The organism is Pantoea sp. EKM10T (genome assembly GCF_011800685.1).
GTDB lineage: Bacteria > Pseudomonadota > Gammaproteobacteria > Enterobacterales > Enterobacteriaceae > Pantoea > Pantoea agglomerans.
This window is the reverse complement of the sequence record NZ_JAALEU010000001.1, coordinates 1-56,942: the sequence shown is the minus strand read 5'-3', so window position 1 is coordinate 56,942 and position 56,942 is coordinate 1. Positions and strand designations below refer to the sequence as shown.

At 53.5% G+C, this 56,942-nt stretch carries 55 protein-coding genes and 2 tRNA genes (1 of these 57 running past the window's edge); 30 read left to right on the top strand and 27 right to left on the bottom strand.

All coding sequences use genetic code 11. The features are described from left to right. Positions 1–171, top strand: partial view of a BON domain-containing protein gene (locus HFD95_RS00285; protein ID WP_010244430.1) — the 3' portion only. 144 nt of this gene lie to the left of the window's left edge; 171 of the gene's 315 nt are visible here — the last part of the coding sequence; the start codon falls outside the window, past its left edge; its stop codon occupies positions 169–171. A gap of 56 nt (positions 172–227) precedes the next feature. On the opposite strand, the gene ompW is transcribed toward HFD95_RS00285, so the two are convergent. Beyond that, complete coding sequence (gene ompW, locus HFD95_RS00280) at positions 228–863, bottom strand: outer membrane protein OmpW (RefSeq protein WP_029519099.1); 636 nt, start codon at positions 861–863, stop codon at positions 228–230. A gap of 249 nt (positions 864–1,112) precedes the next feature. Here ompW and HFD95_RS00275 point away from each other — a divergent pair, with 249 nt between their 5' ends. From HFD95_RS00275 to yciA, 4 genes are read left to right on the top strand one after another with little or no spacing between them, the layout of a single operon-like run. Continuing rightward, positions 1,113–1,529: a YkgJ family cysteine cluster protein gene (locus HFD95_RS00275; RefSeq protein ID WP_167429688.1), complete on the top strand. Its 417-nt coding sequence runs from the start codon at positions 1,113–1,115 to the stop codon at positions 1,527–1,529. Positions 1,530–1,556: 27 nt separating this feature from the next. Then, entirely contained in the window at positions 1,557–2,291 is a 735-nt protein-coding gene (locus HFD95_RS00270; RefSeq protein WP_010244420.1) for a YciC family protein, read from the top strand. A gap of 51 nt (positions 2,292–2,342) precedes the next feature. After that, a complete protein-coding gene (locus tag HFD95_RS00265) occupies positions 2,343–2,882 on the top strand; it encodes a septation protein A (RefSeq protein WP_010244416.1) in 540 nt (179 codons plus the stop codon). Positions 2,883–2,940: 58 nt separating this feature from the next. Next, positions 2,941–3,363: an acyl-CoA thioester hydrolase YciA gene (yciA, locus tag HFD95_RS00260; RefSeq protein ID WP_010670258.1), complete on the top strand. Its 423-nt coding sequence runs from the start codon at positions 2,941–2,943 to the stop codon at positions 3,361–3,363. A gap of 36 nt (positions 3,364–3,399) precedes the next feature. Here yciA and tonB read toward each other — a convergent pair whose 3' ends face one another. After that, positions 3,400–4,155: a TonB system transport protein TonB gene (tonB, locus tag HFD95_RS00255; protein ID WP_029519101.1), complete on the bottom strand. Its 756-nt coding sequence runs from the start codon at positions 4,153–4,155 to the stop codon at positions 3,400–3,402. A gap of 197 nt (positions 4,156–4,352) precedes the next feature. On the opposite strand from tonB, the gene HFD95_RS00250 reads away from it, so the two are divergent. Both HFD95_RS00250 and HFD95_RS00245 read left to right on the top strand, forming a co-directional pair. Beyond that, a complete protein-coding gene (locus HFD95_RS00250; protein ID WP_010244407.1) occupies positions 4,353–4,649 on the top strand; it encodes a YciI family protein in 297 nt (98 codons plus the stop codon). A gap of 77 nt (positions 4,650–4,726) precedes the next feature. Then, a complete protein-coding gene (locus HFD95_RS00245) occupies positions 4,727–4,912 on the top strand; it encodes a hypothetical protein (protein ID WP_010670260.1) in 186 nt (61 codons plus the stop codon). A 226-nt stretch (positions 4,913–5,138) separates the two neighbouring features. Here HFD95_RS00245 and ycgZ read toward each other — a convergent pair whose 3' ends face one another. Further along, on the bottom strand, positions 5,139–5,381 hold the full coding sequence (ycgZ, locus tag HFD95_RS00240) for a regulatory protein YcgZ (RefSeq protein WP_010244401.1): 243 nt from the start codon (positions 5,379–5,381) through the stop codon (positions 5,139–5,141). Between the two features lie 448 nt (positions 5,382–5,829). On the opposite strand from ycgZ, the gene HFD95_RS00235 reads away from it, so the two are divergent. Then, positions 5,830–6,057, top strand: coding sequence for a hypothetical protein (locus HFD95_RS00235; protein WP_231631310.1), 228 nt, complete (start codon positions 5,830–5,832; stop codon positions 6,055–6,057). Between the two features lie 54 nt (positions 6,058–6,111). Here HFD95_RS00235 and HFD95_RS00230 read toward each other — a convergent pair whose 3' ends face one another. Further along, positions 6,112–6,285 carry a YciY family protein gene (locus HFD95_RS00230; RefSeq protein WP_003853917.1) on the bottom strand — a complete coding sequence of 58 codons (174 nt, stop codon included), beginning with the start codon at positions 6,283–6,285 and terminating at the stop codon, positions 6,112–6,114. Between the two features lie 170 nt (positions 6,286–6,455). Here HFD95_RS00230 and cls point away from each other — a divergent pair, with 170 nt between their 5' ends. Both cls and HFD95_RS00220 read left to right on the top strand, forming a co-directional pair. Beyond that, on the top strand, positions 6,456–7,916 hold the full coding sequence (gene cls / locus HFD95_RS00225; protein ID WP_010244396.1) for a cardiolipin synthase: 1,461 nt from the start codon (positions 6,456–6,458) through the stop codon (positions 7,914–7,916). Between the two features lie 45 nt (positions 7,917–7,961). Then, the gene (locus HFD95_RS00220; RefSeq protein ID WP_003853921.1) at positions 7,962–8,285 is read left to right on the top strand and encodes an HI1450 family dsDNA-mimic protein; all 324 of its coding nucleotides are present in this window, start codon (positions 7,962–7,964) and stop codon (positions 8,283–8,285) included. A gap of 48 nt (positions 8,286–8,333) precedes the next feature. On the opposite strand, the gene oppF is transcribed toward HFD95_RS00220, so the two are convergent. The 7 genes from oppF to HFD95_RS00185 all read right to left on the bottom strand — a co-directional run bounded on the left by oppF (position 8,334) and on the right by HFD95_RS00185 (position 16,945). Beyond that, a complete protein-coding gene (gene oppF, locus HFD95_RS00215) occupies positions 8,334–9,335 on the bottom strand; it encodes a murein tripeptide/oligopeptide ABC transporter ATP binding protein OppF (RefSeq protein WP_010244389.1) in 1,002 nt (333 codons plus the stop codon). Continuing rightward, positions 9,332–10,345, bottom strand: a complete 1,014-nt coding sequence (locus HFD95_RS00210; protein ID WP_010244386.1) for an ABC transporter ATP-binding protein — start codon at positions 10,343–10,345, stop codon at positions 9,332–9,334. The genes oppF and HFD95_RS00210 overlap by 4 nt, the downstream gene beginning before the upstream one ends. A gap of 11 nt (positions 10,346–10,356) precedes the next feature. Further along, the gene (oppC, locus tag HFD95_RS00205; RefSeq protein WP_010244382.1) at positions 10,357–11,265 is read right to left on the bottom strand and encodes an oligopeptide ABC transporter permease OppC; all 909 of its coding nucleotides are present in this window, start codon (positions 11,263–11,265) and stop codon (positions 10,357–10,359) included. A gap of 14 nt (positions 11,266–11,279) precedes the next feature. Further along, positions 11,280–12,200, bottom strand: a complete 921-nt coding sequence (oppB, locus tag HFD95_RS00200; RefSeq protein WP_010244379.1) for an oligopeptide ABC transporter permease OppB — start codon at positions 12,198–12,200, stop codon at positions 11,280–11,282. A gap of 92 nt (positions 12,201–12,292) precedes the next feature. Beyond that, positions 12,293–13,933, bottom strand: coding sequence for an oligopeptide ABC transporter substrate-binding protein OppA (oppA, locus tag HFD95_RS00195; RefSeq protein ID WP_033757856.1), 1,641 nt, complete (start codon positions 13,931–13,933; stop codon positions 12,293–12,295). 156 nt (positions 13,934–14,089) lie between these two features. Then, a complete protein-coding gene (locus tag HFD95_RS00190) occupies positions 14,090–15,715 on the bottom strand; it encodes an ABC transporter substrate-binding protein (RefSeq protein ID WP_167429687.1) in 1,626 nt (541 codons plus the stop codon). Between the two features lie 582 nt (positions 15,716–16,297). After that, complete coding sequence (locus tag HFD95_RS00185; RefSeq protein WP_010244367.1) at positions 16,298–16,945, bottom strand: YchE family NAAT transporter; 648 nt, start codon at positions 16,943–16,945, stop codon at positions 16,298–16,300. 459 nt (positions 16,946–17,404) lie between these two features. On the opposite strand from HFD95_RS00185, the gene adhE reads away from it, so the two are divergent. After that, the gene (gene adhE / locus HFD95_RS00180) at positions 17,405–20,092 is read left to right on the top strand and encodes a bifunctional acetaldehyde-CoA/alcohol dehydrogenase (RefSeq protein ID WP_010244364.1); all 2,688 of its coding nucleotides are present in this window, start codon (positions 17,405–17,407) and stop codon (positions 20,090–20,092) included. Between the two features lie 68 nt (positions 20,093–20,160). On the opposite strand, the gene tdk is transcribed toward adhE, so the two are convergent. After that, complete coding sequence (gene tdk / locus HFD95_RS00175; RefSeq protein WP_010244362.1) at positions 20,161–20,781, bottom strand: thymidine kinase; 621 nt, start codon at positions 20,779–20,781, stop codon at positions 20,161–20,163. A gap of 409 nt (positions 20,782–21,190) precedes the next feature. Between tdk and hns the strand changes: the two genes are divergently transcribed. Next, positions 21,191–21,598 (top strand): histone-like nucleoid-structuring protein H-NS, encoded by a 408-nt coding sequence (hns, locus tag HFD95_RS00170; RefSeq protein WP_010244359.1) that lies wholly within the window; start codon positions 21,191–21,193, stop codon positions 21,596–21,598. A gap of 85 nt (positions 21,599–21,683) precedes the next feature. Here hns and HFD95_RS00165 read toward each other — a convergent pair whose 3' ends face one another. From HFD95_RS00165 to rssA, 5 genes are all read right to left on the bottom strand, one after another. Beyond that, on the bottom strand, positions 21,684–22,691 hold the full coding sequence (locus HFD95_RS00165; protein WP_010244357.1) for an NAD-dependent epimerase: 1,008 nt from the start codon (positions 22,689–22,691) through the stop codon (positions 21,684–21,686). A 14-nt stretch (positions 22,692–22,705) separates the two neighbouring features. Further along, on the bottom strand, positions 22,706–24,046 hold the full coding sequence (locus HFD95_RS00160) for a UDP-glucose/GDP-mannose dehydrogenase family protein (RefSeq protein WP_003852248.1): 1,341 nt from the start codon (positions 24,044–24,046) through the stop codon (positions 22,706–22,708). A 22-nt stretch (positions 24,047–24,068) separates the two neighbouring features. Continuing rightward, positions 24,069–24,977, bottom strand: a complete 909-nt coding sequence (galU, locus tag HFD95_RS00155; RefSeq protein WP_008925296.1) for a UTP--glucose-1-phosphate uridylyltransferase GalU — start codon at positions 24,975–24,977, stop codon at positions 24,069–24,071. Positions 24,978–25,170: 193 nt separating this feature from the next. Further along, positions 25,171–26,187: a two-component system response regulator RssB gene (gene rssB, locus HFD95_RS00150; RefSeq protein ID WP_010244345.1), complete on the bottom strand. Its 1,017-nt coding sequence runs from the start codon at positions 26,185–26,187 to the stop codon at positions 25,171–25,173. Positions 26,188–26,286: 99 nt separating this feature from the next. Next, complete coding sequence (rssA, locus tag HFD95_RS00145) at positions 26,287–27,192, bottom strand: patatin-like phospholipase RssA (RefSeq protein ID WP_010670266.1); 906 nt, start codon at positions 27,190–27,192, stop codon at positions 26,287–26,289. A 96-nt stretch (positions 27,193–27,288) separates the two neighbouring features. Here rssA and HFD95_RS00140 point away from each other — a divergent pair, with 96 nt between their 5' ends. The 5 genes from HFD95_RS00140 (at position 27,289) to xthA (ending at position 29,967) form a co-directional block, all read left to right on the top strand. Next, positions 27,289–27,744, top strand: coding sequence for a YchJ family protein (locus tag HFD95_RS00140; RefSeq protein WP_029519106.1), 456 nt, complete (start codon positions 27,289–27,291; stop codon positions 27,742–27,744). A 56-nt stretch (positions 27,745–27,800) separates the two neighbouring features. Continuing rightward, entirely contained in the window at positions 27,801–28,649 is an 849-nt protein-coding gene (purU, locus tag HFD95_RS00135; RefSeq protein WP_003852258.1) for a formyltetrahydrofolate deformylase, read from the top strand. A 144-nt stretch (positions 28,650–28,793) separates the two neighbouring features. Continuing rightward, positions 28,794–28,878 (top strand) — tRNA-Tyr (locus HFD95_RS00130). Between the two features lie 38 nt (positions 28,879–28,916). Beyond that, a tRNA-Tyr gene (locus tag HFD95_RS00125) sits at positions 28,917–29,001 on the top strand. Between the two features lie 159 nt (positions 29,002–29,160). Further along, a complete protein-coding gene (gene xthA, locus HFD95_RS00120) occupies positions 29,161–29,967 on the top strand; it encodes an exodeoxyribonuclease III (protein WP_167429686.1) in 807 nt (268 codons plus the stop codon). Positions 29,968–30,000: 33 nt separating this feature from the next. On the opposite strand, the gene HFD95_RS00115 is transcribed toward xthA, so the two are convergent. The 3 genes from HFD95_RS00115 to HFD95_RS00105 form a co-directional block, all read right to left on the bottom strand. After that, positions 30,001–30,312 (bottom strand): DUF1496 domain-containing protein, encoded by a 312-nt coding sequence (locus HFD95_RS00115; protein ID WP_062757776.1) that lies wholly within the window; start codon positions 30,310–30,312, stop codon positions 30,001–30,003. After that, positions 30,309–32,225 carry a DNA topoisomerase III gene (locus tag HFD95_RS00110; protein WP_010260636.1) on the bottom strand — a complete coding sequence of 639 codons (1,917 nt, stop codon included), beginning with the start codon at positions 32,223–32,225 and terminating at the stop codon, positions 30,309–30,311. The genes HFD95_RS00115 and HFD95_RS00110 overlap by 4 nt, the downstream gene beginning before the upstream one ends. 197 nt (positions 32,226–32,422) lie before the next feature. Further along, positions 32,423–32,974 carry an NAD(P)H nitroreductase gene (locus tag HFD95_RS00105; protein WP_031592757.1) on the bottom strand — a complete coding sequence of 184 codons (552 nt, stop codon included), beginning with the start codon at positions 32,972–32,974 and terminating at the stop codon, positions 32,423–32,425. A gap of 173 nt (positions 32,975–33,147) precedes the next feature. Here HFD95_RS00105 and sppA point away from each other — a divergent pair, with 173 nt between their 5' ends. The 3 genes from sppA (at position 33,148) to pncA (ending at position 36,734) form a co-directional block, all read left to right on the top strand. Beyond that, positions 33,148–35,010: a signal peptide peptidase SppA gene (sppA, locus tag HFD95_RS00100; RefSeq protein ID WP_167429685.1), complete on the top strand. Its 1,863-nt coding sequence runs from the start codon at positions 33,148–33,150 to the stop codon at positions 35,008–35,010. Between the two features lie 85 nt (positions 35,011–35,095). After that, the gene (gene ansA / locus HFD95_RS00095) at positions 35,096–36,109 is read left to right on the top strand and encodes an asparaginase (protein WP_033787679.1); all 1,014 of its coding nucleotides are present in this window, start codon (positions 35,096–35,098) and stop codon (positions 36,107–36,109) included. Positions 36,110–36,125: 16 nt separating this feature from the next. Beyond that, entirely contained in the window at positions 36,126–36,734 is a 609-nt protein-coding gene (pncA, locus tag HFD95_RS00090; protein ID WP_010670268.1) for a bifunctional nicotinamidase/pyrazinamidase, read from the top strand. 29 nt (positions 36,735–36,763) lie between these two features. On the opposite strand, the gene HFD95_RS00085 is transcribed toward pncA, so the two are convergent. Both HFD95_RS00085 and msrB read right to left on the bottom strand, forming a co-directional pair. Next, on the bottom strand, positions 36,764–37,045 hold the full coding sequence (locus HFD95_RS00085) for a YeaC family protein (RefSeq protein ID WP_003852750.1): 282 nt from the start codon (positions 37,043–37,045) through the stop codon (positions 36,764–36,766). Positions 37,046–37,050: 5 nt separating this feature from the next. Beyond that, complete coding sequence (gene msrB, locus HFD95_RS00080; protein ID WP_010670269.1) at positions 37,051–37,461, bottom strand: peptide-methionine (R)-S-oxide reductase MsrB; 411 nt, start codon at positions 37,459–37,461, stop codon at positions 37,051–37,053. 341 nt (positions 37,462–37,802) lie between these two features. Here msrB and gapA point away from each other — a divergent pair, with 341 nt between their 5' ends. Both gapA and HFD95_RS00070 read left to right on the top strand, forming a co-directional pair. Further along, on the top strand, positions 37,803–38,801 hold the full coding sequence (gene gapA / locus HFD95_RS00075) for a glyceraldehyde-3-phosphate dehydrogenase (protein WP_003852747.1): 999 nt from the start codon (positions 37,803–37,805) through the stop codon (positions 38,799–38,801). Positions 38,802–38,875: 74 nt separating this feature from the next. Beyond that, entirely contained in the window at positions 38,876–39,775 is a 900-nt protein-coding gene (locus tag HFD95_RS00070; RefSeq protein WP_033769178.1) for a D-hexose-6-phosphate mutarotase, read from the top strand. Here HFD95_RS00070 and HFD95_RS00065 read toward each other — a convergent pair. Then, the gene (locus HFD95_RS00065) at positions 39,772–40,623 is read right to left on the bottom strand and encodes an aldo/keto reductase (RefSeq protein WP_167429684.1); all 852 of its coding nucleotides are present in this window, start codon (positions 40,621–40,623) and stop codon (positions 39,772–39,774) included. The genes HFD95_RS00070 and HFD95_RS00065 overlap by 4 nt on opposite strands. A gap of 72 nt (positions 40,624–40,695) precedes the next feature. Continuing rightward, positions 40,696–41,445 (bottom strand): MipA/OmpV family protein, encoded by a 750-nt coding sequence (locus HFD95_RS00060; RefSeq protein ID WP_033757868.1) that lies wholly within the window; start codon positions 41,443–41,445, stop codon positions 40,696–40,698. 420 nt (positions 41,446–41,865) lie between these two features. Here HFD95_RS00060 and yeaG point away from each other — a divergent pair, with 420 nt between their 5' ends. The 6 genes from yeaG (at position 41,866) to HFD95_RS00030 (ending at position 50,617) form a co-directional block, all read left to right on the top strand. Next, on the top strand, positions 41,866–43,800 hold the full coding sequence (gene yeaG / locus HFD95_RS00055; RefSeq protein WP_010260606.1) for a protein kinase YeaG: 1,935 nt from the start codon (positions 41,866–41,868) through the stop codon (positions 43,798–43,800). An 89-nt stretch (positions 43,801–43,889) separates the two neighbouring features. Next, a complete protein-coding gene (locus HFD95_RS00050; RefSeq protein WP_010260603.1) occupies positions 43,890–45,164 on the top strand; it encodes a YeaH/YhbH family protein in 1,275 nt (424 codons plus the stop codon). A 248-nt stretch (positions 45,165–45,412) separates the two neighbouring features. Then, a complete protein-coding gene (locus tag HFD95_RS00045; protein ID WP_010670274.1) occupies positions 45,413–47,140 on the top strand; it encodes a potassium/proton antiporter in 1,728 nt (575 codons plus the stop codon). Between the two features lie 78 nt (positions 47,141–47,218). Then, positions 47,219–47,452 carry a DUF1480 family protein gene (locus HFD95_RS00040; RefSeq protein ID WP_010260598.1) on the top strand — a complete coding sequence of 78 codons (234 nt, stop codon included), beginning with the start codon at positions 47,219–47,221 and terminating at the stop codon, positions 47,450–47,452. A gap of 377 nt (positions 47,453–47,829) precedes the next feature. Next, entirely contained in the window at positions 47,830–49,296 is a 1,467-nt protein-coding gene (wbaP, locus tag HFD95_RS00035; protein ID WP_029519111.1) for an undecaprenyl-phosphate galactose phosphotransferase WbaP, read from the top strand. 127 nt (positions 49,297–49,423) lie between these two features. Beyond that, a complete protein-coding gene (locus HFD95_RS00030) occupies positions 49,424–50,617 on the top strand; it encodes a multidrug effflux MFS transporter (RefSeq protein WP_010260592.1) in 1,194 nt (397 codons plus the stop codon). On the opposite strand, the gene dadX is transcribed toward HFD95_RS00030, so the two are convergent. After that, positions 50,610–51,680, bottom strand: coding sequence for a catabolic alanine racemase DadX (gene dadX / locus HFD95_RS00025; protein WP_167429683.1), 1,071 nt, complete (start codon positions 51,678–51,680; stop codon positions 50,610–50,612). The genes HFD95_RS00030 and dadX overlap by 8 nt on opposite strands. A 19-nt stretch (positions 51,681–51,699) precedes the next feature. Further along, positions 51,700–53,001, bottom strand: a complete 1,302-nt coding sequence (locus HFD95_RS00020; RefSeq protein WP_010260588.1) for a D-amino acid dehydrogenase — start codon at positions 52,999–53,001, stop codon at positions 51,700–51,702. A gap of 504 nt (positions 53,002–53,505) precedes the next feature. Here HFD95_RS00020 and HFD95_RS00015 point away from each other — a divergent pair. Then, positions 53,506–55,041 carry a SpoVR family protein gene (locus tag HFD95_RS00015; protein ID WP_022625556.1) on the top strand — a complete coding sequence of 512 codons (1,536 nt, stop codon included), beginning with the start codon at positions 53,506–53,508 and terminating at the stop codon, positions 55,039–55,041. Positions 55,042–55,082: 41 nt separating this feature from the next. Here HFD95_RS00015 and fadR read toward each other — a convergent pair whose 3' ends face one another. After that, a complete protein-coding gene (gene fadR, locus HFD95_RS00010) occupies positions 55,083–55,802 on the bottom strand; it encodes a fatty acid metabolism transcriptional regulator FadR (RefSeq protein ID WP_010670276.1) in 720 nt (239 codons plus the stop codon). Between the two features lie 483 nt (positions 55,803–56,285). On the opposite strand from fadR, the gene dsbB reads away from it, so the two are divergent. Further along, positions 56,286–56,816: a disulfide bond formation protein DsbB gene (gene dsbB / locus HFD95_RS00005; protein WP_010260580.1), complete on the top strand. Its 531-nt coding sequence runs from the start codon at positions 56,286–56,288 to the stop codon at positions 56,814–56,816. Positions 56,817–56,942: the final 126 nt, after the last annotated feature.

The following is a 56,942-nucleotide window of genomic DNA, read 5'->3' as shown; positions in this document are numbered from 1 at the left end:
CTGCTGAAAGATGACTCGCTGAAATCAACTGAAATCAACGTAGAAACCTTCAAAGGTAAAGTTCAGCTGAGCGGTTTTGTTTCATCACCACAGATGGCTAACCGTGCCGTTCAGGTTACGCGCAGCGTGGCGGGCGTGAAGTCCGTTGTTAACAATATGCAGATCAAATAACGTCTTAACAGACAAAAAAGGCCGCTGATTCAGCGGCTTTTTTATTATCTTTATCCTCAGAAACGGTAACCCGCTCCGAAGAAGAAGACCCAGGGATCGATGCGCATATTGATATTCTGCTGCTCGCCACCCGCTTTAAACTTCACTTCCGTATCAATATCCATGTACCACACCGACGCATTCAGCATCCAGTCACGGTTAATCTGATAATCCAGACCGACCTGACCCGCCACACCCCAGGAATCCTTCACGCTGAGATCGGTCAGGCCCGCATCGCGGCCCGTTTGATTGAAATCGGCATCGTAAAAGGTGGTGTAGTTGATACCCACGCCAACGTAAGGACGCGCTTTGCTCTTGCTGTCAAAGAAGTAGTACTGCGCCATCAGCGTAGGCGGTAACTGGCGTACTGTTGCCAGTGTTCCGGTCGGGCCCAGGCCCACTTTGTGACGGAACGGTGTGGCGGCCAGTAATTCGACACCAATGTTGTCGGTTGCCATGTAAGTAAAGGTCAGGCCCAGCTGCGTGTCGTTGGATGCGCTGAACTCGCCCATCCCTAACACATTATCGGAACCTTCGGTGGGCCGGACGGTGGCACTACCGGCACGCATAAAGAAGTCGCCTGCTTCGTGGGCCATCGACAGTTGGGGAAAAGCCAGAGCCAGCAGCATCGCGCATTTTGCCAGTTTCATCATCACTCCTTTGCTTAATGTGAATGTCGCGAACGTCATCGCTTTTTGCTGGCAAATATTTAACGTGATTTACAGAAAATTGCACTCTGTACCCTTCAGATAAATTACTTAAAAAACAATGAATTGATTTAGATCAATTTCGGTTCAGGCTGTCGCAGCAAAATTCCCCTTGCTGAATAATTTCGCCAGGCCTATTTTGCTTATCTTCTCTGGTGATTTTGGTTCGATGCCCTGGGAGGGGCGGGTGATCAAATGAGTGAAATAACTAACCCTTGTGTCAGCTGTGGCGCCTGCTGCGCCCATTTCCGCGTCTCATTTTACTGGGCCGAAGCCGATGATGCCGGCGGCCCGGTGCCGACCGCATTAACCGAACCGCTCAGCCTGTTAATGCGCAATATGCGTGGAACGAACGATCGCGCGCCGCGCTGCGTTGCCCTTGAGGGCGACATTGGCGGCTGTGTCTCCTGCGGAATTTACGAACAACGTCCGTCGCCCTGTCGGGAGTTTTCGATGTCGGGCGAAGCCGGTATCCACAATGAAGCCTGCGATCGCGCCCGCGCCAGATATGGTCTTCCCGCCCTTTTTTCTCCATCTTTACCTGTCATGACAGAAAGTTATGCCGCAGCGGGTGCCAGCGAGCTGCCAGAACATGTACAATCGCCGGGTTAATTAACCCGGTTCCTCAAAGGAGTGTACATGTCTATCACGGCAAGCTCGTTATACCGTGACACAGGAAATTTCGCGCGCCATCAACTGGCTACGGTGCTGTTGATGTCGCTGCTGGCCGCTTTTATCACCGTCATGCTGGTGCATGTGCTGACGCCAGGTGCCGATCAGATGGCCCTCCTGCAACAGGGTGACGATAGCGCCGGTTCGCTGTTTGAGATGGTGCAGAATATGTCACCGGAACAGCAGCAGGTGCTGCTGCGCGCCTCGGCGGCCAGCACCTTCGCTGCGCTGATGGGGAACACGCTGCTGCTTGGCGGAATGCTCTATCTGATCCCGATGGTCTCTTCCGGCCAGCGTGTCAGTGCGTTGCGGGCGATTGGTGCTTCAGCGCCGCTGCTGCCAAAGCTGCTGCTGCTCACCTTCCTGATGACGCTGGTGGCGCAACTGGGCTTTATGGTGCTGGTGGTGCCAGGCATTCTGCTGACGATTCTGCTGTCGCTGGCTCCGGTGATGGTGGCCAGTGAGAAGATGGGTGTCTTTGCCGCCATGCGGGCCAGCATGCGGATGGCGTGGAAGAATGTGAAGCTGATTGCCCCCGCTATTCTGCTCTGGCTGCTGGCCAAAGTGGTGGTGATGCTGTTCTTCTCTTCGCTGACGGTTTTACCGCTGAATGTCTCGTCGGTGATTTTCACTGCGGCAGGCAATGTGGTTTCGGCGATGTTGATTATCTATCTTTATCGGCTCTATATGCTGTTACGTTGATTGACGATGTGCCTTCGGGCACATTTGCAGCCAACTCTGAATGGAAAAACTATGAAGCAGCTACTCGACTTTCTTCCCCTGGTGGTCTTTTTCATCTTCTACAAGCTGTATGACATTTTTGTCGCCTCGGGCGCGCTGATTGTCGCGACCGGTCTGGCGCTGGTTGTCAGCTGGGTGCTCTATCGCAAGCTGGAAAAGATGACGATTTTCACCTTTGTGCTGGTGGCGGTTTTTGGCACCCTGACGCTGGTGTTCCACAACGATGAGTTCATTAAGTGGAAAGTCACGGTTATCTACAGCCTGTTTGCCGCCGCCCTGCTCTACAGCCAGTGGTTTATGGAGCAGACGCTGATTCAGCGCATGCTGGGCAAAGAGCTGCAGCTGCCCGACGCGGTCTGGCGCCGGCTCAACGTTGCCTGGGCGCTGTTCTTCTTTATCTGCGGCCTGGTAAACATCTATGTCGCCTTTTGGTTATCTCAGGCGTTTTGGGTTAACTTTAAAGTGTTCGGTCTCTCCGGTCTGACCTTACTGTTTACCCTGCTCAGCGGGCTTTACATCTGGCGACAGATGCCGCAGCAGGAACAAAAATAATCATCTGCCCGGTCCGCCGGGCATTTTTTTAGCATTCACCTGCATAGAAGTGGAAGCAATGGGCGAAAAACATAAATTGCCGAAAGGCGAAATGGTGCTGCGTACGCTCGCCATGCCAGCAGATACCAACGCCAACGGCGATATTTTTGGTGGCTGGCTGATGTCACAGATGGATATGGGTGGCGCTATCCTGGCGAAAGAGATCGCTGAAGGACGCGTGGTGACGGTTCGCGTCGACGGCATGTCATTTATGAAGCCCGTCGCGGTGGGCGATGTGGTGAGCTGCCATGCGAGCTGTCTTCGTACCGGCAACAGTTCCATGACGATTAATGTGGAAGTGTGGATCAAAAAAGTGTCGTCTGAGCCGATTGGACAAACTTACATTGCGACGGAAGCGGTGTTTATTTATGTGGCGGTCGACAATGAGGGTAATTCCCGTCCTCTGCCAGCCGGTCGCGCTAACCAGCAACCCGGCGAATGAAAAACAGGTCAGGCTGTTTCAGCCTGACCTGACGCTTTATTCTATGCTGGCCCCACCATTAATCTTAAACACGATATTCATGGTCAGACCCTGCCCTGGCCGTCCGCTCTGATAGCGCCACTTTTTCATCGCCTGCTTAACTTCACGCTCAAACATATTGCGCGGCTCAGCAGAGAGGATCTGGATGTTATCCACCCGTCCCTCACTGTCCACATCAAACTTCACCCGTACCCGCCCCTCTACACGCAGTGCAAATGCGCGTTGTGGATAGCCAGGTTTACTGACGTTCAGTGCTTTTGGGCCGGTTGAGGCCGATGAGGTGGGTGACGGCGTAGATTTTGGCGCCGTGGTCGGTTTGTTCTGCGTCGCCGGGGCTTCCTGCTTAAACGGATCGGCCTGCGGTTTGCTCTCCTGACGCGGCTTCACCTCGCGTTTAGGCTGCTCCCGCTTGTGCTCTGGTTTCGGTTTGGGCTTTGGCTTAGGCTCAGGTTTGGGAATCGGCACCGGCTCCGCTTTCGGCGGTTCGGGCACGGGCTGAGGTTCCGGCACCGGTTCAGGTTCTGGCTGAGGTTCTGGCTGTGGTGCAGGCGGCTCCACGATGGCCGGTGCAGGCTCAGGCTGGACTTCAGGGGCGACCATGGTAACGCTGATGGGCTGCGACGCTTTGGGCACCTCAATCACCTGCTGGAATGAAGCATACAGAATTCCGGCTATCACGGCCCCATGCAAAGCAACAGACAACAACATGGAGACAGGCGTGCGTTTAGGTAATGGCATAGTCAGCGTGGTCATAACAGTCGCAGTGATTGAATGAAGCAGCGATTTTAAATGCAAATAGCAATCAGTTTCAATAACTCCCGCCATCCCGCCTGAAGAAAAGCGCTTTTTAGCCCTTTATGCTGAGCCATTCACCACTCTGAGGTTTCGTTTGCACTCTGAGGGGCAATCCCTTAACGTGTTGCGAAATTCTGGTTAATGGGAGTTCCTTAGTGCTTTACGTCATTTATGCAGAAGATACTGCAGATTCACTGGAAAAACGTAACGCCGTGCGCCCTGCCCATCTGGCACGGCTCAAACTGCTGCAGGAAGAGGGACGCCTGATCATTGCAGGCCCGATGCCTGCTGTCGACAGCAACGATCCTGGTGTAGCGGGCTTTACCGGCTCAACCGTGATTGCTGAATTCCCGTCATTAGAAGAAGCACAATCCTGGGCACAGGATGATCCCTACTTCGCCGCGGGCGTCTATAAGCAGGTTTCGGTTAAGCCGTTTAAACGCGTCTTCTGATCGTGACTCAGCATTGAAAATGGCTTCTGTGCCTGGCACAGAAGCCATTTTTATTTTGATCGTTCAAGAGAGGAAAGATGCAGATAATCATTCTGGGGCTACTGGCCATTATCGCTTTACTGATCGGCAGCGCGGTTTATCTCTGGCGAACTCAGGGCTGGCGTAATAAAAAGCAGTGGATTGTCATGCTGATCGTGCTGGCGGCGGCACTGCAGCTGGTGAACGTAACGCTGATGATGACGACACAACGTCTCGCTGGTTAATCAGACCTGAGGTTTCATTGCGACAGAGCAGCACATCACTCTCTGTCGCAGCAACCGGCCGGTCTGAATATTCTGCCTCGCGAATAAACGCAGCGACCAATTGATCTTAATAAATTAAAGCGTTGTTCTGAACGACATTGATAATAAACCGGTAGTACACCGGCCTGGTCTTTCAGTAATACACGCTCTCTTTAATATCCCGCCACTGGCTATTTTCAGCGATGAGTTAACCGCGATCCAGAATCAGGCCAATCAGCGCATGATAGTGCTGTTCTTCTTCCGGGCTGGTGACATGCTGTAAGCGGCCGATCAGTTTTGAGCAGATCGCTTTACGATTCAGACTACGACCCGAACTGATAATTTCCGTCACGACGGAGCCAAGAATGGCCTGTTGTGAGGGCTGCGCGGCGCTGTGTAAATAGGCGGAGATGTCAGAGACTGAAGCGGGAATACGAACGTTAGTCTGCATGGTTGACCCTCATAGGATTCATTTAAGATTAATAACCGATGCGATAAAGTTATACAACAACGAGCTATCTGTACAGATATTTAGCTTAAAAAATCAGATCGTCACGTTTTAATGACAATAAACTCATAAATAACAGCACATTACAACATTGTAAAGTTGTACAACTTGTTAGCCTGCGGTTTTTATCCTGTTAATATTCCCTCTTTAGTCCGCGCCTGCATGACCTGTTTTACTATTAAAATATGATCTTTCCGCCCTTTTTTTAGTATTAAAGAGGAATTATCTCGCAGAGCTGTCTACATTTACCCCTTGTGAGTTGAACCTCTGAATGGATGCACAGCACAGTCGCGGGCACATTATGCATAAAACTTATTCTGGCCAGTCCCTTACATTGCTCGACCCGCTGTTATCCCGGCTCCTTTCTATTGTTGACCCCAAAATAGAAGTAATGAGTGGTTACCCTGCTAATTGCTCAGTGTGGCTCACTGTCTATTATCAGCGTAAATCGCGTCAGTGGTCTTACGAATGGTACGATCGTGTGGGTTACCACAGGCCGAGTGAGCTGGGCAGCTCAATGGAATGTCTGATGCGCGAAGTCAGCGATCGTGGCGCGTCGCATCAGGAGCACCTGATAGCGCGACGGGCGATGGCAGAATCGGTTTTTTTTGAAGCCTGATTTGAAGTCTGAATAGCCTGCTTTGTCCGACAGGCTGAATTCACCGGGCTTTCGCTATATTATCTGCGTAATAAACAGAATCGAACGACGCTGCTGTTGTGCCAGCTGATGGCGAATGCAGTGGATACGCTTATACCGCCGCGACTGCCCTTCCAGCCAGCGTGAGCGGCGGCGATGCACCTGCCGTAACATTCTCCAGCGCGCCACTTCATTTCTGCTTCGTTTCATCACTTCCTCTCTGACGTCATACACACGAGATATACGCGAGGGCATTATAGAGATCTCTGCGGTAATGCCAAATCGGATCCTTCATCGAGGATGTCCGGGATAAAGGGTTCCGTTAGCCGTCATCTGCACGTAAACTTGCCGGACGAAAGCGCGAACGGGATGTCCACTTTATGACCACTTTTTATACCCTGATCAGCTGGTTGCTGGTGTTTGGTTACTGGCTGCTGATCGCCGGGGTTACGCTGCGCGTGTTGATGAAGCGACGGGCAGTGACATCCGCGATGGCCTGGCTACTGGTTATCTATATTCTGCCGCTGGTAGGGATTATCGCTTATCTCTCTTTTGGCGAACTCCATCTGGGTAAACGTCGTGCGGAGCGCGCCCGCACCATGTGGCCATCCACTGCCCGCTGGCTTACTGACCTTAAGCAGTGCCGTGAAATTTTTGCCACTGAACACAGCGACGTTGCGCGTTCGCTGTTTGAGCTTTGCTACCATCGTCAGGGCATCGCCGGGGTCAAGGGCAACCAGCTGCAGCTGCTCACCAGCGCCGACGACGTGATGCAGGCGTTGATTCGTGATATCCAGCTGGCCCGCCACAACATTGAGATGGTGTTCTATATATGGCATCCCGGCGGTCTGGCGGATGAAGTGGCGGAATCGCTGATGGCCGCATCACGCCGGGGCGTTCATTGCCGTCTGCTGCTCGACTCTGCGGGCAGTGTTACCTTTTTCCGCAGCCCCTGGGTCGGCATGATGCGCAATGCCGGAATCGATGTGGTGGAAGCGTTACAGGTCAGCCTGCTGCGCGTCTTCCTGCGACGGATGGATCTGCGTCAGCACCGCAAAATCGTACTCATTGATAACTACATCGCTTATACCGGCAGCATGAACCTGGTCGATCCGCGCTTCTTCAAACAGAGCGCGGGTGTCGGTCAGTGGATTGACCTGATGGCGCGAATGGAAGGCCCGGTTGCCACCGCGATGGGGATTGTTTTCAGCTGCGACTGGGAGATAGAGACCGGCAAACGCATTTTACCGCCGCCGCCCGATCGCAACATTATGCCGTTTGAACAGGAGAGCGGCCACACCGTGCAGGTGATCGCCTCCGGTCCCGGCTTCCCGGAAGATATGATCCATCAGGCGCTGCTGACTGCGGTCTATTCGGCACGTGAACAGTTGATCATGACCACGCCCTACTTAGTGCCGAGCGACGATCTGCTGCATGCTATCTGTACGGCGGCGCAGCGTGGCGTCAATGTCAGCGTGATTGTGCCTCGTCACAATGACTCGCTGCTGGTTGGCTGGGCCAGCCGCTCCTTCTTCAGTGAGTTGCTGGAAGCGGGCGTGAAAATTTATCAGTTTGAAGATGGCCTGCTGCACACCAAAAGCGTGCTGGTCGACGGACAACTGAGCCTGGTGGGAACCGTGAATCTCGATATGCGCAGTTTATGGCTGAATTTTGAAGTGACGCTGGTGGTTGATGATGCGGGTTTTGGCAGCGATCTCGCCTGTGTGCAGGATGACTATATCGCCCGTTCCCGCCTGCTGGATGGCAAGCGCTGGGCAAAACGTGCCTGGTGGCAACGCATCGTCGAACGACTGTTTTACTTCTTCAGTCCTTTACTGTAAAACGAGCCAGATTGTGTAAATGGCCGCAGGCCGACAGGACAGACTATGGATTTAAATAATCGCCTTACCGAAGATGAAACGCTGGAACAAGCCTACGATATTTTTCTCGAACTGGCAGTCGACAATCTTGATCCGGCAGACGTCATTCTCTTCAATCTGCAGTTCGAAGAGCGCGGTGGCGCAGAGCTGTTCGATCCCTCTGAAGACTGGAAAGATCATGTCGATTTCGATCTGAACCCGGACTTCTTCGCCGAGGTGGTGATTGGGCTGGGTGAAGCGGACGGTGAACCGATCACCGACGTCTTTGCTCGCGTGCTGCTGTGCCGCGAGAAAGACCACAAACTCTGTCATATCCTGTGGCGTGAGTAAGCGTCAGATTTGATAAGAAAACGCCGGGCGATTGCCCGGCGTTTTGCATTATAGCGGGTCGACTTTCAGACAGGAGACCGCGTGATTGAAGCTGCCTTCCAGCAGCGGCCGGGTTTTCGCACACTCCGGACCGGCAATCGGACAACGGGTGCGGAACACGCAGCCTGATGGCGGATTGATCGGCGACGGCAGCTCCCCTTCCAGCAGCTGAATCTGCTTGTTCTTCTCCTTGTCCGGATCGGGAATCGGCACCGCGGACATCAGCGCACGGGTATAAGGATGCTGAGGATTGCTGTAGACCTCTTTGTAGGTACCCAGCTCCACCGCATGCCCCAGATACATTACCAGCACCCGGTCAGAGATATGTTTCACCACCGCCAGATCGTGCGCAATGAAGATCAGCGATAAGCCCATTTCACGCTGCAGCTGCTGCAGCAGGTTAACCACCTGGGCCTGAATTGAGACGTCCAGTGCGGAGACCGGCTCATCACAGATAATCAGCTTTGGCTCCAGAATCAGCGCGCGGGCGATACCGATACGCTGACACTGACCGCCCGAGAACTCGTGCGGATAGCGGTTAATCAGGTTAGGCAGCAGCCCCACCTTCATCATCATATTTTTAACGCGGTCTTTCACTTCCTGACGCGCCATTTTTGGATGATAGGTACGCAGTGGCTCTGCGATAATATCGCCGATGGTCATACGCGGGTTCAGCGACGCCAGCGGATCCTGGAATATCATCTGGATATCGCTTCGCGCCTTGCGCCACTCCTCTTCACTTTGCCCCAGCAGATCACGGCCTAACCAGGCGACCCGACCTTCGGTCGCCTTCACCAGCCCGATAATGGCGCGCGCCAGGGTCGATTTACCACAGCCAGACTCGCCTACCACGCCCAGGGTTTCCCCCTCATACAGACGCAGGCTGACCCCATCGACTGCTTTCAGGGTTTTTGATGGCTGCCAGAACCACTGCCTGCCATCTTTGATGTCGAAATGCACCTTGAGGTCGGCGATTTCCAGCAACACTCTTTTTTCAGCTACGGTGCTCATACTAACTCCTCCACCGGCTTAAAGCAGGCGCGCAGACGGCCTTCGCCAAAGGGTTCCAGCGGTGGTGCCTGGGTGCAGATATCCATAGCGTGCGGACAACGCGGCTGGAACGGGCAGCCCTGCGGCAGACGCAGCAGGTTGGGTGGATTACCCGGAATCGTCGTCAGACTTTCCCCTTCCGCATCCAGACGCGGCACCGCATTAAGCAGACCAATCGAGTAAGGATGTGACGGCTGATAAAAGACATCGCGGGCACGGCCATACTCCATGGTGCGTCCGGCATACATCACCAGCACTTTGTCGCAGATCCCCGCCACCACACCCAGATCGTGGGTGATCATGATAATGGCGGTGTTGAACTCGCGCTTGAGGTCGTTGAGCAGCGTCATAATCTGCGCCTGGACGGTAACATCCAGCGCAGTGGTCGGCTCGTCGGCAATCAGCAGTTTGGGACGACACAGCAGCGCCATGGCGATCATGACGCGCTGACGCATACCGCCGGAGAACTCATGCGGATACATCTTCATCCGCTTGCGCGCTTCCGGCATTTTCACCGCATCCAGCATTCTCACCGACTCTTCAAACGCCTGCGCGTTGTTCATCCCTTTATGCAGCTTAAGCACTTCCATCAGCTGCTCGCCCACCCGCATATAGGGGTTCAGCGAGGTCATCGGGTCCTGGAAAATCATCGCAATCTGTTCGGCGCGCAGTTTATTGAGCTTGTTCTCGGGCAGATTCAGGATCTCTTTGCCATTGAACATCGCCGAACCGCCAATGCGGCCATTTTTCGCCAGCAGCCCCATCAGGGCAAAGGCGGTTTGTGATTTGCCGGAACCGGACTCACCGACAATGCCCAGCGTCTCACCGGCGCGCAGCGAGAAGTTCAGGTCGTTAACGGCGGTAACATCACCATCGTGCGTGCCAAAGGTAACGCGTAAATCTTTGACCGTAAGTAGCTGTTCGCTTCCCGCGCGGGCCGCCATTGCTGGCTGGAATTCATGAATAGTCATCGGGAAACTCCTTAACGATCTTTCGGGTCGAGGGCATCACGCAGGCCATCGCCGATAAAGTTGAAACAGAACAGCGTGACTACCAGGAAACCTGCCGGATAGAGCAGCAGCCACGGCGACACTTCCATCGAGTTTGCCCCGTCGCTGAGGAGTGCGCCCCAGCTACTCAGCGGCTCCTGCGTACCCAGGCCCAGGAAGCTCAGGAAGGATTCAAACAGGATCATGCTCGGCACCAGCAGCGAGGCGTAAACCACTACCACGCCCAGCACGTTCGGCACGATATGGCGCACCACGATTTTCCAGGTCGATACCCCGCCCACATGGGCCGCTTCGATAAACTCTTTGCGCTTCAGGCTCAGCGTCTGGCCACGCACAATACGCGCCATATCGAGCCACGAAACCATGCCGATAGCAGCAAAAATCAGCAGGATATTGCGACCAAAAAAGGTCACCAGCAGGATCACGAAGAACATAAACGGGAAGGAGTTAAGGATTTCCAGAATACGCATCATCACCGAGTCTGTTTTGCCGCCGAGATAGCCAGCAATCGAGCCATAGAGCGTCCCGACAATCACCGCGATCAGCGCAGAAGCCACGCCCACCATCAGCGAGATGCGGCCACCGATAGCCACTCGCACCAGCAGGTCACGACCCGAAGAATCAGTGCCGAACCAGTGACCAGAGGTGGTATCGGGCGGCGAGGACATCATGGCCCAGTCGGTATCGTCGTAGGTGAACTGCGCCAGCATCGGCGCAAAGATCACGAACAGGGTGATCAGGAACAGCACCAGCAGGCTGATGGAGGCAGCGCGGTTATGAATAAAACGACGACGCGCGTCCTGCCAGAGACTACGCCCTTCTACTTCCAGCTTCTCACTGAACGCATCAAGAGCTTCGCTGTTTTTCTTACTTAACATCATGGCGAACTCCGCAATCAGTAACGAATTTTGGGATCGATAACGGCATAGAGCACGTCAACAATCGCGTTGAATACGATGGTCAGCAAACCCACCAGAATGGTCAGGCTCATCACCAGTGAGTAGTCACGGTTCAGGGCGCCGTTCACAAACAGCTGACCGATGCCCGGCAGACCGTAGATCGACTCAATCACCATCGACCCGGTGATGATGCCGACAAATGCCGGTCCCATGTAGGAGATCACCGGCAGCAACGCCGGTTTCAGTGCATGACGCATTACAATGCGGCGCAGCGGTAAGCCTTTGGCGCGCGCGGTGCGGATAAAGTTGGAGTGCATCACTTCAATCATCGATCCACGGGTGATACGCGCGATACTGGCGATGTAAGCCAGCGACAGCGCCACCATCGGCAGCAGCATGTAGTTCCACTGCCCGCCGTTCCAGCCGCCGCCCGGCAGCCACTTCAGGGTGATGGCGAACAGCAGAACCAGCAACGGCGCGACCACGAAGCTGGGTATCACCACGCCGGTCATTGCCACCCCCATCACCGCAAAATCCCACAAGCTGTTCTGTTTGAGCGCAGCGATAACTCCGGCCGTGACGCCAAGTACCACCGCCAGCAGAAACGCGGCCAGGCCGAGTTTGGCCGAGACCGGGAACGCATGCGCGACCAGGTAGTTGACCGAATAATCTTTGTATTTAAAGGATGGGCCGAAGTCGCCGTGCGCCAGCTGCACCAGGTAATCGACATACTGCTTACCGATAGGATCGTTGAGGTGATATTTCGCCTCAATGTTGGCCATCACTTCCGGTGCCAGGGTGCGCTCGCCAGTAAACGGGCTGCCGGGTGCCAGTCGCATCATAAAGAAGGAGATGGTAATCAGGACGAACAGCGTCGGGAGCGCTTCAAGCAAGCGACGCAGGATGAATTTTAACATTGCCGTACCTACCAGGCTGTTGCTTCACAACATATAAAAAAAATTAAAAGGCGGCGCCAGACGCGCCGCCACTGCTGATAGCCTGAATGCTATTAGTGTTTGATGATGTAGAAGTTTTTATCGAGCGTTTTATCCAGTGGATCTTTACCGGTATAACCGCCGACATAAGGTTTCACCAGACGGGTGTTCACGTAGTAGTAAACCGGGACGATGGTGCTGTCTTTATCCATGATCTGCTCGGCCTGCTGATAGTCAGCTGCACGGGCTTTAGCATCCGGGGCCTTAATCGCGTCGCGAATCACTTTGTCAAACGCATCGCTCTTATAGTGCGAGGTGTTACTGCTGCTGTTGGACAGCATGGTGTTCAGGAAGGAAGTCGGTTCATTGTAGTCCGCACACCATGCCGCACGGGAAACATCGTAGTTACCCTGATGACGGGTATCCAGGAAGGTTTTCCACTCCTGGTTTTCCAGCTTGATGTTCACGCCGATATTTTTCTTCCAGATCGACGAGGCGGCAATTGCCAGCTTCTTGTGCAGATCGGAGGTGTTATAGAGCAGGTTAAAGGTCAGCGGTTTGTCGGCGGTGTAGCCCGCTTCGGCCAGCAGCTTTTTCGCCTCGGCATTACGCTTGTCCTGTGACCATTTGAACCAGTCTGGCGGCAGAATGTCCATGCCGTCGGTCGCTGGTGGCGTGTAGCTATAGGCAGGTTTCTGGCCCTGCGCCAGCACTTTATTCACCATGATGTCACGATCCAGACCCAGCTTCAGGGCAGCGCGCACGCGCGGATCGGTGAATGGCGCTTTCTGGTTGTTGATTTCGTAGTAATAGGTGCAGAGATATGGATCGACGTGCAGCTCTTTACCGTTGTCACGCTGCAGCTTTTTAAACAGCTCAATCGGCAGGTTGTTATAGGTCATGTCGCTGCCGTTCTCGGAGAAGTAGCGGTTAACGTCACTGACTTCTGAACTGATCGGCAGGAAGGTGACTTTGTTCAGCACCGTATGCTCATTGTCCCAGTAGTTCGGGTTACGCACCAGGGTGATACGTTCGTTAATCACGTGCGCTTCAAGCTTAAAGGCACCGTTGCCGACCCAGTTCTGCGGCTGCGTCCACTGATCGCCAAATTTCTCAATCGCCGGTTTGTAAACCGGTGACATGACGGAGTTAATCAGCAGCTTATCAAAATAGGGAACCGGCTCACTCAGGGTGACTTCCAGCGTGTGATCATCAATGGCTTTGACGCCCAGATCGGTAATGGGCTTTTTACCGGCAATGATGTCATCGACGTTCAGGATATGACCATATTGCGGATAGCTGGCGTAAGGTGACGCGGTTTTAGGATCGACCAGACGCTCCCAGCTGTAGACGAAGTCCTGCGCGGTGACCGGCTCGCCATTGGACCATTTGGCATTTTTGCGCAGGTGGAAAGTCCACACTTTGAAATCTTTATTTTCATAACTTTCCGCTACGGCCGGGATCGGTTTACCGTTGCTGTCATTGACCAGCAGACCTTCGTAAAGATCACGCGCCACGTTATCTTCCGGCACACCTTCAATTTTGTGCGGATCGAGCGACTGCACTTCATCGCCATTGCCGCGAACCAGCTCCTGTTTTGCGGCCAGCTCAACGCCCGCAGGCACCGTTGCTGCGAAAGCCGCATTCCCTGCCAGCGCACTCACTGCGGCGAAAACGCCCGCTGCAATCAGGCTTTTTTTCGTGATGTTGTTCATTATTACACTCCAGTTTTATTATCGTCACCGTGGCGATGCTCTGCCACGGCGTCCCCCGTCTGCGGGCTCCCTGGCCTGTTACCAGGGAGATTGACCCCAAAAAAAGGTCTGTTTGCTGATGCGCTTTCCGACTGTCTCGCCGAACGGGCGATCAGATCAGTGTTTTTTGATGAAATAGTACTTCAGGTCTGTCATGTCCTGCGGGTCTTTGCCCGTGAAGCCGCCAACCCAGGGCTTCACCAGGCGCACACTTACGCGGTAGTAAACTGGCACAATTGGTGAGTCTTTGTCGAGTTGTGTTTCAGCCTGCTGATACAGGCTGGCGCGCTGCGCCTCGCTGCCCGCCGTCAGCGTCTCCGCCATCAGACGATCAAAGGTCGCGCTGCTGTAAAACGCGGTGTTGATCGAGGCGTTGCTGATCAGCATGTTCAGGAAGGTTGAGGGTTCATTGTAGTCAGCACACCAGGTGGCGCGCACCACGTCATACTGCGCCTGATTACGGGTCTCCAGCATGGTTTTCCACTCCTGATTCTGCAGCGTCACCTTAGCACCCAGGTTTTTCTGCCACATCGACGCGGCCGCAATCGCCTGCCGTTTGTTCTGATCGGAAGTGTTGTAGAGCAGCGTAAAGGTCAGCGGATGGGCAGCATCAAAGCCGGCCTCTGTCAGCAGCTTCTTCGCGGCTTCATTACGCTGCGCCTGCGTCCAGGTGAACCAGGCAGGTGGCGTGAGTTTGATACCGGCGGTAAAAGGCGGCGTCAGGCTATAAGCCGGAATCTGCCCCTGGGCCATGATCTTATTGGCAATGACCTCGCGATCGAGGGTCATCTTCAGCGCGGCACGCACCCGCGCATCGGTAAACGGCGGCTTTTTGTTATTAATCTCGTAGTAGAAGGTGCAGAGCAGCGGGCTGACCTTCACTTCATCGCCCAGCTCTTTGCGCAGCTTGCCAAACATCTCTGGTGGCACCGCACTGTTGGTAATATCCGTGCCGCCGCTGCGGTAGCGATTAATATCGCTGTTTTCAGAGGCGATCGGCAGGAAGGTCCCCTGTTCAATCACGGTGTGCGCATTATCCCAGTAGCGAGGATTGCGCTTCACGACAATTTTTTCATTCACTACCCAGTCGCTTAGCGTGTAGGCGCCGTTGCCGATGTAGTGACCCGGGCGGGTCCAGGCTTCGCCCCACTGCTTAATGGCTGGCTCATAAACCGGTTTCATCGCCGTATGCGCTAACATCGCCACCAGGTAAGGAACAGGTTCACTCAGGGTAATTTGCAGCCGATGGGCATCCAGCGCCTTCACGCCCAGCTGATCGGGTGACGCTTTACCGGTAAGGATGGCATCGATATTGGCAAAATGGGCGGCCTGCAGATAGCTGGAGTAAGGCGACGCGGTTTTCGGGTCCACCAGACGGCGCCAGCTGTAGACGAAATCAGCGGCGGTAACCGGCTCACCGTTGCTCCACTTCGCATCCTCCCGCAGATTAAAAATCCAGACGGTGGGTTGCGGGTTTTCCCAGCTTTTAGCGACGCCAGGAACGACCTGCCCGCTGTTATCGGTATTGACCAGGCCGTCCAGCAGGTTGTGAATAATATTGGATTCCGGCACGCCTTCGGTTTTATGCGGATCCAGCGAGGAGACTTCACTGCCGTTATTGATCACAATCTGTTGCTGCGCGGCCAGTGTTGTACCCGGCGGCACCGTGGCGGCATAGGCCGGCGAAAAAGCCATTAACAAAACGACTGCGAGTGTTGACCGCTGCTGCTGCAAATTCTTCATCCCAATCATGCGAAACGCCAACCTTAAATTAAGTATCCCGACAGGCTTAAGCAAAAAGCGTTCTCACTTTGGGCTTTCGGAGAAAAAATTTTACGTTGGGCCAAAAATTATCAGAAGCCGCGAAGGCGCGCCAAAGCAAAATAGCTAAAATGTTAACTAATTCTCTTTTATCATGAGAAGTCAGGCAGCGGAAGTGTTAATTTTCGTCCTGAAAATATCATATCGATATGAAAAATAGACTATTTAGCTGGAAACCCCTCTTAAGAGCGGAAAGCAGCGACAAACAGCCTCTTTTTTGGCACTTATATTGGGGAATCTGGCTTCAGCGTGATGAAATTTAAGATAGCGTGATTATTCTGGCAGTTTGTGAGGCTTACACGAAAATAGAGAGCAGAATATCGTGTGAAAATAGTGACATTATTTTGCAGAAAAAAGTCTGTGAGCCAGCGCGCAGTAATGAAATTTATAATTGCCTGATTCTGTTAAGCACAACGAATAATTGCATCGTAATGGTGCATAAAATGCCCCTACTGCACCATTACGGATCATTATTTCACTTCACTCTCTGAAATAAGTAGGCGTTTAATTGAGTAAGCCGGGAAAAATGGACTTCATGCCGGTGACAACAAATTCGATGCCCAGTGCCATCAGTAACAGACCCATAATACGCGTAATGACGTTGATACCGGTCTGGCCAAGAATACGCACCATTAACGGCGCGGCCCGAAAGAGTAACCAGCAGCAGAATGCAAAAATGGCAATCGCCAGGGTGAACCCCAGCAGATTTATCCAGCTGTGGTAGCGGGTGCTCCAGACAATGGTCGAGCTGATAGCACCCGGCCCCGCCATCAGAGGCAACGCCAGCGGCACAACCCCCACACTTTCACGAATCGCCGTTTCTGACTTCTCCTGCTTATTCTGCTTATCTTCGCCCAGCTTGCCGCTGATCATCGACATCGCAATGGTAACGACCAGGATCCCACCCGCGATGCGGAAGGAGTCAATCGAGATGCCAAACACATGCAGAATCGCATCACCAAGGAACAGTGACGTCCAGAGAATAATAGCAACCGCCAGATTGGCAGTGAGGTTGGTTTTGTTACGCTCAGCCACCCCCTGATAACGGGTCATGCTGATGAAGACCGGAATAATTCCCACCGGATTGACCAGCGCAAAGAGCCCGACAAAAAATTTTATATAGCCTGATAAATCTAACAGCGCAGGGTTCACGACTTTACTCCGTACCACAGGGGGGAAAACGCGCCTAATGTATGTGAAAACAGGCACGGACGCCAGATGCTGACTCAGCTATTTATACTGTTGAATGACGGCGCATCCAGCGCGTTACCCCAGAGATTAAAAAGTGACTGGATTTAGCCGCTACCAGGCAGATGACGTGAAGAGGTAACCAATTTGATAAACAAAGGGCGTAAAGGGGAGCTGAAAGGTGTCAGCTTGCGGTTAAATTGATCTGCATCAAAATTGCCCTACCCCAAACCAGGTAATCTTTTCGCAACGGAAGTATTAGCGGCAGCGAAGAAAATCTCACTGACTGCAACAGAAGACTAGTTCAGTAAACAGTTGAAAATCCGGGCGTTTTGACCCAGTCCAACGCCTTATGGCAACGTGACTATACTCAGGGCGCAGGATTGTTTACTAAAAAAGTTTAACTTCCTTCAGGAGAACACCATGGCCGTAACCAATGTCGCCGAACTTAATGCACTGGTTGAACGTGTAAAAAAAGCCCAGCGTGAATATGCCAACTTTTCTCAACAACAGGTCGACGCCATCTTCCGTGCCGCCGCCCTCGCCGCCGCAGACGCCCGAATCCCGCTTGCCAAGATGGCCGTTGCCGAATCAGGTATGGGCATCGTCGAAGACAAAGTGATCAAAAACCATTTTGCTTCAGAATATATCTACAACGCTTATAAAGATGAAAAAACCTGTGGTGTGTTAGCCACGGATGATACTTTCGGCACCATTACCATTGCCGAACCTATTGGCCTGATTTGCGGTATCGTCCCGACGACCAACCCCACTTCAACCGCCATCTTCAAAGCATTAATCAGCCTTAAAACCCGTAACGGCATCATTTTCTCTCCCCATCCACGCGCCAAAGATGCAACAAACAAAGCGGCAGACATTGTATTGCAGGCGGCGGTGGCTGCCGGTGCGCCAAAAGATATTATCGGCTGGATCGACGCACCTTCCGTTGAGCTGTCAAATCAACTGATGCATCACCCTGACATCAACCTGATTCTCGCCACTGGCGGTCCGGGCATGGTGAAAGCGGCTTACAGCTCCGGTAAACCTGCGATTGGTGTCGGTGCGGGTAATACGCCGGTCGTGATTGATGAAACCGCCGATCTGAAACGTGCGGTTGCGTCGATTCTGATGTCGAAAACCTTTGATAACGGGGTTATCTGCGCCTCTGAACAATCGGTGATTGTGGTCGATTCAGTCTATGACGCGGTGCGTGAACGTTTCGCCAGCCACGGCGGTTATATGCTGCAGGGTGCCGAACTGAGTGCGGTGCAGAATATTATTCTGAAAAACGGCGGCCTGAATGCGGCTATCGTAGGCCAGCCAGCGTTCAAAATTGCGGAGATGGCCGGTATCAGCGTGCCACCGAGCACTAAGATTCTGATTGGCGAAGTGAAGCTGGTGGATGAGTCTGAGCCGTTCGCCCATGAAAAACTCTCACCAACCCTTGCGATGTATCGGGCGAAAGATTTCCAGGATGCGGTCGCGAAAGCAGAAAAACTGGTCGCCATGGGCGGTATCGGCCACACCTCCTGTCTCTATACCGATCAGGACAACCAGACCGAACGCGTTCACTACTTCGGCGACAAAATGAAAACCGCGCGTATTCTGATCAACACCCCCGCCTCGCAGGGTGGTATCGGCGACCTCTACAACTTTAAACTGGCGCCGTCTCTGACGCTGGGTTGTGGTTCGTGGGGCGGAAACTCTATTTCAGAGAACGTCGGTCCAAAACATCTGATCAATACCAAAACTGTCGCCAAGCGAGCTGAGAATATGTTGTGGCATAAACTTCCAAAATCCATCTACTTCCGTCGGGGTTCACTGCCAATTGCGCTGGAAGAAGTGGCAACGGATGGCGCGAAACGTGCCTTTATCGTCACTGACCGCTTCCTGTTCAATAACGGCTATGCCGACCAGGTGACCCGCGTGCTGAAATCACACGGCATTGAAACGGAAGTGTTCTTCGAAGTTGAAGCTGACCCGACGCTGAGCATCGTGCGTAAAGGTGCTGAGCAGATGAACAGCTTCAAACCGGATGTCATCATCGCGCTGGGCGGTGGCTCACCGATGGATGCCGCGAAAATCATGTGGGTGATGTACGAACATCCGGAAACTCACTTCGAGGAGCTGGCGTTACGTTTCATGGATATCCGTAAACGTATCTACAAGTTCCCGAAAATGGGTGTCAAAGCGCGCATGATTGCCATCACCACCACGTCCGGTACCGGTTCTGAAGTCACGCCGTTTGCTGTAGTGACCGATGATGCGACGGGTCAGAAATATCCGCTCGCTGACTACGCACTGACGCCTGATATGGCGATTGTCGATGCCAACCTGGTGATGGATATGCCGCGTTCACTCTGCGCCTTCGGCGGTCTGGATGCCGTGACCCACGCGCTGGAAGCTTATGTTTCAGTACTGGCGAATGAATACTCTGACGGACAGGCGCTGCAGGCGCTGAAACTGCTGAAAGAGAATCTGCCAGCCAGCTATGCCGAAGGCGCCAAAAATCCGGTGGCGCGTGAGCGCGTACACAATGCCGCCACTATCGCCGGTATTGCGTTTGCCAACGCCTTCCTCGGGGTTTGTCACTCAATGGCGCATAAGCTGGGTTCAGAGTTCCATATCCCACACGGCCTGGCCAACGCCCTGTTAATCTCTAACGTTATTCGCTACAACGCGAATGACAACCCGACTAAACAGACCGCTTTCAGCCAGTACGATCGCCCTCAGGCGCGCCGTCGCTACGCCGAGATTGCTGACCATCTGGGTCTGAGCGCACCAGGCGACCGCACCGCGCAGAAAATTGAGAAGCTGCTCGCCTGGCTGGATGAGATTAAAACTGAACTTGGTATTCCAACCTCTATCCGTGAGGCGGGTGTGCAGGAAGCGGACTTCCTGGCGAAAGTCGATAAACTGGCCGATGATGCGTTTGATGACCAGTGTACCGGCGCTAACCCACGTTATCCGCTGATTGCTGAACTGAAACAGATTATGCTTGATACCTACTACGGTCGTGAATTTGTCGAACCGTTCTCAAGCGTAGCCGAAGCCATTGCTGAGCAGCCGGTAAAAGGTATTAAGCTTGAGAAGAAAGCCAAAAAAGTCTGATAGTGCCGTTCTGACTGTCTGATAAAAAAACCCGCCCCGGCGGGTTTTTTATTGCCTGAACAATAGGGTTAATTCAGCGGAGTCTGAGCGCCATGGATTGCCTGCAACGATCCCTGCTCTATCGCCTGTTTATAATGCTTGCGGCAGACTGAGATATAACGTTCGTTACCGCCAATCACCACCTGCTCACCCTCACTGAAAGGTTTGCCCTCGCTATCCAGTCGCAGAACCATACTGGCCTTGCGCCCACAGTGACAAATAGTTTTGAGTTCAACCAGCTTATCTGCCCACGCCAGCAGATACTGACTGCCAACAAACAGTTCACCGCGAAAATCCGTTCGCAGACCATAACAGAGCACCGGAATATCAAGGTCGTCTACGACATCTGACAGCGCTTTAACCTGCTCACGGGTCAGGAACTGACTCTCATCAACCAGCACGCAGTGGACAGGCTGAACGGCATGTTCAGCAGCGATGTCGCTGTAGAGTGATGTCTCTGCGTTGTATAGCAACGCCGGTGACGATAGTCCGATACGGGAACTCACCTGCCCGGCACCAAAGCGATTATCGATTTCAGCGGTGTAAACCAGTGAACGCATGCCGCGCTCATGATAGTTATATGAGGATTGTAGCAGTGCGGTTGATTTCCCTGCATTCATGGCAGAGTAATAGAAATAGAGTTGAGCCATCGGCGCGTATCTTCATCAGGACTGAATGGAATGGCGCGCATATTACCACAAAGCGGCGGCAATACGTTGCGGTTGATGAGTGAATAAAGTGTAACGGCTGGCCGTTTATTCCTCTGCATGCCGTTTCCAGCGCCTGTTATGTGCAGTGCCGAACGGGATAAGTTTTGCTTATTTTACCCGCAAAAAAATCAATGACATTTTTGTTGCTGACCTGAATACATTAAATTTATTTGATATCTGACTAAAGGAAAATATTTTTATTCTGCACAACTGTGCAATTTTCTGGTGAAAATTATTTTTAGTCACCTGGGTAATTAGTGATATACATATTTTTATGATTGCAGTTATTTTATGTCGCCACTACTATTAGCGGGCAACACAACTTTTCCCTTATTCAGAGACCAGGACAATGAGCGAAGCACTAAAAGTTCTTAATAATATCCGTACGCTGCGCGCCCAGGCCAGAGAGTATTCCGTTGAAATACTGGAAGAGATGCTGGAAAAGCTGGACGTAGTAGTAAAAGAGCGCCGCGAAGAAGAGTCTCATTTTCAGGCAGAAAATGAAGAACGCACGCGTAAACTTAATCAGTATCGTGAAATGCTACTGGCTGATGGTATTGACCCGAATGAACTGATTAACACGCTGACCGACACACGGACTGCGGCAAAAGGTAAACGCTCAGTACGTCCTGCTAAATATGGTTACACCGATGAAAAAGGCGAGTCCAGAACCTGGACCGGTCAGGGCCGCACACCGGCCGTGATTAAAAAAGCGCTGGAAGAACAGGGTAAAAAGCTGGACGATTTTTTACTGTAAAAACCGCAGTGTGACTGCCTTCCTGGCAGCCTGATGCGCAATAAAAAAGGAAGCCGGAGCTTCCTTTTTTCTTTTAATCAGATACTCAGACGCGGTAAAAGTCGCGGTACCAGTCCACAAAGTTTTTAACGCCCTCTTCGACCCCGGTCTGCGGTTTGAATCCAATTGCCTTAAACAAGGCTTCGGTATCCGCACTTGTTTCCAGTACATCTCCAGGCTGCATTGGCATCAGATTTTTCTTCGCAGTAATGCCCAGGGCTTTTTCAATCGCTTCGATATAGTTCATCAACGTGACAGGCTGACTGTTTCCAATATTATAAACACGATAAGGTGCTGAACTGGTTGCCGGCGATCCGGTTTCAACCGTCCAGTTGTCGTCCTGTTGTGGAATAACATCCTGCAGACGAACAATGGCTTCAGCAATATCGTCAATATAGGTAAAGTCGCGTTTCATCTGGCCCTGGTTATAAACGTCAATCGCTTCACCGGCAATCATTGCGCGGGTGAATTTGAATAACGCCATATCCGGGCGGCCCCACGGGCCATAGACCGTAAAGAAGCGCAATCCAGTGGTCGGCAACTGATAGAGATGCGAGTAAGTGTGTGACATTAACTCGTTGGCTTTTTTGGTCGCTGCATATAAAGAAACCGGATGATCAACGCTATCTTCGGTTGAGAACGGCATCTTGCGATTCAGACCATAGACTGAACTGGATGAGGCGTAGAGCAGATGTTCAATTTTATGATGACGGCAACCTTCAAGGATATTGAGGTGACCCGTCAGATTGGAGTCTGCGTAGGCATGAGGATTTTCAATGGAATATCGGACACCAGCCTGAGCGCCAAGATGGATAACGCGCTGGAATTTTTGCTGATCGAACAGTGACGCCATTGCGTCACGGTCCGCCAGGTCCATCTCAATAAAAGTAAAACCAGGATCGGCCTTAATTAAATTGAGACGGGCATGCTTGAGATTTACGTCGTAATAATCATTCAGGTTGTCGATACCGACAACCTGGTGACCGGCGGCCAGCAGACGCTGGCTGACATGAAAACCAATAAAACCTGCGGCGCCGGTGACCAGAAAGTTCATAAATCCCTCGTTAATTATGCAGTTTGAATAGACGCTCCGCGGCCGATTGCATAATAAACGAAACCGCGTTTGCTGATACGCTCTGGATCATACAGGTTACGACCATCAAAAATCACGGCTTCTTTCAGTGCATTTTTGATGATGTCGAAGTCAGGTGCACGGAAGTTTTGCCACTCCGTACAGATGACCAGACCGTCAGCGCCCTGCAGTGCGGCTTCTTTGGTACCCATCAGCTTAAGATCGCTGCGGTGACCGTAGATACGCTGTGCTTCATCCATCGCTTCAGGGTCAAACGCCTGAACAGATGCGCCAGCTTCCCACAGCGTTTCCATCAGCACACGGCTGGAGGCTTCACGCATGTCGTCAGTGTTCGGCTTAAATGACAGGCCCCAGAGCGCAAACGTTTTACCTTTCAGATCGTCACCAAAATGACGTTTGATAAAGGTTGGCAGTTTGTTTTTCTGGTTGTCATTCACATCTTCCACGGCCTGCAACAGACGTGGCTGATAGCCAATTGACTCAGCGGTACGGATTAACGCCTGCACATCTTTCGGGAAGCAGGAGCCGCCGTAACCACAGCCAGGATAGATAAAGTGGTAGCCAATGCGAGGGTCGGAACCGATGCCCTGGCGTACTTTTTCAATATCCGCGCCTAAACGTTCAGCCAGGTTAGACATCTCATTCATAAAGCTGATTTTGGTGGCCAGCATGCAGTTTGCTGCATACTTGGTCAGCTCTGCGCTGCGGATATCCATCATGATCATACGATCGTGGTTACGGTTAAACGGCTCATAGAGCTCGCGTAACAGTTCTACCACGTCGTCGTTGTCAGTACCGACAACGATACGTTCTGGACGCATACAGTCATTAACTGCAGCACCTTCTTTGAGGAATTCCGGGTTAGATACCACATCAAAGGTGATGTTGGCGTCACGCGCTTTCAGCGCTTCCGTCATTACCGCACGAACTTTGTCTGCTGTGCCAACCGGAACGGTTGATTTGTCGATAACCACTTTGTGATCGTTCATATGCTGCGCAATGGTGCGCGCTACGGCGGTCACATATTTCAGATCGGCAGAGCCGTCTTCATCTGGTGGAGTACCAACTGCAATAAACTGCATAACACCATGGTTTACGCCCAGCTCAGCATCAGTGCTGAACTTCAGACGACCCGCTTCGTAATTGGACATTACCAGCGGCGTTAAACCTGGTTCGAAAATAGGAATGATGCCTTTTTTCAGATTTTCGACTTTGTTTTCGTCGACATCAATGCAGAGAACGTCATGTCCGACTTCGGCTAACACCGCAGCCTGAACCAGACCGACATAGCCGATACCAAATACAGTGACTTTCATCGAGTTATCCTGTGTTTATGAATTACTTTTTGTTGCCAACTGCGCCATCGAGCCATTCAGAAAAATCTTTGCCCAATACCGGATGACGAACACCGTACTCAACGAAAGCCTGCATGTAGCCCAGTTTGTTACCACAGTCATGGCTGACGCCTTTCAGGTGATATGCTTCAACTGTCTCTTTTTCCATCAGCATTGCAATGGAGTCAGTCAGCTGAACTTCGCCGCCTGCACCTGGAGGCGTTTTAGCCAGCAGTGGCCAGATCTCTGAAGAGAGAACATAACGACCTACAACGGCCAGGTTTGATGGGGATTCTGACGCTTTAGGCTTCTCAACCACACCGACCATTGGTGCGCTGTCGCCTGGGTTCAGTTCTGCGCCCTGGCAATCGACAACACCGTATGCAGTCACATCGGCAACCGGCTCAACCATGATCTGGCTGCGGCCAGACTCTTCATAACGGCTCAGCATCTCTGCCAGGTTATCTTTGGTTGGGTTAGATTCATATTCGTCGATGATGACGTCTGGCAGGATAACCGCAAACGGCTCATCACCGATCAGTGGGTGTGCACACATTACAGCGTGACCCAGACCTTTAGCGATGCCCTGACGAACCTGCATGATGGTGACGTGTGGCGGGCAGATTGACTGGATTTCATCCAGCAGCTGACGCTTAACGCGTTTTTCCAGCATTGATTCCAGTTCGAAGCTGGTATCAAAGTGGTTTTCGATGGCATTTTTTGATGAATGCGTTACCAGCACAATTTCGTTGATGCCAGCAGCGATACACTCGTTAACGACATACTGGATTAACGGCTTATCAACCAGCGGTAACATTTCTTTAGGAATCGCTTTGGTAGCCGGGAGCATACGCGTACCCAAACCCGCTACCGGGATTACCGCTTTTTTTACTTTGGTATTATTGGCAGACATTAAGATACCTCTCTTATAGGCCGTTCAAGTTAATACTTGATATGTCGGTTTAAAATCGGAAATGAGTATATCAGTTAGTATCGAACGGATTTATCCTGGAAGGCACCAAACCGTCGAAATTAAGACTATTACCCAACTGTAAAGCTAAACTCTGGCCCTGTCCTCAGCGCCAGAATTCCTCTGTTTTTACGGCTTATTCTTCCGTCGATAGCATCAGCCGAATGCGCCCGCCCGCGCCCCAGACGTGGCATTGCCAGTTTTCTGCGCGCTGACTGATCTGGTTAAGATGGGTGCTGCCCATAGTGCCAAGGGGGACACCATTGCTGAGCTGAATCTGATGGGCATGAACATGGAGTGTGGCGTTCAATCCGGCCGAAACCAGAATTAAGTTTTTTAATCCGCGATGATAGTACCCAACCAGTAACGGGAACTGGCCGCTCAGGTTCGCCTGGCGCAGTAACAGATTGACCTGTCTGAGCAGCCCATTAAGTTCCGGCAGACGCTGTTTCTGCCCGGTCAGTTGCTCCTGCAGCAGGCCATTGAACAGCGCCCGCAGCAGCAACGCTGCCAGCACGCCATTATCACCGGCACGGGTCACGTCCAGACAGTAGAACGCCAGATCTTTGTCGGAGAGCGCCGCGATATCAAGCACCAGCCCAGGCTGCTCAGCCATCGTCAGCTGACGATAGTTAACCCGGCAGTTGGCAATAGTCTGCTGCACCGGTGGCTGGAGTTGCTTGAGCAGCTTTGCAGCCGCTTTAGGATCACGAACCAGCGCATCCCAGTCCTGGAACAGTTGTTCATCCTCTTCCACTTTCGAAGTGAACATAGAGGGATAGAGACATTCATAGACCGCTTCACGGAAGCGCTCAAAGTTTTTAAGTGGTTTAAGCAGCACATCCTGCACCCCAAGACGCAATACATGCGCAATATCCGACATGTTCTCGGTAGCTGAGATGATTAAAATCGGCACGATGTTGCCGCGGGTACGAATGTGCTCAACGAACTGGATGCCGCTCATGCGGGGCATTTCCAGATCGCAGATAATCAGGTCGACAGTATGCTGTTGTAGTTGTGCAATTGCTTCCAGACCATCTTCCGCTTGTAACGTCACAGCACCCATCGATAACAAAAATTGGTCCAGCAACGAACGGAAAACAGCCTCATCTTCGACAATGAGTATCTTTTTGCCGAGTAGTGGTTTTTCCATTCTTTCCCCCTGCGTACCAGATATTTCAATAGTGGTTCATAAAACGCAGTTGCGCCTTTAAGAATTGGCTGAAGTCACCGCTTTGAATGAACAACCTGATTATCTGCCACGGACCAGTGGTAATAGTTCATCCATTTTCTTCTCTACGGCGGCCTTGCCTGCTTCAATGGCTTCCTCAGCACGATGAAAGTCCAGCGTCGAAATTTGCGGACAGACCGGCTGAATCAAAACATCGGGCGGATCGCCTGCCATGCGATTCCGCTTCAGGCGATTTTCCAGCACCTGGATAGAGGTGGACATAATCTCCATCGCGCCAGGTGACTGAGACCCACGGCGCTGGCTGAAATTCACCAGACGCTGACGCAGCTTCCCACCCCAACTCAATGCCGCTGCGGCGGCTTCTTCTTCGCTATTCTGTGGTGTCACGGAAAAGAGATCCTGCTGCATTAAATGCGCGTCATGCTGCAAGTCAACGGCGATAACAATGTCTGCCCCCAGGGCACGGGTAAGTGAAATCGGCACCGGGTTGACTACGGCACCATCCACCAGCCAATACCCATTGTAGCCCACCGGCGGTAATAAACCTGGCATACTGCATGAAGCGCGTACTGCCTGATGCAGATCGCCCTCTGTCAGCCAGAGTTCACGACCGGTACTGAGGTTAGTCGCCACCACGCCAAAGGGTTTATGACAGTGCTCTATCGTGTCATTGGGGATCAGCTGACGAACATGGCTAAAGACCCGCTCACCGCGCAGCAGTCCGCCACGCTGCCAGGAGACATCCATCAGGCGAATAACATCCCAGTAGCGAAATGCACTGACCCATTTTTCCATCAGCGGCAGGCGGTTATTCACATAGGCAGATCCGACTAATGCCCCGACAGAGCAGCCCGCAACGACGTCGATCTCAATACCTGCACGCTCCAGCGCGTTGATCACGCCGATATGCGCCCATCCTTTGGCCGCTCCAGAACCCAGAGCCAATCCAATTTTTACCTTTCTCATTTCTGTCTGGTCCTGCCGTCAATACGTAGCATCACAACACGGGGTCAGCTAACATAGCGCGCTTGTAAAATCGACCCATCATTCCCGGGAGATAATGTGTCAGAAACCTGCCCATGTTGTAGCGGAGAGCAGTATAGCGTATGTTGCGAGCCCTTTCTTCAGGGTAACCAGATTCCTGTTACAGCTGAACAACTTATGCGATCCCGTTATTGCGCTTATGTGCAGCATAATGCGGACTATCTGGTTGCGACCTGGCATCCTGAGAAGCGTCATCCGGCGCTGTCAGGGCTTTTATCTGAAAGTTTTCCAGGAACCGACTGGCTCAGCCTGAATGTAACCCGTTGTAATCATGGAAGCCATGAGAACGAAGCTTTCGTTACCTTTTTTGCGCGATACCGCGAGAAAACCAACATTCAGGCCATTCATGAATGTTCACGCTTTCTTCGCGAGGATCAACGCTGGTACTATGTTGACGGTACAGCACCGCCCGTGGGGCGTAACGATCGCTGCCCGTGTGGCAGTGAAAAAAAATACAAAAAATGTTGTGGTTAAGCTGACGGCTACCCCAGCGGTTTTACCCCTAATGCTTTGACAGGACTCTGATTGAGATGCAAGCGCAAACCATGCAAAGAAAAGTTTTACGAACCATTTGTCCCGATGCAAAAGGTCTGATCGCCAAAATCACCAATATTTGTTACAAGCACGAACTTAATATCGTGCAGAACAATGAGTTTGTTGATCATCGCACCGGGCGTTTTTTCATGCGTACCGAACTGGAAGGGATCTTCAACGACAACACCCTGCTCGCAGACCTCGACAGCGCCCTGCCCCAGGGTTCAGTCCGGGAACTGCACAGCGCCGGTCGTCGCCGCGTGGTGATTCTGGTCACTAAAGAGGCGCATTGTCTGGGCGATCTGTTAATGAAGAGCGCGTTTGGCGGCCTGGATATGGAAATTGCGGCGGTAGTGGGTAACCACGACACCCTGCGTTCGCTGGTTGAGCGTTTTGACATTCCGTTTGTGCTGGTGAGCCATGAGGGACTGACGCGGGAAGAGCACGATAACCGCATGGTGGAAGAGATTGACCGCTATCAGCCCGATTACGTGGTGCTGGCGAAATATATGCGCGTCCTGACGCCCGCCTTTGTGCAGCGTTATCCGAACCAGATTATCAATATTCACCACTCCTTCCTGCCCGCCTTTATCGGCGCCCGTCCCTATCATCAGGCTTATGAACGTGGCGTGAAGATCATCGGTGCCACCGCGCACTATGTGAACGACAATCTCGATGAAGGCCCAATCATCATGCAGGATGTGATAAACGTTGATCACAGCTACACCGCCGATGAGATGATGCGCGCCGGTCGCGACGTAGAAAAGAATGTCCTGAGCAACGCACTGTATAAAGTGCTGGGGCAGCGCGTGTTCGTTTACGGCAACCGCACGATTATTCTTTAATCAGCCAGTGCGCTGAATTGTCTGCAGATTCAGCGCTACGCGTAAAAAGTGGGCAAACAGTTGCGGTTTTGCCAGTGGGCGCTTTACACCCTTATCGCATTTGGTATGATGCGCCCCGCTTTAAGAGAGAAAGATTCAGGCCATGGTGGGATTCCCGAGCGGCCAAAGGGAGCAGACTGTAAATCTGCCGTCACAGACTTCGAAGGTTCGAATCCTTCTCCCACCACCATCTGAATCTGAATCATCTTAAGCCACATCACTATCCCAGGTGGGATTCCCGAGCGGCCAAAGGGAGCAGACTGTAAATCTGCCGTCACAGACTTCGAAGGTTCGAATCCTTCTCCCACCACCATCTCGCATGTTGCACACCATCCCCAAAATAATACCTAAGCTTCCTGTTCGCCCCCACATTCCTGCCCGCTTTCACACAATCTCAGCCTGTTCCGCCATGACTTTTTCAGCAAAAATCGCTACCATCTCCGCCTGACATTTCTGAACAACGGTCGATCTCATGAAATTTGTTTCATTTAACATCAATGGGTTGCGTGCCCGCCCGCATCAGCTTCAGTCACTTGTCGAACAGCATCAGCCCGATGTTATCGGTCTGCAGGAAACCAAGGTCCATGACGACATGTTCCCGCTGGAAGAGGTGTCAAAGCTCGGCTATCACGTCTTCTATCATGGACAGAAAGGTCACTACGGCGTTGCCCTGTTAACCAAAGCTGAGCCAGTGTCAGTGAGCCGGGGTTTCCCGGGTGATGACGAAGAATCCCAGCGCCGCCTGATCATCGCGGAACTTCCCAGCCCGATTGGCGACATCACGGTAATTAACGGCTATTTTCCGCAGGGCGAGAGCCGCGACCATCCCACCAAGTTTCCGGCTAAAGAGAAATTCTATCGCGATCTGCAACGTCTGCTGACCGAAGATCTGCCTGCTGATAAGCCGGTTCTGATTATGGGCGACATGAATATCAGCAGCACCGATCGGGATATTGGTATTGGTGAGGAGAGTCGCAAGCGCTGGCTGCGCACCGGCAAATGCTCCTTCCTGCCGGAAGAGCGCGAGTGGATGGACCGCCTGCTGGGCTGGGGACTGGTTGATACCTGGCGTGAGCACAATCCGGAGGTGGCGGATCGCTTCTCCTGGTTCGATTACCGTTCGAAAGGGTTTGATGATAATCGCGGGTTACGCATCGATCTGGTGCTGGCGAGCAAAACCCTGGCGTCGCACTGCGTTGAGACCGGCATTGATTATGAGATCCGGGGCATGGAAAAACCGTCTGACCACGCCCCCATCTGGTCAACCTTCCGCTTTTAACTGACGGTCGCGTGGCAGAGCGCCACGCGACGGCTATTTCACTATTTTCCAGATCAGGTTATTGGTGCCGATGGAGTGTTCATCACGGGCACATTGCAGCAACACCCCCTCTGATTTCACCACCGCGCCTTCCGTGTAGTTACGGTTCTCAAAGATACAGCAGCGGAGACAGTCTGGCTGACGTCTCTCTGCCTGTGTCCATGCTTCGGGTGGCATATCCACCACGACATCGGTGTTGCCACCGTTGCTGCCCTGCTGTGGCATCGACTGATAACGACTGTTGGCCTGCGCCACGCTGGTCGCCAGCGACAGGGCCACGAGCAGTAATACTGAATAACGCCTCATTCCGTCTCCTTCACTTTACGCCTGGTTTTGCGCACCGGACGTTTCTGTCCGGTGGACGGTAATCCCCGAAATGCATGCGCCGCAGGCTGCTGTCGCGCCTGCTGGATCAGACCGGTTAAGGTCTGCACCAGCGGCTGCATGAATTCATCATAGCGGCAGGCCTTTTCGCTGATACGCGTCAGTGTCGATTCCCACTGCGCCGTCATATCCGGGCGTGCTGCCAGATCGGGCAGGGAGTGAATCAGGGCGCGTCCGGCATCCGTAGAATTGATATAGCGGCCCTTCTTCACCAGGAAGCCACGACGAAACAGTAATTCGATAATGCCGGCGCGTGTGGCTTCCGTTCCTAAACCATCGGTCGCACGCAGCACTTTCTTTAATTCTTTGTCCTGAACGAAACGGGCAATGCCGGTCATTGCAGAAAGAATGGTGGCATCGGTAAACGGGCGTGGCGGCTGGGTTTGCTTCGCCAGCACCTCTCCGCGCTCACACAGCAGCTCATCCCCTTTCGCTACCACCGGCAACGGCATGCCGTCGTTCTCTTCATCCCGCTCTTTGTTGCCCAGCAGCGCACGCCAGCCCGCTTCCGCCAGGAAGCGCGCTTTCGCCACGAATTTTCCACCGGCAATATCGAGATCGATGACACATTTGCGGAATACCGCATCCGGGCAGAACTGCATCAGATACTGGCGCGCTACCAGTTCATAGATATGCTGCTCGTTTTCACTGAGCTTCACCGCGCTGGCACGGGCCGTTGGAATAATGGCGTGGTGGGCATCCACTTTTTTATCATCCCAGCAGCGATTTCTGCGATCGGCATCGAAATCTGCCGGTGGGGTCAGCTGTGACTGATGCGCCTGTATCGCCTTTAACACCGCATGACGACCGGCAAAATGCTCTTCAGGCAGATAGCGGCTGTCCGAACGGGGATAGGTAATCAGTTTATGGGTTTCATAAAGCCGCTGGCAGGTATCCAGCACCGTCTGCGCACTCAGCCCGTAACGTTTAGCGGCCTCGATCTGCAGGCTGGATAAGGAAAAGGGCAGCGGCGCCACCTCATTTTCGCGCTTATCGCTGTAAGCGGTGACGATCGCCGGCTGGCCCGTGATACGCGCCACCACATGCTCGGCCAGTGCGCGTTTGAGCAGGCGGCCCTCTTCATCCTGCCACGGTTCACAGGCTTCACTGGGGATCCAGCTGGCGATAAATCGGGCGCCGTCAGGCGTAAGGATGTGCGCTTTCACTTCGAAGTAATCTTTCGGCACGAAGTTCTCGATCTCTTCATCGCGCCGGACCACCAGCCCAAGCACCGGCGTCTGCACCCGGCCCACCGACAGTACGCCATCATAGCCTGCATTGCGTCCCAGCAGCGTCCAGGCGCGGGTCATGTTAATGCCATAGAGCCAGTCCGCCCGGGCGCGGGCCAGCGCCGAGACGCACAACGGAATAAACTCGCGATTTTCACGCAGGCGGTTCACTGCCCGATCCACCGCCTGAGGATTGAGGTCGTTAATCAGACAGCGCTGCACCTTGCTGCGTTTTTCAGCCGGCAGGTTCAGGTAGTCGAGCACCTCATCCACCAGCAACTGCCCTTCCCGATCCGGGTCACCGGCGTGCACCACTTCATTCGCCTGCGCCAGCAAGCCCTCAACCACTTTCAGCTGCTTAGCGACCGAGGGACGCGGCTTTAGCTGCCATTTTTCCGGAATGATAGGTAAATCCGCCAGCGACCAGCGCGCATAACGGCTGTCATAACTGTCGGGTTGCGCCTGCTCCAGAAGATGGCCTACACACCAGGTGACGATCTGATCGTTGCCGCAGGCAATGAATCCATCACCGCGTCGATGCGGTTTCGGCAGCACATCTGCGATAGCACGCCCCAGGCTCGGTTTTTCCGCAATAAACAAACGCATTGAATCAGGTAATCCTTAACATCAGAGGGAACGCAGTGATAACCGGTTGTCCGCTGTCGGTTTGAATACTGGGTCTATGTTAGCCTGGCAGGCCCGCTGGCGTAAGTGTGATGCGCGGCGTTAGCGATCGTTCGCACAGGAACCGTGCAAAAAGCAGGGCTGAAATGCACCCTGCCGGAACCGGACAAGCATTGTAGTCAGAAGTAACGGACGAAAGGCGCCGTGTCAGGTGGGAGCACCGTGGTGCTGGATTTCAGTTGCGGGGTGCCCAGATAGAGAAAGCCGACGATGGCATCCTGTTCGCGGCAGCCAAACCCCTGGCGTACCTGCTCGTCATCGGTCCAGGGACCACTGCGCCAGATACCGTTGTAACCCTGAGCGACGGCCGCCATCTGCATGGCCATCACTGCACAGCTTGCCGAGGCGATCTGCTCCCAGCGCGGCACTTTGTGGTGCTCTTCACAATGTGCCACCACCGTAATGATCATCGGTGCGCGAAACGGTGACTGGCTCGCTTTGTTAATCGCCTTTTCATCCAGCTGTTTATCGCGTGCTGCCTGCTCCAGCAGCTGGCTCAGACGGTCGCGCCCCTCATTTTCCACAATGATAAAGCGCCAGGGTTGCAGCGTGCCGTGATCCGGGGCGCGCATGCCAGCCCGCAGGATATTTTCCAGTGCGTCACCCGCAGGTGCCGGCTCAGTCAGGCGTGAGGCCGAACGTCGGTTGACCAGTAATTCCAGTGCGTCCATGTTTCTCTCCCGATCTCTGTAATGTTGCAGTTATCCTGGCACAGGCAGATTTTTTGTAACAGTGCGCAGTGATTTCCTGCTGACTTTTAACACGCCGCTCTTTAGGATGAGCTCGTCGGGGAAGTCTGGTCCGCGCGGCGGCCACTTCCTGCTACATATTTATGGAGAGTCTGATGCGCACATTGTGGCGAATAATTGCAGGTCTGTTCCGCTGGAGCTGGCGGGTACTGAATTTTATCAGGGAATTTATTCTGAATATTTTCCTGATTTTGTTGATTGTGGTGGGTGTAGGGATCTGGCTGCAGGTCAGCGGGTCGGGCGGCAGTTCAGCGCCGATTCAGCAAGGCGCACTGAAAGTGGATCTCAGCGGCGTGCTGGTGGATAAACCGTCGGTAAGCAATCGTCTGAGCAAAATTGGCCGCCAGTTGCTGGGTGCCAGCAGTGACCGCTTACAGGAAAATTCGCTGTTTGATGTGGTCGACGCTATTCGTCAGGCAAAAGATGACAGCAACATTAAAGGCATGGTGCTCGATTTACGCGAATTTGCCGGTGGCGATCAGCCTTCACTGCAATATGTGGGTAAAGCGCTACGCGAATTCCGCGACAGCGGCAAGCCGATTTATGCACTCGGCGACAGCTACAGCCAGGCGCAGTATTACCTTGCCAGCTACGCCAACAAAATCTATCTGTCACCACAGGGCACCGTAGATCTGCATGGTTTCGCTACTAACGGACTCTATTACAAAACCTTGCTGGAGAAGCTGAAAGTCACCTCACACGTCTTCCGTGTCGGGACCTACAAATCAGCGGTTGAGCCGTTCCTGCGTGACGACATGTCCCCTGCCGCACGGGATGCAGACAGCCGCTGGGTCGGTCAGCTGTGGCAGAACTACCTGAACACCGTGGCAGCGAACCGCCAGATTACGCCGGAGCAACTCTTCCCCGGTGCTGCTGCGATTATTGCCGGATTAAACGCCGTGAAAGGCGATACCGCGCAATATGCGCTGGATAACAAGCTGGTCGATGCCCTGGGTTCACGTGCGGCAGCCGATCAGGAGCTGGTAAAAACCTTTGGTCTGGATAAGCAGAGCAACGATTACCGTAGCGTCAGCATCTATGACTACAGCGTGAAAACCACCTCCACGCAGCAGGATGGCAACATCGCGGTAGTCATGGCCAGCGGTGCCATCATGGATGGTGAAGAGACGCCGGGCAACGTCGGTGGCGACACGACGGCGGCGCAGATCCGCGATGCGCGTCTCGATCCGAAAATCAAAGCGATTATTCTGCGGGTGAACAGCCCGGGTGGCAGCGTCACCGCCTCGGAAGCGATTCGTGAAGAGCTGGCGGCAGCGCAGGCGGCCGGTAAGCCGATTGTGGTCTCGATGGGAGGCATGGCGGCGTCCGGCGGTTACTGGATCTCAACGCCTGCCAGCTACATTGTGGCGAACCCCAGCACGCTGACTGGCTCGATTGGCATCTTCGGCGTGATCAATACGCTGGAGAACAGCCTGGACAGTATTGGCGTGCACACCGACGGTGTTGCGACCTCACCGCTGGCGGATATCTCAACCACCAAAGCGCTGCCAACAGAAGTTCAGCAGCTGATGCAGCTGACCATCGAAAATGGCTACCGCAACTTTGTCGGTCTGGTGGCGAAGTCACGTCATAAAACGCCAGAGCAGATTGATGCCATTGCACAGGGCCACGTCTGGACCGGCAGCGATGCGAAAGCCAATGGTCTGGTTGATGCATTGGGTGACTTCGATGATGCCGTGAAGAAGGCGGGCGAGCTGGCGAAAGTCAGTAATCCGCAGCTGAGCTGGTATCAGGATGACCCAAGCTTCCTGGATATGATGCTGAGCCAGATGAACGCGTCGGTGCAGGCTGTCCTGCCTGATACGCTGAAAGCCTGGCTACCAGCACCGATGCTGGATGTGATGAGTGCTATGAAAGCCCAGCCTGGTCTGTTCGACAAGCAGAACGATCCTCAGAACCGTTATGCATTCTGCCTGAACTGCGGCGAAGTGCGATAAACCTCGCAGCCCGGCCGCTGGTCGGGCTGCTTTTCCCCGCTATTCCCCTTATACTGCGCGTTTTATGGCGAGTCTGAGTTCTCTAATGCAAAAGAAAAACATCTACGTAGCCTACACTGGCGGGACGATCGGTATGCAGCGTTCGGCGCAGGGTTATATTCCCGTCTCCGGACACCTGCAGCAACAGCTGGCTAACATGCCGGAGTTCCACCGCCCTGAGATGCCTGATTTCACCATTCATGAGTATCAGCCGCTGATCGACTCTTCCGACATGACCCCGCAGGACTGGCACTCTATCGCAGAAGATATCCGTCAGAACTATGATCGCTATGATGGTTTTGTGATCCTGCATGGCACCGACACCATGGCATTTACCGCCTCAGCACTCTCCTTTATGCTGGAAAATCTGGCCAAGCCGGTTATCGTCACGGGCTCGCAGATTCCGTTAGCGGAATTACGTTCAGATGGTCAGCAGAATCTCTTAAATTCGCTCTATGTGGCGGCCAACTATCCGATCAGCGAAGTGTCGCTGTTTTTCAATAACACGCTCTATCGCGGTAACCGGACCACCAAGGCACATGCAGACGGCTTCAACGCCTTTGCTTCGCCCAACCTCTCTGCGCTGCTGGAAGCGGGCATTCATATTCGTCGCCTCAATACACCGCCAGCCCCAGCCGGTCAGGGCGAACTGAAGGTTCACACCATTACGCCTCAGCCCATTGGCGTGGTCACCATCTATCCCGGCATTTCAGCCGACGTTGTACGTAACTTTCTGCGTCAGCCAGTCAAAGCATTGATCCTGCGCTCCTATGGTGTGGGTAATGCACCGCAGAACAAGGAATTTCTGGCAGAATTGCAGCAGGCCAGCGAGCGTGGCATCGTGGTGGTAAACCTCACCCAGTGTATTTCCGGCAAAGTGAATATGGGCGGATACGCTACCGGCAATGCGCTGGAACATGCTGGTGTCATCAGCGGATTTGACCTCACCGTGGAAGCGGCGCTGACAAAGCTACACTTTTTACTCAGCCAGGATCTTTCGGCCGATCAAATCCGAGCCAGAATGCAGCAGAATTTGCGCGGCGAACTGACTGAAGACTGAAACGGAGCGATATGTAATGAAGCGGGCACTCATCATTATTGATATTCAGAACGATTTTTGCCCCGGCGGCCCGATGGCAGTCCATGAGGGCGACCATACGGTCGAGGTGGCAAATCGTTATGCGCGACTGTTCCGTGAAAACGGTGAATGCGTACTGGCACTGCAGGACTGGCATCCGGCCAATCACGGCAGCTTTGCCTCGGTTTCCGGCGAGCCGGTCTACACGCTGGGCGAGTTAAATGGTCTGGCCCAGATCTGGTGGCCCGATCACGGCATTCAGGGCTCGACTGGCGCTGATTTTCATCCGGGTCTCGATCGCTCACTGTTCGATGCGACGTTCCATAAGGGCCAGGATCAGGATGTCGACAGCTATAGCGCCTTTTTTGACAATGGCCATCGCCGTAAGACCGAGCTGGACAGCTGGCTGCGTGAGCGTGGGATCACCCATCTGGTGATGCTGGGGCTGGCGACGGATTACTGCGTCAAATATAGCGTGCTGGATGCGCTGGAGCTGGGTTATCACGTTGAGGTGGTTAAAGAGGGCTGCCGGGGCGTCAATCTGAATCCCGAGGACAGCGAAATTGCCTTTGCCCAGATGACCGCTCAGGGCGCGATTCTGATTTAAAATGGAGCTGGCATGACGCCAGCTTTTTTTTAATGCAGATGGATGCGGGTCACGTCAGGGTCAATTCCAAACTCTTCTTTGAGCTCTTTTTTCGACTTCATCACCATTTCGCCACCTTTGCCGATGGTCATGTGCTGGGGCGCGTCGTTGTGCCGCGCCTGCCACATCATGACCAGCTGCAGGCAATTGTCGCGCTGCTCCTGGGTCAGTGCCACGCCATCCGGCCATTTACCAATCTCAACCGCCGTGGCAAGACGCTGATAGACTTCAGGCGTCATCGATGCAAGCATTGCTTCAAGCTGTTCCTTCATCGCCATTACCCTTTGGTCTGTTCGCCCTGCTCGTCGGTGAAATTCAGCGAGGCGGAGTTAACACAATAGCGTTCGCCGGTCGGCTGCGGGCCGTCAGGGAAGACATGTCCCAGGTGCGCATCGCAACTGCCACAGCGGATCTCAATACGCTGCATGCCGTGTGAATCATCTTCAATATAGCGAATCGCATCATCACTGACCGGCTGGTAGAAACTGGGCCAGCCACAGCCAGAGTCATACTTCGTCTCAGAGAGAAAAAGTGGCGCCTCACAGATCAGACAGTGGTAGATCCCTTCCTGCTTGTTGTGCAGCAGTGCGCCGCTGTAAGGCGGTTCCGTTCCGCGTTGCTGAGTGACGTAGCGTTGCATTTCAGTCAACTGTGCAATTTTTGCTTCGGGTGCGGTGTCTTTAGCCATTTTAGGATTCCGGGCAGTGCCATTCTGAAAAATTCGACTATTATTCTAACAAATGATCAACATAACCCGGGTCTTTTTTTGTGCTCACCCTTTCAGCCTGCTCTCTGCTAAGCGGATTTGTGACATCGATCACCTTTTATCCGGAGCATCCCTATATATTCGGCGATTGATTCAACGAAGCGCGATATCATTGGCGGCGCGCAAGCGGTTGCGCATCGAATAATTCCTTTCAGGCGAATTGATTTGTCGCAACAATTGACACGATTCCGCTTGACGCCTGGTAAGGTTTTTGTAATTTTACAGGCAACCTTTTATTCACTAACCAATAGCTGGTGGAATATATGACTATCAAAGTAGGTATCAACGGTTTCGGCCGTATCGGTCGCATCGTTTTCCGTGCTGCTCAAAAGCGTTCTGACATCGAAATCGTTGCTATCAACGACCTGCTGGACGCGGATTACATGGCGTACATGCTGAAGTATGACTCTACTCACGGTCGTTTCGACGGCACCGTAGAAGTTCAGGATGGCGCACTGGTGGTTAACGGTAAAAAAATCCGTGTTACCGCTGAACGTGATCCGGCCAACCTGAAGTGGGATGAAGTGGGCGTTGACGTTGTTGCTGAAGCAACCGGTATCTTCCTGACCGACGAAACCGCGCGTAAACACATCACCGCAGGTGCTAAGAAAGTCGTTCTGACCGGTCCATCTAAAGATGACACCCCAATGTTTGTTCGTGGTGCAAACTTCGACAAATATGATGGCCAGGATATCGTGTCTAACGCATCCTGTACCACTAACTGCCTGGCACCGCTGGCAAAAGTGATCAACGACAAGTTTGGCATCGTTGAAGGTCTGATGACGACCGTTCACGCCACCACTGCTACTCAGAAAACCGTTGATGGCCCGTCTCATAAAGACTGGCGCGGCGGCCGCGGCGCATCGCAGAACATCATTCCTTCATCAACTGGCGCAGCTAAAGCCGTTGGTAAAGTTCTGCCAGAGCTGAACGGCAAACTGACCGGTATGGCATTCCGCGTACCAACCCCTAACGTTTCCGTTGTTGACCTGACCGTGCGTCTGGAAAAAGCGGCTTCTTACAAAGAAATCTGTGCTGCAATTAAAGCGGCTGCAGAAGGTGAGATGAAAGACGTTCTGGGCTACGTTGAAGATGACGTGGTTTCTACCGACTTCAACGGCGAAATCCTGACTTCAGTGTTTGACGCTAAAGCCGGTATCGCGCTGAACGACAACTTTGTGAAACTGGTTTCCTGGTACGACAACGAAACTGGCTACTCAAACAAAGTTCTCGACCTGATTGCACTGGTTTCTGCTAAATAAGGCAGCCAGACATCATTGAGAATAAGGGCGACTTCGGTCGCCCTTTTTTTGATCCGCTCAGGAAGGAATCGAACATGCAAGATAAACTGTTTTCTCTGCCGGTGGTCACGCAGATCTCCCCTTACCTCACCCAGCGCCAGATAGGTGAACTCCCCGCCATTGTTGTGAGTCACCCTAAAGTGCGGGCAGCCATTACGCTTCAGGGCGCGCACCTCATCGCCTGGCAACCCAGCGGCGAAAAGCCGGTACTCTGGCTGAGTGATAAGAGTCTCTTTGCACCGGGTAAGGCGATTCGTGGCGGCGTTCCGATCTGCTGGCCGTGGTTCGGCCCGGCGGGCGAACCGGCACACGGCTTTGCGCGGGTTCAGCCGTGGAAGCTCACGGCGCATGATGAAAATGAAGAGGGCGTCATGCTGACGCTGGTGCTGGAGAGCACCCCTCAGACGCTGAAGCTCTGGCCGCATGAATTCACCCTGATTGCCCGCTTCCGGCTGGGCCAGCATTGTGAGATTGAGCTGGAAGCCTATGGTGACTTTGAAGCGACGGCGGCTCTGCACAGCTACTTTACCGTCAGCGACATCAACGGTGTGGAAGTCTCGGGTCTGGGCAATAGCTATATCGACAAAGTCAACAACGGCGAGGTGGCCAGCAGCGACGGCAAACAGCGTTATCCTGGACGCATCGACCGTATCTTTACCGCAGCAGAAGATTGCTCAGTGATTAATGATACCGCGGGTGAGCGGCAGATCGAGGTGTACCACCATCATCATAGTGACGTTGTCACGTGGAATCCGGGTGTGGAACTCTCCTGCAGCATGACGGATATGGCGAATGAGGGCTATAAGACCATGGTCTGTGTGGAGACGGCGCGTATCAGCAAACCGTTACGCAGCGCGGGAGAGAAACCGGCACGACTGGCCACGACGTTCCGCCTCAAAAAGAAAGCCGCAGCCAGCGACAACGTTAACGGCTAAACAATATCCAGCGGCAATTTATGCTGTGGCGCTGGCCAGGCGTGATCGATGAGCTGCAAATCCTCATCGGTCAGTTCCACCTCCAGCGCCGCCGCATTTTCCTGAACGTGGGCCACGGAACTGGCTTTAGGAATGGCAATCACCCCTGGCTGACGAATCACCCAGGTCAGCAGTAATTGCGCCACGCTGATGCCCTTCTGCTGTGCAATCTGAGACAGCTGCGGATCGGTGAAGAGTGAGTCACGTAGCCGTCCGGCCTGGGCCAGCGGACAGTAGGCCATGACCGGTACGCCACGCTGCTGACATGCCGGCAGCAGATCAAATTCAATGCCGCGTGAAGCCAGATGATAGAGCACCTGATTGGTCGCGCAGGCCTCGCCCTTCTCTTCATCCCACAGTTCGGCCATATCATCGGTGTCAAAATTCGATACGCCCCAGTGACGAATTTTGCCCTGCTGCTGCAGGCGTTCCATGGCGCGCAGCGTCTCTTCCAGCGGAATATTGCCGCGCCAGTGCAACAGGTAGAGATCGAGATAATCGGTTTGCAGACGGCGCAGGCTGCGCTCACAGGCTGCAATGGCATCCACTTCGCCCGCATTCCACGGATAAACTTTGGAGACCAGCAGCGCCCGGTCGCGACGGCCCAGCAGTGCCTGCCCGACCACCTCTTCGGCTCCGCCATCTGCATACATTTCGGCGGTATCGATAAGCTTCAAGCCGCACTCAAGACCCGCCTGCAATGCAGCGACTTCATCAGCACGCTGCGCCGGGTTTTCACCCATATACCAGGTGCCCTGACCGATCACCGGCAGCTCGCTAAAACCGGCAAAGTTAATCGTGTTACGCATTCTGCTCTCCCGCCCCATTCTGAGGCCCTGTAAAAGAACAGAGGGCAATAAATGCCCTCTTTTGGTGCGTTATCAGAAGGTATAGCTGACACCCGTCCAGATTAACGCCTGCCCGCTTTTATCAATCATCGGGCTGTCTTTGATTTCGCTGTCGAAGCGGACGTAACGTCCCATGACGCTGGCATTCCACTGTGGCGCAATCTGATAGCTGGCGCTCAGTTCCACATAAGGTGACCAGCTATCATCCGGATTGTAACGGCTGATGCCGGTACGGGCGCTTTCATGCCCGGATACCCCATAGTAATAACGGTTTTGATTGGCGCTGTTCCACGTGGCCCCGATGCCCGGCGTCAGGCTGAAGTCACCCATCTGGAAGCGATAGAGGTATGTCAGGTCCCAGATCATCCCATTGCTGTTATTGAGCACATCTCCCAGCAATGAGGTACGGACAATCCCCCAGTCAGCAGTGTGACGATAGGTTGCGCCACCCATCAGCGTCATGCGGCGTTTATCCAGCCCTTTCATGTCGCCCAGGTCGTTGTCGCTGGGTTTGTACTCCTGCGGTGAACCCAGCAGCGTCAGTGACAGCTGGTTCTGAGGATCTTTCCACAGGTAGTAGCCGCCCTGCAGGCTGCGGAACCAGAAGTCTTCACCCTCATAATTGATAACCGGAAGCGGGATATACCGGTCCTGGCCGCCGCGATAAGGTGATTCGGCATAGATGACCGATGCGCCAATGGAAAGCGGTGCGGCATTCGCGTGCGTGGCCAGTAAATAACAGGGCAGAAGTGCAACAAGCGTCTTAAATTTGAATTGGTTCACAATTTATTCATTCCATAAATATAACAATCAAACAGGAAGTCTAACGTTTTTTCACGGCTGGATTAACTTATATCGAAATCCTTTAAGTGACTGATCGATGAAAGTGGCATTAAAGGTTAAAAACACGTTAAGTTAAAGCATCACCCATAAGAACGCATCTCACAACAGACCCGCTGTACAGTTGATCTTCCCCTCATTAACCCAAACCCGTGGAGGAAATTTCCTAGAAGCCATCTACAGTTAGAAGTAACAGCAGACATTTTGTACGAGCAGAGTAACCACAAAAGTTGTGTATCCCGATAAGAAAGATCAGGTTGGCATAAGGGTTGCTGTACTCAACAGAGAATATCTTCCGGGAGCTGCTATAAGCCTCTAATTACGCTCCTTACCTGTGCTAAAAACGAAAGGACGGGCATCGCTATGAATATATTCGATCACTATCGTCAGCGTTATGAAGCTGCCAAGGACGAAGAGTTCACACTGCAGGAATTTCTTGCTATCTGTAAGCAGGATCGCAGTGCATACGCCAACGCTGCAGAGCGACTGTTAATGGCTATCGGAGAGCCGGTAATGGTCGATACTGCTCAGGAGCCACGCCTTTCCAGAATATTCTCCAACCGTGTGATGGGACGCTATCCGGCGTTCGAGGAGTTTTACGGCATGGAGGAAGCGATTGAACAGATCGTCTCCTACCTGAAACATGCCGCTCAGGGACTGGAAGAGAAGAAACAGATCCTCTATTTACTGGGACCGGTAGGTGGCGGTAAATCCTCACTGGCGGAACGGCTTAAGTCGCTGATGCAGCGGGTACCCATCTATGTACTGAGCGCCGACGGGGAACGCAGCCCGGTTAATGACCACCCTCTCTGCCTGTTTAATCCGCAGGAAGATGCGCATATTCTCGAAAAAGAGTATGGCGTGCCGCGCCGTTATCTCGGCACGATTATGTCGCCGTGGGCCGCTAAGCGACTTCACGACTTCGGCGGCGATATCTCGCGTTTCAAAGTGGTGAAAGTCTGGCCGTCAATCCTGGAACAGCTGGCGATTGCCAAAACTGAACCGGGTGATGAGAATAACCAGGATATCTCTGCGCTGGTCGGTAAAGTGGATATCCGTAAACTGGAAAACCACGCGCAAAACGATCCTGATGCTTACGGTTACTCCGGCGCACTCTGCCGTGCGAACCAGGGCATCATGGAATTCGTTGAGATGTTCAAAGCGCCTATCAAGGTGCTGCACCCGTTACTGACGGCGACGCAGGAAGGTAACTACAATGGCACCGAGGGGATTTCGGCGCTGCCGTTTAACGGCATTATTCTGGCGCACTCCAACGAATCAGAGTGGGTGACGTTCCGCAATAACAAGAATAATGAGGCGTTCCTTGACCGTGTCTATATCGTCAAGGTGCCCTACTGCCTGCGGGTCTCTGAAGAGATCAAAATCTACGACAAGTTACTTAATCACAGTGAGCTGGCGACCTCGCCCTGCGCACCGGGTACGCTGGAAACGCTGGCACGCTTCTCTATCCTGTCACGTCTCAAGGATCCGGATAACTCCAGCATCTATTCCAAAATGCGGGTCTACGATGGTGAAAGCCTGAAAGATACCGACCCTAAGGCGAAGTCATGGCAGGAGTATCATGATTACGCCGGTGTGGATGAGGGGATGAACGGCCTTTCAACCCGCTTTGCCTTTAAGATTCTGTCGCGGGTATTTAACTTTGACCACGCCGAAGTGGCGGCCAACCCGGTGCATCTGTTCTACGTGCTGGAGCAGCAGATTGAGCGCGAACAGTTCCCACAGGATCAGGCCGAGAAATACCTTGAGCACCTCAAAGGCTATCTGATCCCCAAATATGCTGAGTTTATCGGCAAAGAGATTCAGACCGCCTATCTGGAATCTTACTCTGAGTATGGTCAGAACATCTTTGACCGCTATGTGACCTATGCCGACTTCTGGATTCAGGATCAGGAGTATCGCGATCCCGATACCGGACAGCTGTTTGATCGTGAATCGCTCAACGCGGAACTGGAGAAAATCGAGAAGCCCGCTGGCATCAGTAACCCGAAAGATTTCCGTAACGAGATCGTCAATTTCGTGCTGCGCGCCAGGGCACACAATAACGGTCGCAACCCGAACTGGACCAGTTACGAGAAATTACGCACCGTGATCGAGAAGAAAATGTTCTCGAACACGGAAGAGCTGCTGCCGGTGATTTCGTTTAATACCAAGACCTCTACCGATGAGCAGAAAAAGCATGATGATTTTGTCGATCGCATGATGGAAAAAGGCTATACCCGCAAACAGGTTCGCCTGCTGTGTGAATGGTATTTGCGTGTGCGTAAATCGTCCTGATAAGAGTCTGTAAGCTTGCCGGTAAGTGATACCGGTCTGACAAGGTCGGGTTCGCCCGGCCTGCTTACAATGTAGTTTGGGGGAATACCATGGCCTATTTCATCGATCGCCGACTCAACGGCAAAAACAAGAGCGCGGTAAACCGCCAGCGCTTCTTGCGCCGTTATAAGTCGCAAATTAAGCAGTCGATCTCCGAGGCCATCAATAAACGCTCGGTGACCGATGTAAGCAGCGGTGAGTCTGTCTCTATCCCGATTGACGACATCAATGAGCCAATTTTCCATCAGGGACGCGGCGGCAACCGCCATCGGGTCCATCCGGGCAACGATCATTTTGTGCAGAATGACCGGGTCGAGCGCCCGCAGGGTGGCGGTGGCGGCGGCAGTGGCCAGGGCAATGCCAGTCAGGATGGTGAAGGTCAGGATGAGTTTGTCTTTCAGATATCGAAAGATGAGTATCTGGACCTGCTGTTTGAAGATCTCGCCCTGCCTAACCTGCGCCGGAACCAGCATCGTCAGTTGAATGAGTATAAGACCCACCGTGCCGGTTTCACCTCTAACGGTGTGCCTGCCAATATCAGCGTCGTACGTTCGTTGCAGAACTCGCTGGCGCGTCGTACGGCGATGACGGCGGGTAAACGCCGGATGCTGCACGAACTGGAAGAAACGCTGCTGGAGATTGAGAACTCTGAACCGGCTCAGCTTCTGGAGGAGGAGCGGCTGCGCAAAGAGATCGCCGAGTTGCGGGCGCGTATCGAACGGGTGCCTTTTATCGACACCTTCGACCTGCGCTACAAAAACTTTGAGAAACGGCCGGAGCCTTCCAGCCAGGCGGTGATGTTCTGTCTGATGGATGTATCCGGATCCATGGATCAGGCCACCAAGGATATGGCGAAACGCTTCTATATCCTGCTTTACCTGTTCCTGAGCCGCACCTACAAGAATGTTGACGTGGTTTACATTCGTCATCACACGCAGGCGAAAGAGGTGGATGAACAGGAGTTCTTCTACTCCCAGGAGACCGGTGGCACCATCGTTTCGAGTGCGCTGAAACTCATGGATGAGGTGGTGAAAGAGCGCTATGACCCGGCGCAGTGGAACATCTATGCTGCACAGGCGTCGGATGGCGATAACTGGGCCGACGATTCACCGCTCTGTCACGAGATTCTGGCGAAGCATATTCTGCCGGTGGTGCGTTATTACAGTTATATCGAAATTACCCGCCGTGCGCATCAGACGCTGTGGCGCGAGTATGAGCATCTGCAGTCGACGTTCGATAACTTTGCAATCGAACACATTCGTGAGCCGGAAGATATCTACCCGGTGTTCCGATCGCTGTTCCATAAACAGGCAACGGAAGCCTGATGCACTAAGCCGGCTCATCGCCGGCTTTTTTTATCTTCCGAATAACCTGCTAAAACAGTCTGTTTTCCGCCGCTTGCCTGCCAACCCCCTCATTCTTCACATTAATCTGATTCCATACGCTGTTAAGCAATTCGTATAATGATCATTTTCACAATGACAACTCCTTGATAAAACATTATCTTTCAGAGATAGCATGGATATTTGTCACCAGTCGCTGCACCGCACTGTCATATCTCAGGAGATCGGGTTTGAACCACACTATTGTCTACAGTCTGTTTATCATCGGTTCCGTGCTGGTCGCATCGAGCATTTTGCTCAGCTCTTTCTCATCCAGACTGGGTATCCCCATTCTGGTGATCTTCCTCGCTCTCGGCATGCTGACCGGGGTTGATGGTATCGGCGGCATCGCCTTTGATAACTATCCGGCGGCTTACTTAATCTCGAACCTGGCGCTGGCGATTATCCTGCTGGATGGCGGCATGCGGACCAAAGCCAGCTCATTTAAAGTCGCCCTGGGGCCAGCGCTGTCGCTGGCGACCGTCGGGGTCATGATTACCGCAGGCTTAACCGGAGTGGTCGCTGCCTGGTTGTTTAACCTGGATATGATGCAGGGCTTCCTGATTGGCGCGATTATCGGCTCCACGGATGCCGCCGCCGTCTTCTCCCTGCTGGGTGACAAAGGTCTGAATGAGCGCGTCAGCTCCACGCTGGAGATTGAATCGGGCAGTAACGATCCGATGGCGGTGTTCCTGACCATTACGCTGATTGAGATGATCGAGCAGGGCCGCAGCGGCCTTGACTGGATGTTCCTGGTGCATCTGGTGCAGCAGTTTGGTCTGGGTATCGTGCTGGGCCTGGGCGGCGGCTGGGCGCTGCAGCAACTGATTAACCGTATCAGTCTGGCCGGTGGGCTCTATCCGCTGCTGGCGTTGAGTGGCGGCATTCTGGTGTTCGCCCTGACCACGGTATTAGAGGGCAGCGGCATCCTGGCGGTCTATCTGTGCGGCTTTTTACTGGGCAACAGGCCGATTCGCAACCGTCACGGCATTCTGCAGACCTTTGACGGCATGGCGTGGCTGAGTCAGATTGGCATGTTCATCGTGCTGGGATTGCTGGTAACCCCGTCTGATTTGTGGCATATCGCGGTTCCGGCGATGATCCTCTCGCTATGGCTGATTCTGGTTGCGCGCCCACTGTCGGTGTTTATTGGTCTGCTGCCGTTTCGCAGTTTTACCACCCGCGAACGCGTCTTTATCAGCTGGGTCGGTTTACGCGGCGCGGTACCGATTATCCTTGCGGTCTTCCCGATGATGGCCGGATTAGAAAACGCGTCGCTCTATTTTAATATCGCCTTCTTTGTGGTGCTGGTCTCCCTGATGTTGCAGGGCACCTCGCTGGGCTTTGCAGCGAAAAAAGCCAAAGTGGTGGTGCCGCCTACCGCATCGCCTATCAGCCGTATCGGTCTGGATATTCACCCCGAAAATCCGTGGGAGCAGTTTGTCTACCAGCTCAGCGCTGACAAGTGGTGCATCGGTGCCGCACTGCGTGACCTGCAGATGCCTCGTGAGACCCGCATCGCCGCCCTGTTCCGTGACAATGTGCTGATGCATCCGAATGATGGGACGCGGCTCAGGGAGAACGACGTCATCTGCGTGATTGGCCGTGAGCGCGATCTGCCAGCGCTGGGTAAAATGTTCAGCCAGTCGCCGCCGGTTTCCCTCGACCAGCGTTTCTTTGGTGACTTTATTCTGGATGCTGAAGCTCGCCTGCGCGATATTGCGCAGATTTACGGACTGGAACTGGATGAGAACACCAACGATCAGCAGTCGCTGGGACAACTGGTGCTGAGTATGCTGGGCGGCGCGCCGGTGGTTGGCGATCAGGTTGAGTGGAATCAGCTGACGTGGACCGTCGCGGAGAAAGAGGATAACCGTATTGTGAAGATTGGTGTCCGTCCGGCTGAAGAGAAGGAATAATCCTAATCATTCAGCCACGTTATTTTCTGTCGATACGCTAAGCTTAAAAGTCTATGCCAGCAAAAACGGGAGAAATGAATGGGACACGTGGTTAAAATTGGTCGTTATGAGATTGTTGATGCCGATCTTGACAGTGAGAACCTCGACACCGTCAGCATCCCCTGTCACACCAATCCCGGCTTAATTACCCAACTTGATGGCTGGGATCGCGATACCAGCGTTCCGGCATGGATTGACGGAGAACCGGTGGATCTGCAGATTGGTCATTACGATAAACAGCAGGACCGCTGGATTTTAAAAAAACCTGCCTGAGTCCGTTATCACTACCGCCAGTCGTAAGATTTGGCGGTAATTCCTAAAAAGCGTCTTAAACAGTTTGGTTATAACCAACGCCCGCCTTATTTTATCCAGTAAAAACCAAAACTTAGCCATTTAAAACTTTAATCACTTTTGATGTTTTCAGATTTTTTCCGTATTAACTCTGTCAAATAACTCCTGCATACTCATTCTCAATGCTGCAACATTTCGTGAGTACTATCACGCTTTAGCCGTTATCTTTTTTGCAGCTGCACTGGCTTTACTGACTGCAACAGACTGAAAATTATTTTTTAATTTTTCAGAAGCCCACCCCTGAGCGCGTACATGATTCTGGTCAGGCCATCTTTTACTTGAGAAAGAGAGCAGGTTTTATGGCAAGTACATTGATAATGAATAGCCCGAGCCGCTCGTGGAGCGGCACGCGTAAAAATATCATCGTGAAATTCGCCCTGAGCTTTTCCGATCTGATTGCACTTAACCTCGCACTGTTTTTATCTGCCGCGACGATACAGGGTATTTGGGGCGAGCTGGATACCTTTATTCCACCTCATCAAATTGAATATCGTTTTGTGGCACAGTTTATTATGTCAGTCATGTGTACCGGCTGGTTCTGGGTACGCCTGCGTCACTATACCTATCGCAAACCCTTCTGGTTTGAGCTGAAAGAGATCATTAAAACATTATTTGTTTTCTCGCTGCTCGACCTCGCGTTGATCGCCTTCTCTAAATGGGATTTCTCCCGCATGGTGTGGGTCTTCAGCTGGACATATGCCCTGCTGCTGCTGCCGCTGATGCGTGCTCTGGTTAAACGCGCCATTCACAAGGCGGGTCAGTGGCAGAAAGAGACCATCATTATTGGCTCCGGCAGAAACGCCACCGAAGCTTACGCGGCGCTGCAGAGTGAAGAGATTCTGGGCTACAACGTACAGGCCTTTATCTCGGTCGATGATGTCCCGGCTCAGCAGAGCGTGAATGGCGTGCCGGTGATCACCTGGAAAGATATCAACTGGCAGACCATTGACCGTGACAACGTGCAGTTTATTGTGGCTATGGAGTATGAGCAGCAGCCGATGCGCGATCGCTGGCTGAAATTCCTGTCGAAGATGAACTGCCGTTCAGTTTCAGTGATCCCTACGCTGCGCGGCGTGCCGCTTTACGGCACCGACATGTCCTTTATCTTCAGCCATGAAGTGATGATTCTGCGCGTCAGCAACAACCTGGCGAAACACTCCTCCCGTTTCATGAAGCGCGCCTTTGATATCGTGGTGGCGTCGATGCTGCTGCTGTTCCTCGGCCCAATCTTCGCCCTGCTCTGCTATATGGTGAAACGTGATGGCGGCAATGCCATTTATGGTCACGAGCGTGTGGGCCAGAATGGCAAAAAATTCAAATGTCTGAAATTCCGTTCCATGGTGACCAATTCCAAAGAGGTGCTGGAGAAATTACTGGCGACCAGCGAAGAGGCACGAATTGAGTGGGACAAAGATTTCAAACTGAAGAATGACCCGCGCGTGACCCGGATTGGTAGTTTCCTGCGTAAAACCAGCCTCGACGAGTTGCCGCAGCTGTGGAACGTGATTCGTGGCGAGATGAGCCTGGTTGGTCCGCGTCCGGTGATTGAAGCTGAGCTGGAGCGTTATGCCGGTGATGTCGACTACTACCTGATGGCCAAGCCGGGTATGACCGGTCTGTGGCAGGTCAGCGGACGTAACGATATCGACTACGACACCCGCGTCTATTTTGACTCCTGGTATGTCAAAAACTGGGCGCTCTGGACCGATATCGCGATCCTGTTCAAAACCGCAGGCGTGGTGTTACGCCGCGACGGCGCTTACTAATCAGACCTCTGCGATGCCTGTTTACAGCAGGCATCGCACTTTCCGCACGACTTCCTCTATCTTTTTTGCCGCTGAATCATTACCCTCTGCGATCGTTTTTAAACAGAACGCTTACCCTCTGGTTGTTATGCAAAAATTTACTCTGCTGTTATTAAGCCTGGTGCTGCTGGCACCCTTAGGCATCGATCTCTATTTGCCCACGCTGCCACAAATCGCAGAAGGGCTGGATACGCCGGTTAATCTGGTGCAGACCACCATTCCCCTGTTTCTGCTGGTCATGGGACTGGGACAGCTGGTGACCGGCCCGCTGGTGGACAACTATGGCCGTAAGCCGATTGCCCTGCTGGGCCTGGCGCTTTACATCACGGGGAGTGCCATCGCCGCCACCGCCACCTCATTCCCGCTGTTCGTCCTTGCCCGCCTGGTGCAGGGCTGTGGCGTCTGCTGCAGCGCGGTCGTGGCCTTTAGCGGCGTGCGTGACCGCCTGAGCGGTGATGATGCCGCCCGTGCATATGGCTTCCTGAATGGCGCATTAAACATCGTCCCGGCCCTGGCTCCGCTGCTGGGCGGTTTGCTGGCCAGCGCCTTTGACTGGCGCGCACCCTTCTGGTTTCTCTGCGCCTACGGCGTGCTGATTACGCTGCTGGTGATTATCTGGCTGCCAGAGACGCGCCCGGCGGATACCCTGCGGGTGAAAGGATTACCGATTAAACAGTATGCCGCGATCCTGCGTCAGCCGCGCTTTCTGGCGTTCGCGTTCGCCAATGCCGGTGCGCTGGGCATGGTGCTGACCTACGTGTCGCTGGCACCGCAGGTATTAATGACCGAAGGCGGGCTGACGCCAATCCAGTTCTCTTTTGCTTTTGGCGCCAACGGTTTCTGGATCATGTTTGTCAGCATGTTCGTGAATAAAGCGATTCGCAAAGCGGGTCGCCCTTTCTGCCTGGCGATGGGGTTTTTCACTATGCTGCTGGGCGCGGTGCTGCTGGTTGCGGGGATGCAGATCTTCCCGGCGGAGATGCAGACGCACTGGGCGCTTTACATGTTCCCGGTGGCCGTTTCAGTTGCCGGGCTGGCCTTTACGGTAGGACCGGCCACCAGCTATGCGCTGGAGCCCTATCAGCAACAGGCGGGTGTGGCGTCCGCCTTGCAGGGATTCATTCAGATGGCCGGTGGCGCGTCAGGCAGCCTGGTCATTGTGGCGCTGCCGGTGGCGGAGAAGCTGTCGCTGAGTCTGATGATGCTGCTGGGTGCAGCGCTGGCCTTTATCGCCTGGCGCTGCAGCAGAAAGATGCGCGGCAGCCTGACCGCGCTTAAATAACCGTGACCGGAACGCGGGGTGCCAGCGCACACATCAGCTCGTACCCTACCGTTCCGGCCGCTTTTGCCACCATATCGATTTTCACCTGCTCACCCCACAGCTCCACGGCTGAGCCAATACCGGCCTGGGGACAGGGGGTCAAGTCGACGGTGATCATATCCATCGAAACCGCACCAACCACCTGAGTCATTACACCATCGACACAGACGGGCGTACCCGTCGGGGCATGCCGTGGATAGCCATCCGCGTAGCCACAGGCCACCACGCCAATTCGCTGCGCTGCACTGGCGTGATAGCGGTAGCCGTAACCCACTCCATCGCCCGCCTGTAGCTGCTGGACCGCAATAATCTCACTGCTTAAGGTCATCACTGGCTTCAGGCCACTGCCTGCAATGTCCTGCCAGTCACCGCTGGGCGACGCGCCATACAGAATGATGCCGGGACGGACCCAGTCAAAGTGCGCTTCAGGATGCCACAGGGTGCAGGCGGAGTTGGAGAGCGATCGCGGACAGTTCAGTCCCTCAGCCGCCTGCTCTACGCGCTGCAGTGGCGCAATCAGACCCTGCGGATTTTCCGCATCGGCAAAATGGGCCATCAGCGTCATCTCACCTACCGTACTGAGCGCCCGCAGCTTTTGCCATGCACCGTTGACCTGTTCCGGGCGAAAACCCAGCCGGTTCATCCCGCTGTTCATTTTGAGATAGATATCAACCGGTGCTGCAAGTCTGGCACTGGCCAGCGCGTTGATTTGCCAGTTACTGTGTACGCTGGTGGTGAGACGATAACGGTCAATCAGCTGCAGATCCTCTGGCTGGAAGAAACCTTCCAGCAGCAGAATCGGCTTTTTCCAGCCCTGTTCGCGCAGCTGGATCGCCTCTTCCATATTAAGAAGCGCGAAGCCGTCAGTGGCAGATAACGCCTCGCGCACGCGATCAATGCCATGGCCATAAGCATTAGCTTTCACCACTGACCAGACGCGGGAGGCGGGTGCCGCCTGGCGAACAACAGTCAGGTTATGACGTAACGCCTGCTGGTTGATGGTAGCGACAATCGGACGTGACATCCTCTCTCTCCCTGAATACTTAACGAGTTGCGTTGGCGTTACGCAGCGGCGATGAGGTCGCCGCGAAACCGGGTAAGTAGCGGAACACCGCTAAGTCATCCGCCGCAATGGCCGGCTTTTTACCGGAGATGAGATCGGCCAGCAGCTGACCAGAACCACACGCCATCGTCCAGCCCAGCGTACCGTGACCGGTATTGAGCCAGAGATTAGAGATCGGTGTGGCACCCACAATCGGCGTACCGTCTGGCGTCATCGGACGCAGACCGGTCCAGAAACTCGCCTGCGCGAGATGACCGCCTTCAGGATAGAGATCACTGACCACCATCTCCAGCGTTTCCCGCCGCGCTTCGGTGAGTTTGGTGTTAAAACCAACAATTTCCGCCATCCCGCCGACACGAATACGATCGTCAAACCGCGTCACCGCCACTTTGTAGGTCTCATCCAGGATAGTTGAAACCGGTGCGGCATCAGGATTTTTAATCGGAATAGTGAGTGAATAGCCTTTCAGCGGATAGACCGGAATATCGATGACATTTTTTAACAGCGCGGTCGAGTAGGAACCGAACGCCACCACATAGCTGTCCGCCTTGATGATCTCATCACCGCACTTCACGCCATAGATGCGATTGCCATCGCGCAGCAGGTGGTCGACCGGAGTATTAAAGCGGAAGACCACGCCCGCCTCTTCGGCCATTTTTGCCAGCCGCTGAGTAAAGAGCTGACAGTCGCCGGTTTCATCATTGGGCAGGCGTAATCCGCCGGTGAGTTTATGCTGGGTTGCCGCCAGTGCCGGTTCAACGCGAGACAGTTCATGCGCCTGCAGCAGCTCATAGGGCACGCCCGCGTCGCGCAGCACCGCAATATCTTTGCTGGCGCTGTCGAACTGCTGCTGGGTACGGAACAGTTGCAGCGTCCCGCCCTGACGGCCCTCATAGGCGATGCCGGTTTCACTGCGCAACGCTTTCAGACAGTCACGGCTATATTCAGCAATCCGCACCATGCGGCTTTTGTTCTGCTGATAGTGATTGATGTCGCAGTTGCGCAGCATGTGCCACATCCACTCCAGCTGAAAACTACTGCCATCCAGCCGGATAGCCAGCGGCGCGTGGCGCTGAAACATCCACTTCACCGCTTTCAATGGCACGCCGGGCGCTGCCCAGGGTGCGGCATAACCCGGAGAGATCTGACCGGCATTCCCTGCACTGGTCTCCATCGCTGCGGCGGGCTGACGATCAATGACCGTCACCTGATGTCCGGCACGCGCCAGATACCAGGCACTCGCCACCCCGACCACACCACTTCCAAGAATTACAACGTGCATAGCTCCCCCACCCGACCTGTAAAAGCATAATTCACTGTTCAACTGATGATAGTCAGCGGATTTACACAGCAGACACCACCACAGAATTTCACCATCCATTTCACATCTTTTTTACTTTTCAGGTAACTAAAATCTTGTCGCACGGCCAATTTCAGCGCTTTATGCGTCTTAATCCTTAAACACAGAAATAAATGACAACGAAGGCAGTTAAATCTGCCTGTTGCAGGAGATTCATTCAACCCCATACATTCCGCTTATAAACAGGATTAGATTCCGCAATTTATAATAAGGCTAGTATTAAAGGCTGTTAAATTCTCTGCCGCACCACTCTTAATGATTTTGTGCCAAAGAATTCGTTTGAGTTCGCATTTCGGATAAGCGACAGTGGGCTATCATTGTTGTGTTCGCTCAGTTTTTTTCGGGTTCCCTTTTTCAGGATGAAGCCTTAAATAACCAGAACGGGTTGTCTTTCGGGTCAGCCGGTTTGCAAAAAAGAGGTGCGCTATGACGACAATCTTTGACGAAGCCATCAGAGACAGCAAACGACTCAATGACGGACCAGACTGGACATTCGAACTGCTTGATGTCTACTTAGCCGAGATCGACCGGGTTGCTAAACTCTACCGGCTTGATACCTACCCGCACCAAATCGAAGTGATTACCTCTGAACAGATGATGGATGCCTACTCCAGCGTCGGCATGCCAATCAACTATTCACACTGGTCATTCGGCAAAAAGTTTATCGAGACCGAGCAGCGCTATAAGCATGGTCAGCAGGGTCTGGCCTATGAGATTGTCATCAACTCCAATCCCTGCATCGCCTACCTGATGGAAGAGAACACCATGACCATGCAGGCGCTGGTGATGGCGCATGCCTGCTATGGCCACAACTCTTTCTTTAAAAATAACTATCTGTTCCGCAGCTGGACGGATGCCGGGTCGATTGTCGATTACCTGTTATTTGCCAAAAACTATATCAGTGACTGCGAAGAGCGCTATGGCGTCGAAGAGGTAGAGCGGTTGCTCGACTCCTGCCATGCCTTAATGAATTATGGCGTCGATCGCTATAAGCGCCCGCAGAAGATCTCTCTGCAGGAGGAGAAGGCGCGGCAGAAAAGCCGTGAGGAGTATCTGCAAAGTCAGGTGAACACCCTGTGGCGAACGCTGCCACGGCGTGAGAAAGAGGCCGTGACCTTTGAAGCCGCGCGCTACCCCTCTGAGCCGCAGGAAAACCTGCTCTATTTTATGGAGAAAAACGCCCCGCTGCTGGAGTCATGGCAGCGTGAGATCCTGCGCATTGTGCGCAAGGTAAGCCAGTATTTCTATCCGCAGAAACAGACCCAGGTAATGAATGAAGGCTGGGCGACATTCTGGCACTACACCATCCTCAATCACCTCTATGATGAAGGCAAAGTGTCGGAACGCTTTATGATGGAGTTCCTGCACAGCCACACCAACGTCGTGTTTCAGCCGCCCTATAACAGTCAGTGGTATAACGGCATCAACCCCTATGCTTTAGGGTTCGCGATGATGCAGGATATCAAGCGTATCTGTCAGTCGCCGACCGAGGAGGATCGCTACTGGTTCCCGGATATCGCCGGTTCCGACTGGCTGGAAACGCTGCATTTTGCGATGCGCGAGTTCAAGGATGAGAGTTTTATCAGCCAGTTCCTGTCGCCGAAAGTCATGCGTGATTTCCGTCTGTTTACCGTACTGGATGATGACCGCAACAACTATCTCGAAATCGCCGCGATCCACGATGAGGCGGGCTACCGGGCAATTCGCCAGCAGCTCTCTGCGCAGTACAACCTGAGTAATCTCGAACCGAATATTCAGGTCTATAACGTCGATCTGCGCGGTGACCGTTCGCTGACTCTGCGCTATGTGCCGCAGAGCCGCACGCCGCTGGATAAGAGCCGTCGCGAGGTGCTGAAGCATGTGCATCGTCTGTGGGGATTTGATGTGATTCTGGAACAGCAGAACGAGGATGGCAGCGTAGAGTTGCTGGATCGTAATCCACCACGCGGTTCATCACTCTGATGGGTTAAAACAAAAAACCGGACGCGATGTCCGGTTTTTTTTTAACGCTTACTGCCGAGATCGTCGGGCAGATTCTTCTGCATACTGTGCCAGATTTCACCGCTGCGGCGGCCGTAGTTGCGCACCACGTCCACAATCTCATCCTGTCCTGGCTCTTTGTCGCACAGTTCCAGCAGTTTGAGATAGAAATCGCGCGCGACCTGACGGGCTTCCGGATTAGAGAAGTAGTGGCGGCCAACGCGGGTATAGAGCCCTTTCAGGCCATTCAGGATCAGACCGTAAATCGGGTTACCTGACGCAAACGCCAGACCACGGAACACCCGGTAGTCAAGCTCGGTATAGGCATCAGCCTGATCGGCAGCCGCGCTGACCGTTTCCAGCACTTCGCGCGCTTTGTCCGGATGATGGCGCAGCGCCCGGCTGATAAAGATCGATGAAATGTTGCTGCGTACCGACAGCAGGTTGTCGATCAGCACCGGAACGCTGTCGTGATCGAGACGGGCCAGCGTTTCCAGAATATTCAGGCCGGACGTCTCCCAGAAATCGTTCACCCGCGTCGGTTTACCGTGCTGAATAGTCAGCCAGCCATCGCGCGCCAGGCGCTGCAGCACTTCACGCAAGGTGGTGCGCGTCACCCCAATCAATTCAGAAAGCTCACGCTCAGCAGGAAGAATCGACCCTGGCGGAAAGCGACTGTTCCAGATGCTTTCAATAATATACTCTTCAGCAAATCCCGCTGGACTCTGAGCCTTTATAACCATAGCAATGTGTTCTCGTTGCTTTTCTAATCATGATGGGCACTCATCATACCAGACGCCCTATAGCGGATATAGCCTGCGTAACCATTAAAACCGGGTGCAGGCGCATATTTCAGCATGGCTGACCGCAGTATCAGCGGCTTCAGGATCACGGGCGGGCTGAACGACTTTCTGCGCTGAAATGGCGCGTGCCACAGCACCGCGGAGTGTCAGCGTACAGCCGCCCTGAAAGCGCTGAACGCTGGCAGCATATAACCCGCGCCTGCCGTTTCGCCTCCTGCCGCATGCGATCGCATCTGTCGCCACTGCGGCTCTCCCCGCTCTTCACTGACCGGCGTTCTGCCGATAAGGTCTGGCTTATCCTCATTTAACCTGCTCTGGATCAGAATCAGGTCATGTTTGCACACGATTTTTCCCTGTCCCTGGCTGGTTTGCAAACGCTTTTGGTTTACACTGCGTGGCATTAACGTTTACAGGGAATGCAATATGTTGCGATATCTGAATCAATGCTCACGTGGTCGCGGAGCCTGGTTACTACTGGCACTGACTGCACTTGCACTGGAATTAACAGCACTCTTTTTTCAGCACGTAATGGGCCTGAAGCCCTGCGTGATGTGTATTTATGAGCGCAATGCGCTGTTTGGTGTGCTGGGCGCGGGTCTGGTTGGTGCTATTGCGCCGAAATCGCCGTTGCGTCTGGCGGCGCTGGCGTTGTGGATCTACAGTGCCTGGGAAGGTCTTCGTCTCTCTTATGAACATACCATGATTCAGCTGCACCCTAACCCCTTCACCACCTGTGATTTTGCTGCCCGCTTCCCCAGCGGCTTACCGCTGGATAAGTGGCTGCCGTCGGTGTTTCTTGCCAGCGGTGACTGTGCAGAACGCAGCTGGACTTTCCTGACGCTCAGCATGCCGCAGTGGATGATTGTGGTGTTCGCCGGTTATCTGCTGGTCGCGGCGCTGGTGCTGATAGCCCAGCCGCTGAAACCTAAACGCCGCGATCTCTTTGGTCGCTGAGATCAAAAAAGGCTGCCAGTGGCATAATGCTGGTCAGTTAAGATTAGAGTTGTAAAGGCTGTCACGGTCAAACGTGGCAGCTTTTTTTCCGGGCGAGCGAGCCGCAGTGCGGGCCAGCGCACCTCT

What these genes read in the sequence shown, in the direction of transcription:
- HFD95_RS00235 (WP_231631310.1), top strand. Translation starts at nt 5,830, where the DNA reads ATGAGTGGTTACCCTGCTAATTGCTCAGTGTGGCTCACTGTCTATTAT.
- sppA (WP_167429685.1), top strand. Translation starts at nt 33,148, where the DNA reads ATGCGCACATTGTGGCGAATAATTGCAGGTCTGTTCCGCTGGAGCTGG.
- yciA (WP_010670258.1), top strand. Translation starts at nt 2,941, where the DNA reads ATGGGCGAAAAACATAAATTGCCGAAAGGCGAAATGGTGCTGCGTACG.
- tonB (WP_029519101.1), bottom strand. Translation starts at nt 4,155, where the DNA reads ATGACCACGCTGACTATGCCATTACCTAAACGCACGCCTGTCTCCATG.
- xthA (WP_167429686.1), top strand. Translation starts at nt 29,161, where the DNA reads ATGAAATTTGTTTCATTTAACATCAATGGGTTGCGTGCCCGCCCGCAT.
- galU (WP_008925296.1), bottom strand. Translation starts at nt 24,977, where the DNA reads ATGTCTGCCAATAATACCAAAGTAAAAAAAGCGGTAATCCCGGTAGCG.
- yeaG (WP_010260606.1), top strand. Translation starts at nt 41,866, where the DNA reads ATGAATATATTCGATCACTATCGTCAGCGTTATGAAGCTGCCAAGGAC.
- HFD95_RS00275 (WP_167429688.1), top strand. Translation starts at nt 1,113, where the DNA reads ATGAGTGAAATAACTAACCCTTGTGTCAGCTGTGGCGCCTGCTGCGCC.
- HFD95_RS00085 (WP_003852750.1), bottom strand. Translation starts at nt 37,045, where the DNA reads ATGAAGGAACAGCTTGAAGCAATGCTTGCATCGATGACGCCTGAAGTC.
- wbaP (WP_029519111.1), top strand. Translation starts at nt 47,830, where the DNA reads ATGGCAAGTACATTGATAATGAATAGCCCGAGCCGCTCGTGGAGCGGC.
- HFD95_RS00230 (WP_003853917.1), bottom strand. Translation starts at nt 6,285, where the DNA reads ATGAAACGAAGCAGAAATGAAGTGGCGCGCTGGAGAATGTTACGGCAG.
- HFD95_RS00270 (WP_010244420.1), top strand. Translation starts at nt 1,557, where the DNA reads ATGTCTATCACGGCAAGCTCGTTATACCGTGACACAGGAAATTTCGCG.
- HFD95_RS00265 (WP_010244416.1), top strand. Translation starts at nt 2,343, where the DNA reads ATGAAGCAGCTACTCGACTTTCTTCCCCTGGTGGTCTTTTTCATCTTC.
- ompW (WP_029519099.1), bottom strand. Translation starts at nt 863, where the DNA reads ATGATGAAACTGGCAAAATGCGCGATGCTGCTGGCTCTGGCTTTTCCC.
- HFD95_RS00190 (WP_167429687.1), bottom strand. Translation starts at nt 15,715, where the DNA reads ATGAAGAATTTGCAGCAGCAGCGGTCAACACTCGCAGTCGTTTTGTTA.
- HFD95_RS00160 (WP_003852248.1), bottom strand. Translation starts at nt 24,046, where the DNA reads ATGAAAGTCACTGTATTTGGTATCGGCTATGTCGGTCTGGTTCAGGCT.
- adhE (WP_010244364.1), top strand. Translation starts at nt 17,405, where the DNA reads ATGGCCGTAACCAATGTCGCCGAACTTAATGCACTGGTTGAACGTGTA.
- HFD95_RS00020 (WP_010260588.1), bottom strand. Translation starts at nt 53,001, where the DNA reads ATGCACGTTGTAATTCTTGGAAGTGGTGTGGTCGGGGTGGCGAGTGCC.
- rssB (WP_010244345.1), bottom strand. Translation starts at nt 26,187, where the DNA reads ATGGAAAAACCACTACTCGGCAAAAAGATACTCATTGTCGAAGATGAG.
- HFD95_RS00070 (WP_033769178.1), top strand. Translation starts at nt 38,876, where the DNA reads ATGCAAGATAAACTGTTTTCTCTGCCGGTGGTCACGCAGATCTCCCCT.
- pncA (WP_010670268.1), top strand. Translation starts at nt 36,126, where the DNA reads ATGAAGCGGGCACTCATCATTATTGATATTCAGAACGATTTTTGCCCC.
- HFD95_RS00015 (WP_022625556.1), top strand. Translation starts at nt 53,506, where the DNA reads ATGACGACAATCTTTGACGAAGCCATCAGAGACAGCAAACGACTCAAT.
- HFD95_RS00110 (WP_010260636.1), bottom strand. Translation starts at nt 32,225, where the DNA reads ATGCGTTTGTTTATTGCGGAAAAACCGAGCCTGGGGCGTGCTATCGCA.
- oppB (WP_010244379.1), bottom strand. Translation starts at nt 12,200, where the DNA reads ATGTTAAAATTCATCCTGCGTCGCTTGCTTGAAGCGCTCCCGACGCTG.
- dsbB (WP_010260580.1), top strand. Translation starts at nt 56,286, where the DNA reads ATGTTGCGATATCTGAATCAATGCTCACGTGGTCGCGGAGCCTGGTTA.
- oppF (WP_010244389.1), bottom strand. Translation starts at nt 9,335, where the DNA reads ATGAGCACCGTAGCTGAAAAAAGAGTGTTGCTGGAAATCGCCGACCTC.
- msrB (WP_010670269.1), bottom strand. Translation starts at nt 37,461, where the DNA reads ATGGCTAAAGACACCGCACCCGAAGCAAAAATTGCACAGTTGACTGAA.
- HFD95_RS00115 (WP_062757776.1), bottom strand. Translation starts at nt 30,312, where the DNA reads ATGAGGCGTTATTCAGTATTACTGCTCGTGGCCCTGTCGCTGGCGACC.
- tdk (WP_010244362.1), bottom strand. Translation starts at nt 20,781, where the DNA reads ATGGCTCAACTCTATTTCTATTACTCTGCCATGAATGCAGGGAAATCA.
- HFD95_RS00210 (WP_010244386.1), bottom strand. Translation starts at nt 10,345, where the DNA reads ATGACTATTCATGAATTCCAGCCAGCAATGGCGGCCCGCGCGGGAAGC.
- HFD95_RS00245 (WP_010670260.1), top strand. Translation starts at nt 4,727, where the DNA reads ATGCAGATAATCATTCTGGGGCTACTGGCCATTATCGCTTTACTGATC.
- cls (WP_010244396.1), top strand. Translation starts at nt 6,456, where the DNA reads ATGACCACTTTTTATACCCTGATCAGCTGGTTGCTGGTGTTTGGTTAC.
- HFD95_RS00050 (WP_010260603.1), top strand. Translation starts at nt 43,890, where the DNA reads ATGGCCTATTTCATCGATCGCCGACTCAACGGCAAAAACAAGAGCGCG.
- HFD95_RS00220 (WP_003853921.1), top strand. Translation starts at nt 7,962, where the DNA reads ATGGATTTAAATAATCGCCTTACCGAAGATGAAACGCTGGAACAAGCC.
- HFD95_RS00040 (WP_010260598.1), top strand. Translation starts at nt 47,219, where the DNA reads ATGGGACACGTGGTTAAAATTGGTCGTTATGAGATTGTTGATGCCGAT.
- HFD95_RS00105 (WP_031592757.1), bottom strand. Translation starts at nt 32,974, where the DNA reads ATGGACGCACTGGAATTACTGGTCAACCGACGTTCGGCCTCACGCCTG.
- HFD95_RS00030 (WP_010260592.1), top strand. Translation starts at nt 49,424, where the DNA reads ATGCAAAAATTTACTCTGCTGTTATTAAGCCTGGTGCTGCTGGCACCC.
- fadR (WP_010670276.1), bottom strand. Translation starts at nt 55,802, where the DNA reads ATGGTTATAAAGGCTCAGAGTCCAGCGGGATTTGCTGAAGAGTATATT.
- oppA (WP_033757856.1), bottom strand. Translation starts at nt 13,933, where the DNA reads ATGAACAACATCACGAAAAAAAGCCTGATTGCAGCGGGCGTTTTCGCC.
- ansA (WP_033787679.1), top strand. Translation starts at nt 35,096, where the DNA reads ATGCAAAAGAAAAACATCTACGTAGCCTACACTGGCGGGACGATCGGT.
- hns (WP_010244359.1), top strand. Translation starts at nt 21,191, where the DNA reads ATGAGCGAAGCACTAAAAGTTCTTAATAATATCCGTACGCTGCGCGCC.
- dadX (WP_167429683.1), bottom strand. Translation starts at nt 51,680, where the DNA reads ATGTCACGTCCGATTGTCGCTACCATCAACCAGCAGGCGTTACGTCAT.
- HFD95_RS00065 (WP_167429684.1), bottom strand. Translation starts at nt 40,623, where the DNA reads ATGCGTAACACGATTAACTTTGCCGGTTTTAGCGAGCTGCCGGTGATC.
- HFD95_RS00165 (WP_010244357.1), bottom strand. Translation starts at nt 22,691, where the DNA reads ATGAACTTTCTGGTCACCGGCGCCGCAGGTTTTATTGGTTTTCATGTC.
- gapA (WP_003852747.1), top strand. Translation starts at nt 37,803, where the DNA reads ATGACTATCAAAGTAGGTATCAACGGTTTCGGCCGTATCGGTCGCATC.
- purU (WP_003852258.1), top strand. Translation starts at nt 27,801, where the DNA reads ATGCAAGCGCAAACCATGCAAAGAAAAGTTTTACGAACCATTTGTCCC.
- rssA (WP_010670266.1), bottom strand. Translation starts at nt 27,192, where the DNA reads ATGAGAAAGGTAAAAATTGGATTGGCTCTGGGTTCTGGAGCGGCCAAA.
- ycgZ (WP_010244401.1), bottom strand. Translation starts at nt 5,381, where the DNA reads ATGCAGACTAACGTTCGTATTCCCGCTTCAGTCTCTGACATCTCCGCC.
- oppC (WP_010244382.1), bottom strand. Translation starts at nt 11,265, where the DNA reads ATGATGTTAAGTAAGAAAAACAGCGAAGCTCTTGATGCGTTCAGTGAG.